This is a genomic window from Streptococcus mitis (assembly GCF_946190375.1).
Classification (GTDB): Bacteria; Bacillota; Bacilli; order Lactobacillales; family Streptococcaceae; genus Streptococcus; species Streptococcus mitis_CJ.
Window position 1 is genome coordinate 1 of the sequence record NZ_CAMIAF010000015.1, and the last position, 57,671, is coordinate 57,671.

The window sequence follows — 57,671 nt, forward strand, 5'->3', positions numbered from 1 at the left end:
CAAAAAAGAAAGGACAAATTTCGTCCTTTCTCGATCTTAGCTTTTCTTCAACCCACTACAGTTGACAAAGAGCCAAATAAGTCTAGTGTTAAGAGGGAATACCCCACCCTACACTAGGCTTTTTCTTTAGAAATTCTTTTCATTTTTTGATAGATATGATATGCTAGATGCAGAATATATTAATAGAATGTGGTTTCTATAAAGTAAAATATCTTACTTTGAACGAAACAAATATAATTTACGTCTAACAATAAATTTTTAATAAGCAAGGAAAACACAATGGTTTCAAAACAAACTGTCATTGACAGGATAAAAAAAGAATTCCCAGATGCAATTGAAAATCAAACAAAAAGTTATATTTCTTTTCAGGTTAAAAATAGGAAAGGGAAGTTACAAAATTTTATAGAGATTAATTTTCAAAATAAAGGAATAAAGATTGCCGTTCTCTCTAAGAGTCTTCATGATTCAGATATTTTGTTGTTTAATAAGAAGCCTGATTCATTCGGTTGGACACTTGATGCTGAGTATTTTATTGAGGATGAAAATTCATTAAATGAGATTTTACCTTTTATAAATAAATCTTATGAATTTGTAAAAAGTGGAATTAAATCAGAGTGTTATAAAGTCTTCAAAGAATTTTTGTCTAAATTTGTGAATCAAGCAAATATCTATAATTTAAAAGATATAGAAAGTAAACGTTCTCAAAAATTAGATGGAGCTGAACATATTTACCCTGCTCTGACTATTGAGGGTATTCCGTACAAAGTTGAAATGCTTAACACAGGTCATTTTGGTCCAAAGAGTGGTAATGGATATATTAAATCACCTTACTTTGGTTATAGGCTGAGTGACATGGATAACTCATGGATAAATATAAGGTGTGGTTTTCAGAGATTTAAACTCACAGAATTTAAAATAGTAAAATGGTATAGTAATAATCGAGATGAAGATTTAGATTATAAATACTTTGTCAAGGACTTAGAGTTGGAATCAACTGCTGAACCTAACGATATTTTAAAAGAGTTTTATGATAATTTCACTAGTTTTTATAGAGAATCAGAAAAGGAAGAGATAAACATGTCAGAAAATATCAACGAGTATAAGAATATCTTATTACAATCCAAAAATCTCATCCTCCGTGGTGCACCGGGGACGGGAAAAACTTATCTTGCTAAAGAAATTGCTAAAGAATTAACGGATGGAAACGAAGATCAAATCGGCTTTGTACAGTTTCATCCATCTTATGATTATACGGATTTTGTTGAGGGTTTAAGACCGGATTCAAATGAGGATGGCAGTATATTTTTTAAATTAAAAGAAGGTATTTTTAAGAAGTTTTGTCAGAATGCTATAGATTCTAAGAAGATTGGAGGTCAAGATAATTTTGATGAAGCTTGGGATCTTTATCTTGAGTATGTAAATAACAGAGATGAAAAAGAATATTTGACAGAATTTTCCTATCTAACAGTAAATAGTCGAAATAATTTTAATATCAATTATGAAACTAAAGCCCAAGGAACTGTCTTAACAAAATCTTATGTTTATGAACTATATAAAGATGAAAACTATCTGAAACAGCCCTATTATCATAACCAAGGAAAAAAAGTCCTTGAAACTTTAAAGAAAAGATTTGGTTTGAAAGACTATATTTCTCCAGAAGAGGTTGAAACAGACAAGAATTTTGTCTTCATCATCGATGAGATCAATCGTGGGGAGATTTCTAAGATTTTTGGCGAACTCTTTTTCTCTATCGACCCTGGCTATCGTGGTGAAAAGGGAAGTGTTTCTACTCAGTATGCTAACTTACACAAGACTGATGACAAGTTCTATATTCCAGAGAATGTCTATATAATTGGAACAATGAATGATATTGACCGCTCGGTGGACACCTTTGATTTTGCTATGCGTCGTCGTTTCCGTTTTGTTGAAGTTACTGCTGAAAGCCAATTAGGTATGCTCGATACTGCTCTTGGTGATAAAGCTGAAGAAGCAAAAATTCGTCTAAGAAACTTGAATGCTGCTATTGAAAATATTCAAGAATTAAACAGTCATTACCATATCGGACCAAGTTATTTCCTTAACTTGAAGGATGTAGATTTTGACTATGAATTACTCTGGTCTGATTATCTCAAACCGCTTTTGGAAGATTATGTACGGGGTACTTATGAGGAATTTGAAACTCTGGAAACTTTGAAAAAAGCATTTGATCTGATAAATAACGAGCGAACAGAACCGCAAGATACTGGTGATAATGATGCGGATAACTGATAATCAGCATAGAATTGCTAAGGAAGGCTTTGTCGCAGAATATCCCAAACTAAGTCAAGCACTTCTTGATAGAACACTGGATAATCTTTCTAAAGAGGACAATATCTTTATTTTTCCAAATGATTTGAAGAATTCTCCTGACTTAGAGAAGGACCAAAAAATCTTTGAAACAGTTAATCAGAAAATCAAGACTGGAAATGTGATTGGTTTTCTGGGGTGTGGTCAGGAACGATTAACGATTTCCTCTCGCTTTTCTGATGAGAGTAATGACCATTTTTTGCATTATCTCTTACACAAGGTTCTTCATATCAATCTCACTAGTTTAGATGTAGCTTTGTCGCGTGAAGATAAACTCTATCAACTTTTGATGTATCTCTTTCCCAAGTATCTTCAAGCTGCTCTCCGAAAAGGTCTTTATAAGGAATACCAGAGATTTTCTCATAACGACAGTCATGTTAAGGGAGTGATTGATGTAAGAAAGCATCTCAAGAAAAACCTTCCTTTCACGGGAAATATTGCCTACACAACGAGAGAGTTCACCTATGATAATCCCCTCATGCAGTTGGTCCGTCACACTATTGAATACATTAAGAACCAGAAAAGCATTGGTCAAGGGGTACTAGATAATCTCTCAACTAGTCGTGAAAACGTAGCTGAAATTGTGCGTGTAACGACTTCTTATAAACTAGCTGATCGTGCTAAGATTATTCGGGGAAATCAATCTAAACCTATACGTCATGCATACTTTCACGAGTACAGAAAGTTACAAGAACTTTGTCTGATGATCCTAAACCAAGAAAAGCACGGCTTAGGATATCAAGATCAAAAAATTCATGGTATTCTTTTTGATGTTGCCTGGCTTTGGGAAGAGTATGTTCATACTTTGTTGCCAAAAGATTTCATCCATCCACGAAATAAAGATAAGACGGACGGAATTTCAGTATTTTCTAGTCGAGAACGAAAAGTTTATCCAGATTTCTATAATAGAGATTTAAAAATTGTGTTAGACGCTAAATATAAAAAGCTTGAAGATACTGAAAAAGGAATAAACCGTGAGGACTTGTTCCAACTGATTTCCTATTCTTATATTTTAAAAGCTGAGAAGGCTGGTCTTGTTTTTCCGAGCGAGGACAAGGTTGTTGATAATGAGATAGGGAAGCTAGCAGGTTATGGAGCTTTGTTGAAGAAATGGTCTATCCAAATTTCTCGGGAGTCTTCATCCTATAGTGAATTTTGTGAAATGATGGAAAACTCCGAAGAAACTTTTAAAAGTAATATTACTAAAGAAGTGGGGATAAAATAAACTCTCCACTTTTTTTGTTTTTGGTATAAGTAAAAATCCGAACGATTTGATTTAATTTATAAAATTATTTGACAAAAACTGTACTTTAGTTTATAATAAATTAAGGAAACGTCGGAAAAGGCGTAGTGATGCGAGAGCATAGGTAGGTCATTACAAAAGAAACGAGACATCGATATGTTAAATGAATTTCCAATTTTTGATTACGAAGATATTCAATTGATTCCAAATAAATGTGTGATTAAAAGCCGTGCAGAAGCAGATACAAGTGTCACTCTAGGAAATCACACCTTTAAACTACCTGTTGTGCCAGCTAATATGCAGACGATTTTGGATGAAAATGTAGCAGAGCAACTGGCTAAAGGTGGTTACTTCTACATTATGCACCGTTTTGATGAAGCAGGACGCATTCCCTTTATCAAACGTATGCACGATCAAGGGCTTATTGCTTCTATATCTGTCGGTGTTAAGGACTATGAGTATGATTTCGTTAGCCAGCTCAAGGCTGATGCTCCAGAATACATCACGATTGACATCGCTCATGGTCATGCAGATAGCGTGATTTCTATGATTCAACACATCAAGAAAGAATTGCCAGATACTTTTGTTATTGCTGGAAATGTGGGAACACCAGAAGCAGTTCGCGAGTTGGAAAATGCGGGTGCGGATGCTACTAAGGTTGGAATCGGTCCTGGTAAGGTTTGTATCACCAAAGTCAAGACTGGTTTTGGTACAGGTGGTTGGCAGTTGGCTGCTCTTCGCTGGTGTGCCAAGGCTGCCCGTAAACCAATTATCGCTGATGGAGGAATTCGTACTCACGGCGATATTGCCAAGTCTATCCGTTTCGGTGCTAGCATGGTTATGATTGGTTCCCTCTTTGCAGGACATATCGAGAGTCCAGGGAAAACGATTGAAGTTGATGGTGAACAGTTCAAAGAGTACTATGGTTCAGCTTCACAATATCAAAAAGGCGCCTACAAAAACGTGGAAGGCAAACGCATCTTGCTTCCTGCCAAAGGACACTTGCAAGACACTTTAACTGAGATGGAACAAGACCTTCAAAGTGCCATTTCTTATGCAGGTGGACGTCAGGTTGCTGACCTTAAACACGTTGATTATGTGATCGTGAAAAACTCTATCTGGAACGGGGATGCTTCCCACTAAGACGGGCTATATGGCCAGAAAAAAACTTGTTATTAGAGCAAAATTCTGTTATAATAAAACAAGTTTCCACCCTTAGTGTAATGGATATCACGTAAGATTCCGGTTCTTGAGATGGGGGTTCGATTCCCTCAGGGTGGATGTAAACATCCTAAAAAAGCCTTTAAATAGGGCTTTTTTCTTTACACTGCTCTAAATGTGTCCCTAAAACTGAAAATCATATTCTAAAGAATGCTCAAATCCTCTCTAGTCCCGTTTTAAAGTGACTCAGGGGGCTTTTTTTGATATAATAAAAAGGACTGTTATCAGTTAGAAAGAGGTTGGTATGAAAGAATTACAAACTGTACTAAAGAACCATTTTGCAATCGAATTTGCAGACAAAAAGTTACTGGAAACTGCCTTTACTCATACGAGTTATGCCAATGAGCACCGCCTCTTAAAAATTTCACACAATGAACGCTTGGAATTTTTAGGAGACGCTGTTCTACAGTTATTGATTTCAGAATATCTGTATAAAAAATATCCTAAAAAGCCTGAGGGTGACCTGTCTAAACTACGTGCCATGATTGTCCGTGAGGAGAGTTTGGCTGGTTTTGCGCGTGATTGCCAGTTTGACCAGTTTATCAAACTTGGTAAAGGGGAAGAAAAATCTGGTGGTCGCAATCGTGACACCATTCTTGGTGATGCCTTTGAGGCCTTTCTTGGTGCCCTTCTTTTGGACAAGGATGTGACCAAGGTCAAGGAATTTATCTATCAAGTCATGATTCCTAAGGTTGAAGCAGGCGAGTTTGAGATGATTACAGACTACAAAACCCATCTCCAAGAGTTGCTTCAGGTTAATGGGGATGTAGCTATCCGTTATCAGGTGATTTCTGAAACGGGTCCTGCCCATGATAAGGTCTTTGATGTAGAAGTTCTTGTAGAAGGTAAGAGTATTGGTCAAGGTCAAGGTCGTTCTAAGAAATTAGCAGAGCAGGAAGCTGCCAAAAATGCCGTTGAGAAAGGGCTGGATTCATGTATTTAAAGGAAATCGAAATTCAGGGATTCAAGTCTTTTGCTGACAAGACCAAGGTTGTCTTTGACCAAGGTGTGACGGCAGTCGTTGGACCCAATGGCTCTGGAAAGTCGAATATTACAGAAAGTCTGCGTTGGGCCTTGGGGGAGTCCAGTGTTAAGAGCCTACGTGGTGGCAAGATGCCTGATGTTATCTTTGCTGGGACCGAAAGTCGCAAACCGCTCAATTATGCTTCTGTAGTTGTGACTTTGGATAATCATGACGGATTTATCAAGGATGCTGGTCAAGAAATCAGGGTAGAACGCCATATCTACCGTAGTGGAGATAGCGAATATAAGATTGATGGCAAGAAAGTCCGTCTGCGTGATATTCATGATCTTTTCTTGGATACAGGTTTGGGACGAGATTCTTTTTCTATCATTTCACAAGGCAAGGTTGAGGAGATTTTTAATTCCAAACCTGAGGAACGTCGTGCTATTTTCGAAGAAGCTGCAGGAGTTTTGAAATACAAGACTCGTAGAAAAGAGACAGAGAGCAAATTGCAACAAACTCAGGATAATCTAGATCGTCTTGAAGACATTATCTACGAGTTGGATAATCAAATTAAGCCTCTTGAGAAGCAAGCTGAGAATGCTCGTAAGTTTTTAGACTTGGAAGGACAACGTAAGGCTATTTATTTAGACGTTCTGGTTGCTCAAATCAAGGAAAATAAGGCTGAACTAGACTCGACAGCAGAAGAGTTGGCACAGGTTCAGGAACTCTTAACTAGCTATTACCAAAAGCGTGAAAAATTAGAAGAAGAAAACCAAACTCTTAAAAAGCAACGCCAAGATTTACAAGCTGAAATGGCCAAAGACCAAGGCAGTTTGATGGATTTGACCAGTCTGATTAGTGATTTAGAGAGAAAATTAGCCCTATCGAAATTAGAATCTGAGCAAGTAGCCCTGAATCAACAGGAAGCACAAGCTCGTTTGGCTGCTTTGGAGGATAAGAGAAATTCACTTAGCAAAGAAAAATCTGATAAAGAAAGTTCTTTAGCTCTCTTAGAAGAAAATCTAGTCCAAAATAATCAAAAACTCAATCGTTTAGAAGCTGAATTACTGGCTTTTTCAGATGATCCTGATCAAATGATTGAGCTCTTGCGTGAACGCTTTGTAGCTCTTTTACAAGAAGAAGCGGATGTCTCAAACCAGTTGACCCGTATCGAAAACGAGTTGGAAAATAGTCGTCAGCTTTCTCAAAAACAAGCAGATCAACTAGAAAAGCTGAAAGAACAACTGGCTACAGCTAAAGAAAAGGCAAGTCAGCAAAAGGCTGAGCTTAAAACTGCCAAGGAGCAAGTTCAGAAATTATTGGCCGACTACCAAGCTATTGCCAAGGAGCAAGAGGAACAGAAAACTTCCTATCAAGCTCAACAAAGCCAACTCTTTGACCGTCTGGATAATCTCAAAAACAAGCAGGCGAGAGCTCAGAGTTTGGAAAATATCCTGAGAAATCATAGTAACTTTTATGCAGGTGTTAAGAGTGTTCTCCAAGAAAAAGATCGCCTTGGTGGGATTATTGGTGCAGTCAGTGAGCACCTGACCTTTGATGTGCATTATCAAACAGCCCTAGAGATTGCGCTTGGATCGAGTAGTCAGCATATTATTGTGGAAGATGAGAACGCGGCAACCAAGGCCATTGATTTCCTCAAACGGAACAGAGCCGGTCGTGCAACCTTCCTTCCGTTGACAACGATCAAGGCTCGTACGATTTCTAGTCAGAACCAAGATGCTATCGCTACAAGTCCGGGATTTTTGGGCATGGCAGATGAGTTGGTGACATTTGATACTAGACTGGAAGCCATTTTCAAAAACTTGCTAGCTACGACGGCTATCTTTGATACCGTAGAACATGCGCGTGAAGCTGCTCGACAAGTTCGTTATCAGGTTCGCATGGTGACATTGGATGGGACAGAGCTGCGTACAGGTGGTTCCTATGCAGGTGGAGCCAATCGTCAGAACAACAGCATCTTCATCAAGCCAGAACTGGAGCAATTACAAAAAGAAATTGCTGAAGAGGAAGCAAGTCTTCGTTCAGAAGAAGTGGCTTTGAAGACCTTACAAGACCAGATGGCTAGATTGACAGAAAGATTAGAAGGTATTAAATCTCAGGGAGAACAGGCACGTATTCAGGAGCAAGGCTTGTCCCTCGCTTATCAGCAGACCAGTCAGCAAGTTGAAGAACTAGAAACTCTTTGGAAACTCCAAGAAGAGGAATTAGATCGTCTTTCTGAGGGAGATTGGCAAGCGGATAAGGAAAAATGTCAAGCACGCCTTGCTACTATTGCCAGTGACAAGCAAAATCTGGAAGCTGAGATTGAAGAGATTAAGTCTAACAAAAATGCCATCCAAGAACGCTATCAAAACTTGCAGGAAGAGCTAGCGCAAGCTCGCTTGCTTAAGACTGAACTTCAAGGACAAAAACGTTACGAAGTTGCGGATATTGAACGTTTAGGCAAGGAATTAGACAATTTAGATATCGAGCAAGAGGAAATCCAGCGCCTTCTCCAAGAAAAGGTTGACAATCTTGAAAAGGTTGATACGGAGCTTCTAGACCAGCAGGCCGAAGAAGCCAAAACTCAGAAAACAAATCTCCAACAAGGTTTGATTCGCAAGCAGTTTGAGTTGGATGATATAGAAGGTCAGCTGGATGATATTGCCAGTCATTTGGAACAGGCTCGCCAGCAGAATGAAGAGTGGATTCGCAAGCAAACTCGTGCTGAAGCCAAGAAAGAAAAGGTCAGCGAGCGCTTGCGCCATCTACAAAGTCAATTAACAGACCAGTATCAGATTAGCTATACAGAAGCTTTAGAAAAGTCTCATGAGTTGGAAAATCTCAATATGGCAGAGCAAGAGGTGCAGGATTTAGAGAAGGCTATTCGCTCACTGGGTCCTGTCAATTTGGAAGCTATTGACCAGTACGAAGAAGTTCACAGCCGTCTGGATTTCCTCAATAGCCAGCGAGATGACATTTTGTCAGCGAAAAACCTGCTCCTTGAGACCATTACAGAGATGAATGATGAGGTCAAGGAACGCTTTAAATCAACTTTTGAAGCCATTCGTGAGTCCTTTAAAGTGACTTTCAAGCAGATGTTTGGTGGAGGTCAGTCGGACCTCATTTTGACTGAGGGAGACTTGCTGACAGCTGGTGTGGAGATTTCTGTTCAACCTCCAGGTAAGAAAATCCAGTCGCTTAACCTCATGAGTGGTGGGGAAAAATCCCTGTCGGCTCTAGCTTTGCTTTTCTCTATCATTCGAGTTAAGACTATCCCATTTGTCATCTTGGATGAGGTGGAAGCTGCGCTGGACGAAGCTAATGTTAAACGCTTTGGAGATTACCTCAACCGCTTTGACAAGGATAGTCAGTTCATCGTCGTGACCCACCGTAAGGGAACCATGGCAGCGGCTGATTCTATCTATGGAGTGACTATGCAAGAATCAGGTGTCTCAAAAATTGTTTCGGTGAAGTTAAAAGATTTAGAAAGTATTGAAGAATGACAATTAAACTAGTAGCAACAGATATGGACGGAACTTTTCTAGATGGAAACGGGCGCTTTGATATGGACCGCCTCAAGTCTCTCTTAGGTTTCTACAAGGAAAAAGGGATTTACTTTGCAGTAGCTTCGGGGCGTGGATTTCTATCCTTAGAAAAATTATTTTCTGATGTTCGTGATGACATCATTTTTATCGCGGAAAATGGCAGTTTGGTAGAGTATCGAGGTCAAGACTTGTATGAAGCGACCATGTCTCGTGAGTTTTATTTGACGACTTTTGAAAAGCTGAAAACGTCACCTTATGTAGATATCAATAAACTGCTCTTGACGGGTAAAAAGGGAGCTTATGTTCTAGATACGGTTGATGAGACCTATTTAAAAGTGAGTCAGCACTATAATGAAAATATCCAAAAAGTAACGAGTCTAGAAGATATCACAGATGACATTTTCAAATTTACAACCAACTTCACAGAAGAAACGCTGGAAGCTGGGGAAGCTTGGGTTAATGAAAATGTCCCTGGTGTTAAGGCCATGACAACTGGTTTTGAATCCATTGATATTGTTCTGGACTATGTCGATAAGGGAGTGGCCATTGTTGAATTAGCTAAAAAACTTGGTATCACAATGGATCAGGTTATGGCTTTTGGAGACAATCTTAATGACTTACATATGATGCAGGTTGTGGGACATCCTGTAGCTCCTGAAAATGCACGACCTGAAATTTTAGAATTAGCAGAGACTGTGATTGGTCACCATAAGGACCAGTCGGTTATAGCTTATATGGAGGGCTTATAATGGCAGATATAAAATTGATTGCATTGGACTTGGATGGGACCTTGCTGACTACTGATAAAAGGTTGACGGATCGTACCAAAGCAACCTTGAAAGCTGCGCGTGATCGTGGTATCAAGGTCGTATTGACAACTGGTCGTCCCTTAAAAGCTATGGATTTCTTTCTCCATGAGCTAGGGACTGACGGCCATGAAGATGAGTATACGATTACTTTTAATGGTGGTTTGGTTCAGAAAAATACAGGTGAAATCCTTGATAAGACAGTCTTTTCATATGATGATGTGGCACGTTTGTATGAAGAAACAGAGAAATTGTCACTGCCTCTTGATGCCATCTCAGAAGGAACTGTTTATCAAATCCAATCGGACCAAGAAAGTCTTTATGCCAAATTTAATCCAGCATTGACCTTTGTTCCATTGGACTTTGAAGATCTATCTAGTCAAATGACTTACAATAAATGCGTGACTGCCTTTGCTCAAGAACCCTTGGATGCAGCCATTCAGAAGATTTCTCCAGAATTGTTTGACCAATATGAAATCTTTAAATCGCGTGAAATGTTGCTAGAGTGGTCACCAAAGAATGTTCACAAAGCAACAGGTTTGGCTAAACTAATCAGCCATCTTGGAATCGACCAAAGTCAAGTCATGGCCTGTGGTGATGAGGCCAATGACCTTTCTATGATTGAGTGGGCAGGGCTCGGTGTTGCCATGCAAAACGCTGTTCCTGAAGTCAAGGCAGTCGCAAATGTGGTAACTCCAATGACCAATGATGAGGAAGCTGTCGCCTGGGCTATCGAAGAATATGTGCTAAAGGAGAACTAAGATATGGGATTATTTGACCGTCTATTCGGAAAAAAAGAAGAACCTAAAATCGAAGAAGTTGTAAAAGAAGCTCTGGAAAATCTTGATTTGTCTGAAGATGTTGAGCCTGCCTTAACAGAAGCTGAGGAATTTCCTCATGAAGAAGCAGAGATTGAAAATTCTGAAGAAGCTCTGCTCCAAGAAGAGGAAAATCAAGAGACAGTTGAAGATAGTCAGGATTTAGAGCCAGTTGAAGAAGTTCAACAAGTAGAAGAACTTTCAAATTCACAAGAAGTCCCAGAGGAAGAGAATCCTGAGCACCTAGAGACTGTAGAAGAAAATAATTCTGAAGTTCTTGAACCAGAAACGCCTCAGGTAGAAGAAACTGTTCAGGAAAAATATGACCGAAGTCTTAAGAAAACTCGTACAGGCTTCGGTGCCCGCTTGAATGCCTTCTTTGCTAATTTTCGCTCTGTTGACGAAGAATTTTTCGAGGAACTGGAAGAACTGCTGATCATGAGTGACGTTGGTGTCCAAGTCGCTTCTAACTTAACGGAGGAACTACGCTACGAAGCCAAGCTTGAAAACGCCAAGAAACCCGACGCACTTCGCCGTGTCATCATTGAGAAATTGGTTGAGCTTTATGAAAAGGATGGCAACTACGATGAAAGAATCCACTTCCAAGATGGCTTGACAGTCATGCTCTTTGTTGGTGTGAATGGTGTTGGGAAAACAACTTCTATCGGGAAACTAGCCCACTGCTACAAACAAGCAGGTAAGAAGGTCATGTTGGTTGCAGCAGATACCTTCCGTGCAGGAGCGGTAGCTCAGCTAGCTGAATGGGGCCGTCGTGTGGACGTTCCAGTTGTAACTGGAGCTGAAAAAGCTGATCCAGCCAGTGTAGTCTTTGATGGCATGGAACGTGCCGTGGCTGAAGGTATTGATATTCTTATGATTGACACTGCTGGTCGTCTGCAAAATAAGGATAACCTCATGGCTGAGTTGGAAAAGATTGGTCGTATTATCAAACGTGTTGTGCCAGAAGCACCACATGAAACCTTCTTGGCACTTGATGCATCAACAGGTCAAAACGCTCTTGTACAGGCCAAAGAATTTTCAAAAATTACCCCTTTGACAGGAATAGTTTTGACCAAGATTGATGGAACTGCTCGAGGTGGTGTTGTTCTAGCCATCCGAGAAGAACTCAATATTCCTGTAAAATTGATTGGTTTTGGTGAAAAAATAGATGATATTGGAGAGTTTAACTCAGAAAACTTTATGAAGGGTCTCTTGGAAGGCTTAATCTAATCATAAACAAAAATCCTGCAAGGAACAAACTTGCAGGAAATTTTTTTATTCTAAACGACCATCTTGACGATAGGCAATATCTGGTTGCCAAGTCCATTTGGCACCGAATTTTTCAAGTAAGTCAAAGCTAGCTTGAGGTCCCATGCTTCCAGCTTTATAGTCATGAAGTGGGGCACCATTTTCGTCCCAGAGCTCTTCGATACGGTCAATCAATTTCCATGACGCACCCACTTCGTCCCAGTGGCTAAAGTTAGTTGAGTTGTTATTTAGGACATCATAAATCAATTTTTCGTATGGTTCTGGAGAAGCACCAGTTGCGGTCGCGTCTGTACGGTAATCAAGTGAGTTAGGAGCCAAATTAAATTCTTCTCCTACTTGCTTCCCATTTAGACTGAGAGAGAATCCTTCTGTTGGTTGGATATAGATGGTCAAAATGTTTGGAGCAAGTGGCTCACCAAAGATAGAGTCCATTTGTTTGAAGACGATGTTGACATGAGTTCCTTTTTCAGTCAGACGTTTACCCGTACGGAAGAAGAAAGGAACACCACGGAATCGATCACTGTCTACAAAGAAAGCACCAGACGCAAAGGTTTCAGTTGTTGATTCTGGATTTACATTTGGCTCGCTACGGTAAGAGATGTATTTCATGCCATCAATCTTACCTGAACGGTATTGACCACGGATAAAGTGTTCTTTAAGTTCTTCATCAGTTGGGTGATAGAGGTTTTTAAAGACCTTAATCTTTTCAGCACGAATCTCGTCTTTTGTGAAGCTTGCTGGTTTGTCCATGGCAAGGAGGGATAGAAGTTGGAGTGTATGGTTTTGAACCATATCACGAAGGGCACCAGATTCATCATAGTAGCCACCGCGTTCTTCTACACCCAAGCGCTCCGCAAAAGTAATTTGAATATTGTCGATAAAGTCTTTGTTCCAAACGTTTTCAAAAATCAAGTTTGCAAAGCGAACTGCAAAGATACTTTGAATCATTTCCTTACCAAGATAATGGTCAATACGGAAAATTTGTTCTTCGTCAAATGTTGCTAGGAGCTCGTCATTCAACTTGCTTGCAGTTGCGTAATCTGTACCAAATGGTTTTTCAACGATTAAACGCTCAAAACCTTTACCATCTACAATGTTTTCAGACTTAAGGTGTTTGGCAATAGTTCCAAAGAACTGAGGTGCCATAGACAAGAAGAAGAGCTTGTTGTCTTCAGCTTGGTACTTATCATTGAGTTCAGCCTGCAATTGACGTAAAGCAATGTAGTGATCTGTATCATTGACATCATGACTTTGATAGTAGAAGTGGCTAGCGAACTCTTGAGCCTGTTCGGTACTATCTGCCAAATCAAGGATAGATTCAACAACAACAGATTCAAAATATTCCTTGCTCCAAGGACGACGAGCAGTTCCAATAACGGCAAAGTGTTCGGAAAGATTGCCGGATTTATAAAGTCTAAAAAGAGAAGGGTAGAGCTTGCGTTTAGCCAGGTCTCCACTCGCACCGAAAATTGTAACAATAACCTTAGATGACATCTAGCTACCTAATTTCTATTTTTATTCCTAGTCTTGCTAGGTATGAGGAAATCTCATTTCATAAACTTAATTCTAACATAATTTTCCGAAAAATCAAAAAATCCAATACGAGATAGAAAAAAACTGCAAGGAAATCCTTACAGTTTGAGTTTAGACGTTTAAGACCTTGTCCAAGAACTCTTTCAGACGTGGGTGTTGTGGGTTATCAAAGATTTGATCAGGTGTTCCGTCTTCAAGGAATTCACCATCTGCAGTAAAGATAACGCGGTTGGCAACCTGACGGGCAAATCCCATCTCATGGGTTACGATAATCATGGTCATGCCTTGCTCAGCCAATTCCTTCATAACGTTCAGTACGTCTCCGACCATCTCAGGGTCAAGGGCAGAAGTTGGTTCATCAAAGAGCATGATGTCTGGATTCATTGCTAGTCCACGAGCGATGGCCACACGTTGTTTTTGACCACCTGATAGGCTATCTGGGTTAGCATTAGCTTTATCTGCTAGCCCAACCTTCTCAAGCAACTCCATTCCCAATTTCTCAGCTTCTTCCTTAGTCATTAACTTGTGCTCAGTAGGAGCAAAAGTAATGTTGTCCAATACAGACATGTGTGGGAAAAGGTTGAAGTGTTGGAAAACCATTCCGATATTTTCACGGACGTGGTCAACATTGGTTGTTTTTTCAGTTAAGTCATAACCGTTCACAGTGATGTGACCACTAGTGACTTCTTCTAGAAGATTGAGGCTACGGAGGAAGGTTGACTTACCAGAACCTGAAGGACCGATGATACAAACAACATCCCCTTCATAGAACTTAGTCGTAATTCCTTTTAAAACTTCATTTTTTCCGTAGTTTTTGTGTAAATCATTTACATCAATTTTTAATTTTGCCATTAACGAATCCTCTTTTCTAAGCGTTTCGCTAGTCTAGTCAAAAGTGTGATAATTACAAGATAGAAGATAGCAAGGATTGCATACATCTTGAAACTTTGGTAGTTACGGGCGATGATAATCTTACCAGTTTGGAAGAGTTCAACCAAACCGATAGCAGATACGATGGTTGTATCTTTAAGAGCGATAACGAATTGGTTAACAAAGTTTGGCAACATCAATTTAGTTGCTTGTGGCAAGATAATCTTACGCATGGTTTTTCCATAAGAGATACCCAAGCTTCGGCTGGCTTCCATTTGACCAACTGGAACGGCTTGAATACCACCACGAACAATCTCAGCGATATAAGCAGCTGCATTGAGCGATAGAGCAATAGTACCGGCTACGAAGTCGTTAATTGGACTTTGTTGGCCTGTAATAGACTCGATGAAGTTTGGAATTCCCCAGAAGATGAAGGCTGCAAGAATCATCAAAGGAATACCACGGATAACGTCAACGAAAATCTCAGAAATCACACGAAGAGATTTGTAGGGGCTAACGCTAAACATACCGAAGATAATCCCGATAACAATGGCAATAGCAAATGAGATGAGAGCTAGAGCAAGAGTGATACCAAGACCGCTAAGGAGTTGTTTGTAGTTGTTTTGAAGCAAGCCCCAGATAGTTGTTTCATCAACAGTGCTTGTTGATGCAGTTGAAGATTCGCTAGCTAGGTATTTATCAAGAATCTTTTGGAATTCACCGTTTGCTTTAAGGTTTGCAAGTCCGTTATTGAACATTTCAATCAATTCTGGATTTGCTCCTTTTTTAACAGCAAAGGCTGTTTCACCGATTGGAGTTCCAGCGATTGGTGTTTTCAATTTTTGCCCTTGGCTGATAGAATATTTGAGAACAGGCTCATCATCCATAACAGCATCAATGGCACCAGTGTTTAAACTGTCATACATTGATGAACCATCAGCGAAGGTTTTGATTTTGTAGCCGTATTTGCTTTGATTTTCAGTTAGGAAGGTTTGAGAAGCAGTTCCGTTTTTAACACCGACTGTCTTTCCTTTCAAATCTTCATAAGAAGCAATGGTGCTTGATTCTTTGACACCAAGGATAGTATTGGCTGTGTAGTATGATTCTGAGAAGTCAAAAGTTGCTTTACGAGCATCTGTGACAGACATACCAGCAATGATACCATCTGCTTGACCAGCTTGGACAGCACTGATAGCTGCATCGAAACCAGGGTTGGTGATTTCAATTTCAAAGCCTTGGTCTTTAGCGATTGCCTTAATCAATTCCATATCAATACCAGTAAATTGGTTGCTTGAGTTTTGGAAAACAAAAGGTGCAAAAGAAGAATCGCTGGCAATGATGTATTTAGCTTTAACAGGAATAGCTTTTAATCCTGCTAGAGTAGTTGTAGTTGGCACTGCTGAAGATGATGAAGCAGTCCATTTCTTGATGATTTTATCAAGACTACCATCTTTTTTCATTTCAGCCAAGGCTTGGTTAAATTCAGTGACTAGGTGCTCGTATTTGCTACCTTTTTTAACACCGAAAGCAAAGCTACCTACAGCTTCACCATCCATTTCGATATGGAGGTCTTGACCTTGGTTAATGGCATACTCGATAACAGGTTTGTCATCCATCATGGCATCGATGGCACCAGCACTTAAGCTGTTGTTCATCAAATCACTAGTGTCAAATGTTTTAATAGTAAAACCGTATTTATCTTTGATTGTTTCAAGAAAACGTTGAGCAGCAGTTCCGTTTTTAACACCAACGGTTTTGCCAGTTAATTGGTCATATTTACTAATCTTGTGTGCCTTTGTAGTTGCAATGACAACTTTTGTGTCATAGTAAGTATCAGACATGGTGAAGACTTTTTCACGTTCTTTAGTCTTTGTCATCCCTGCCATGATAGCGTCAGCTTGACCAGCTTGAACCGCATTTACCGCTGCATCAAATCCAGGATAGGACATCTGAATGTTCCATCCTTTAATCTCAGCGACTTTGTTGATAATGTCAACATCAATTCCTTTATAAGTTTGATCTGAATCTTTAAACTCAAAAGGTGCATAGGCGGTATCAGAAACAATCTTAATCGTCTCTGCTTTGGCAATACCTAATGAGAAAATTGGGAATAAAATTAGCAAAAATGCTAGAAATTTTTTCTTCATTTTTAGTCTCCTTTTCCGAATATTTTCCCATTATATCAGAAAAAGTAAAAAAAGGCAAATTTTTATATTTCTGTGTCAGAAAATATAACATTGTTTTTTCCTTTTCTTTCTTGAATTGCTACTATAAAGTGCTATAATAATAGTATATATAGGAGAAAAGAGGACAGGGATATGAAGAACAAAAGAATATTTAAAGACTTCCAAGCTTCAAAAATGAGTTTAAACATTTACACAAGCCCCTTGTTAGCCTTTGCTTTTGTCTTCATAGGAGAGTTTGTGGCTTATACTCTGTATGGTATTAGTTTGTTAGCTCTCATCGGACTTGCTAGAAATTTTGGAGAGGCTGGTCAAAATCTTGCAACCTACTTGCAGGCTTTGCAGCAGAGCTTGATGGATAAAACAGGTGATTTTCGTTTAATTTTAGAATTGCTGGCCTTTGGTTTTATTCTCAACACTGTGTTCAGATGGACTAGAAAAGTTGAGAAAAGACCTATTCGAACTTTGGGATTTTATAGAGAGAATTTCCTCAGCAATCTTCTGAAAGGATTTGGGCTAGGTCTGGCACTTTTTCTTCTGACCTTGTTAGGTTTAGTGGCCTTGGGGCAATATCGTTTTGAGTCTATTCACTTAAATCCTTATTCGCTTGCCTTTGTTGTCTTTACTATCCCATTTTGGATTTTACAGGGGACAGCAGAAGAAGTGGTGGCCCGTGCTTGGCTCCTTCCCCAATTGGCCTCAAGAACTAATCTAAAACTTGCTGTTCTTATATCTAGCCTATTCTTTACCCTGCTTCATATGGGCAATTCGGGTCTCACACCTCTATCTCTAGTGAATCTCTTTTTATTCGGAGTTGCTATGTCACTTTACCTCCTCAAAACCGATACAGTTTGGGGTGTTGCAGGTATTCATGGCGCCTGGAATTTTGCTCAGGGAAATCTATTTGGGATTTTAGTTAGTGGTCAGCTGTCAGGAACATCGCTGATGACCTTTTTACCACAAGGCGATCAGAGCTGGCTATCAGGTGGCTCTTTTGGTATCGAAGGATCTATCATGACAAGTCTAGTCTTGCTACTGCTGATTGTCTATCTCGCCTATCAATTAAAGAAAGAAAATGAAAGGATGTGACTTTGGTCCGTCCTTTTCTTCGTGAAAATGCTACAAGTATGCTAAAATAGGAATAGCACATCGAGAGAGGATTCTTATGATTAATCGCATTACAGACAATCAATTTAAACTAGTATCAAAATACCAACCATCAGGAGATCAACCCCAAGCTATCGAGCAGTTGGTTGATAATATCGAGGGGGGAGAAAAAGCTCAGATTCTGATGGGGGCGACTGGAACAGGGAAGACCTATACCATGAGTCAGGTCATTTCCAAAGTCAATAAACCAACTCTGGTCATTGCCCACAATAAGACTCTAGCAGGACAGCTCTATGGGGAGTTTAAGGAATTTTTTCCTGAAAATGCTGTTGAGTATTTTGTATCCTACTATGACTATTACCAGCCAGAAGCCTATGTCCCTTCTAGCGATACCTATATTGAAAAGGATAGCTCTGTCAATGACGAGATTGATAAGCTCCGACACTCAGCGACTTCAGCTCTTTTGGAGCGTAATGATGTCATTGTCGTAGCTTCAGTCTCTTGTATATATGGTCTGGGTTCGCCCAAGGAATACGCTGATAGTGTCGTTAGTCTGCGTCCAGGTCTTGAAATTTCTCGTGATAAACTCTTGAATGACTTGGTGGATATCCAGTTTGAGCGAAATGATATTGATTTCCAACGCGGAAGATTTCGTGTGCGTGGGGATGTGGTGGAGATTTTCCCAGCTTCCCGTGATGAACATGCCTTTCGAGTAGAGTTCTTCGGAGACGAAATTGACCGTATCCGTGAGGTTGAGGCTCTGACAGGTCAGGTGTTGGGAGAAGTGGATCATTTGGCTATTTTCCCAGCTACTCACTTTGTGACCAATGACGACCACATGGAAGTTGCCATTGCCAAGATTCAGGCCGAATTGGAAGAGCAGTTAGCTGTCTTTGAGAAGGAAGGTAAATTGCTTGAAGCGCAACGTTTGAAACAGCGGACAGAGTATGATATTGAGATGCTGCGGGAGATGGGCTATACCAACGGGGTTGAGAACTATTCACGCCACATGGATGGACGTAGCGAAGGTGAGCCTCCTTATACGCTTCTCGACTTCTTCCCAGATGATTTCTTGATTATGATTGACGAGAGTCACATGACTATGGGACAAATCAAGGGCATGTATAATGGAGACCGTTCTCGTAAGGAAATGTTAGTAAATTATGGTTTCCGTTTGCCGTCTGCTCTGGACAATCGTCCTCTCCGTCGTGAAGAGTTTGAGAGTCATGTGCACCAGATTGTTTACGTTTCAGCGACACCTGGTGACTATGAAAATGAACAGACCGAGACAGTGATTGAGCAAATCATTCGTCCAACAGGACTATTGGATCCAGAGGTAGAAGTCCGTCCGACAATGGGACAGATTGATGACCTCTTAGGTGAAATTAATGCCCGTGTTGAAAAGAACGAGCGAACCTTTATCACAACTTTGACCAAGAAAATGGCAGAAGATTTGACCGACTACTTCAAGGAAATGGGTATCAAGGTTAAGTACATGCACTCGGATATCAAGACCTTGGAACGGACAGAGATTATCCGTGACCTACGCTTGGGTGTCTTTGATGTCTTGGTCGGAATCAACCTGCTCCGTGAAGGAATTGACGTTCCGGAAGTGAGCCTCGTAGCTATTCTCGATGCTGACAAGGAAGGTTTCCTTCGTAACGAGCGTGGACTCATCCAGACCATTGGTCGTGCCGCCCGTAACAGTGAAGGGCATGTCATCATGTATGCGGACACGGTTACCCAGTCTATGCAACGTGCCATCGATGAAACTGCTCGCCGTCGGAAAATCCAGATGGCCTATAATGAAGAACATGGTATCGTTCCACAAACTATCAAGAAAGAAATTCGTGACCTGATTGCTGTGACCAAGGCAGTTGCTAAGGAAGAAGACAAGGAAGTCGATATCAATAGCCTCAACAAACAAGAGCGCAAAGAACTGGTCAAGAAACTAGAAAAACAAATGCAAGAAGCCGTTGAAGTGCTTGACTTTGAACTGGCAGCTCAGATACGTGATATGATGTTGGAAGTCAAGGCGTTAGATTAGAATAGTATCTAAAGGAGAAAATATGTCCCGTTCCCAATTAACAATTTTAACAAACATTTGTCTGATTGAAGACACCGAAACTCAGCGCGTGGTGATGCAATATCGCTCTCCTGAAAACAATCGTTGGTCTGGTTATGCCTTTCCAGGAGGCCATGTAGAAAATGGCGAGTCTTTCGCAGAGTCTGTCATTCGTGAAATCTATGAAGAAACAGGGTTGACTATCCAAAATCCTCAACTTGTCGGCATTAAAAATTGGCCACTAGATACAGGTGGGCGCTATATTGTCATTTGTTACAAGGCGACTGAGTTCTCTGGTAGCCTTCGCTCTTCAGATGAAGGAGAAGTTTCTTGGGTGCAAAAAGACCAGATTCCAAACTTGGATCTGGCCTATGATATGTTACCCTTGATGGAGATGATGGAAGCTCCTGACAAATCAGAGTTTTTCTACCCTCGCCGTACAGAAGATGATTGGGAGAAGAAAATCTTCTAGTCTTTTACTAAATAACCTAGCTGCTCCAAGGCCTCCTCAATATAGTGGAGGTCTTGTTGTGTTTCGTCTCTAATAGTATAGTAGATTGAAATAAGATATAAACAAATCAATCAAGAAAGTAAAATTAATTTCTAGAAATATTTTAGCAGTCACGACGTACTATTCTAGTTTCAATCAACTATAATAGAAGATTAGTAAAAACATGTGTACTCTGAAATAAATTTAAAATATTTCTAAAAAAGTATTGACAAAATAAAAGAAAACGCTTACTATATAAATAAGGGAACGGTTCCACAATAAAAAAGGAGGAGTGATGACTACAATAAAACAGGTTGCTGAAGAAGCTGGAGTATCAAAGTCAACAGTTTCAAGATATATTTCGAAAAAAGGCTATGTCGGAGATGATGCGAGAGAAAAGATAAAAAATGCTATCAAGAAATTAAATTACACACCAAATGTATTAGCACAATCTTTAAAAACTAAAAAAAATCAAATGGTAGGACTCTTATTGCCAGATATTTCTAATCCCTTCTTCCCAAGATTGGTTCGAGGAGCCGAATCATATTTGAAAGATAAAGGTTATAGGATTATGGTTGGTACTATTTCAGATCATGATTCGTTAGAAGAATATATAAACCTTTTGTTAAAAACAAATGCAGCTGGTATTATAACAACACTTGACTTTACCAAGGAATTTCCAAATCTAACATTACCTGTTGTTGTGGTTGACCGGATTAGTAAAGATACAGGCTATGGTGTTTTTTCTGATAATCAGTTGGGTGGACGTTTGGCTGCTAAAGCAATTTGGAATGCTGGCGCTGAGCAGGTTATGATCATCAAAGTTTTAGATGATAAAGCTGAGAATATTGTGGAACGATTTGAAGCAAGTTTAAACTATTTGAGGAATAAAAATTTAGAAATTTGTATTGAAGAAAGTGAAACGTTTGACTTTGAAAAAATTCAAAAAGAAGCTAAAGAGAATCTAAAAAGAAATCCAAATATTGATAGTATTATAGCACCTTCTGATATTCATGCGATAGCTTATATTCATGAAATTTTAGCAATTGGGAAAAAAATTCCAGATGATATTCAAATCATTGGTTATGATGATATTGTACTTAGTCAATTTATTTATCCTTCTTTATCAACTATCCACCAATCATCATATAAAATGGGAGAACAGGCTGCAAAGCTAATCTATAATATGGCAAATAAGTTCTCTATAGATGAAGCTAAAATTAAACTCCCTGTTAGGTACATAGAAAGAAATACATTAAGGAGAAAGAAATGAGTAAAATTGTTGTTGTTGGAAGCATTTCAATGGACTTAGTTATGAGAACAAAAAGGATTCCAGAAGGAGGTGAAACGATTTTTGGCGATTCATTTAATATAGTTCCAGGTGGAAAAGGTGCAAATCAAGCTGTAGCTATTGGTAGATTATCCAGTGTTGAAGATAATATTTACATATTTGGGAACGTAGGAGAAGATATTTTTTCAGCAGATTTATTAAGTAATCTGCAAAATAATGATATTTCTACAGCATATGTGGGAACGGTACCACAGTCTACAGGAGTTGCACAAATTACTTTATATGGAGGTGATAATAGGATTATTTATTATCCCGGAGCTAATAATTTAGTTAAAACAAATGATTGGAAAAATGAGTGGAAATTACTTAGTGATGCAAGTATTGTTGTATTACAGAATGAAATACCACATGAAGCCAACTTATCTATAGCTAAATTTTGCCAAGAAAATCAAGTTAAGGTTCTTTACAATCCTGCACCAGCTAGAGAAACAGACAAAGAGATGATTCCTTTTTGTGATTTTATTACTCCTAATGAGCATGAATGTTCAGAGCTTTTTCCAGATAAGAAATTAGAGGAAATTATTAAAATTTATCCTAATAAAATGATTGTAACATTAGGAGTTGAAGGCTCTATTTATTATGATGGGACAGCAGTTAAGAAAATTCCTGCTATAAAAGCTGAAGTAGTTGATACTACAGGAGCAGGAGATACGTTTAATGGTGCTTTTGCTTATGCTATCTCAAAAGGAAAAGAGATGAATGTTGCATTGTCCTTTGCAACGATTGCTTCACATCTTTCTGTTCAAAGATTTGGAGCACAAGGAGGTATGCCTAGTTTGAAAGAAATAAAGGAGCATTCAGGATATGAAGAAATATGGGATTTTAAATAGTAATATAGCAAAACTAGCTGATGATTTAGGTCATATGGATTGGGTTTGTATCGGAGATTTGGGATTGCCAGTTCCAAAAGGTGTTGATAAAATTGATTTAGCATTAAGAAAAGGTAGTCCAAGTTTTTTAGAAGTTTTAAAAGAATATTCAGATCATGTACTTATTGAAAAAATTTTCTTAGCAGAAGAAATTAAAGAACAAAACACAGAACAGTGGCAAGCAGTTTTAGACCTTTTAGGATCGAATATAATTATTGAATATATTAGTCACGAAGAATTGAAAGCTATGAATACTAAAGTAAAGGCAGTTATTCGCACTGGGGAAGATACACCATATTCGAATATAATCTTGCAATCAGGAGTTATTATTTAGAAGGGGGTTACCTATGAAAATTGAAATGAAGAACATTTCAAAATCTTTTGGGAATAATCGTGTTTTAGAAAGTATTGATTTGGTTCTTAATTCAGGAGAAGTTCATGCTTTAATGGGAGAAAATGGTGCAGGCAAGTCAACCTTAATGAATATTTTAACTGGTCTTTTTCCAGCTACTTCAGGAACTATTTTTATTGATGGAAAAGAAAAAACATTTTCTAATCCTCAAGAAGCAGAACGGTTTGGACTGAGTTTTATTCATCAAGAAATGAATACTTCGCCAGATATGACTGTACTTGATAATCTTTTTTTAGGAAGAGAAATTAAAAATTCGATTGGCTTTCTAGATAAAGCTAGTATGGAAAAGAAAGCTAAAGAAGCATTTAAACGTCTTAATATCTCTATTCCTCTCGATGCAATTATTGGTCAATTATCAGTTGGACAACAACAAATGATAGAAATAGCAAAATGTTTATTATCAGAAGTTTCCTTGTTAATTATGGATGAACCTACAGCAGCTTTAACTGATCGTGAAACTGAAACACTTTTCAAAGTGATAGAAGGATTAAAATCTGATGGTGTAGGTATTGTGTATATTTCACATCGGATGGAAGAAATCTTTAAGATCACAGATCTTATAACTGTAATGAGAGATGGGTTTGTAATTGATACCAAGAAAACGAAGTTAACTAATGCGGATGAATTAGTTCAAAAGATGGTAGGTCGTGAATTAGAAGATTATTATCCAGAAAAAAAGGCTGAGATTGGGAATATTGTTTTTCAAGCTAAGAATCTTTCTGGTAATTCTTTTACGGATGTTTCTTTCTATGTACGTCAAGGGGAAATTCTTGGTTTTTCTGGTTTGATGGGGGCTGGTCGTACTGAAATAATGCGAGCAATTTTTGGAATTGATTCTTTAAAATCTGGTCAAATTATAATAAACGAAGAAGAACTGATAATTAAAAATCCTTTTGAAGCAATTAAGCATGGAATTGGTTTCTTAACAGAAGATCGTAAAGATGAGGGATTGATTTTAGATTTTTCTATCAAAGATAATATGACTTTACCTAGTACTCGTGATTTTGTTAAAAATGGCATTTTTGATAATAAAACAAGTGATATATTTGTACAACGCTTAATTGATAGGTTACAAATTAAATCAGGTTATCCAGATAAAGAAGTTGGGACACTTTCTGGTGGTAATCAACAGAAAGTAGTTTTAGCAAAATGGATAGGTATTGCACCAAAAGTACTGATTTTAGATGAGCCAACTCGTGGGGTAGATGTTGGAGCTAAGCGTGAAATTTACCAATTAATGAATGAATTGGCTGAACGAGGTGTACCGATTATTATGGTCTCTTCAGATTTACCAGAAGTGATTGGAGTCAGTGATCGTATTATGGTCATGCATGAAGGTAGAATTAGTGGAGAATTAACACGTCAAGAAGCTACACAAGAAAAAGTTATGCAACTAGCTACAGGAGGACAATAGTGTGAAAAATACTATGAAGTATATGTCAGAATTGACAACAGTAATAGCATTGATAATTTTAATGGCTGTCATCACTATTATCAATTCAAATTTTTTAACAGCAAATAATCTGTTAAATTTACTATTGCAAGTAACATCAAATGCACTGATTGCTTTTGGAATGACCTTTGTTATTCTAACAGGTGGAATTGATTTATCAATTGGATCAATTTTAGCCTTATCCAGTGCGCTAACAGCTGGCCTATTAGGATCTGGAATGCCTGTTACATTAGCAATTCTCATCTCTTTAATTTTGGGTTGCATTCTAGGTATGATGAATGGATTATTGATTTCCTACGGGAAATTAGCTCTATTTATCGTCACTTTAGCGACTATGACTATTTTTAGGGGAGCAACACTTGTTTATACAAATGGAAATCCTATTACAAAAGGATTAAGTGATACATTCTTATTTCAATTTTTGGGGCAAGGTTACATAGTAGGAATTCCATTTCCTGTAATTATTATGTTTATTGTATTTATTGTTTTATATGTTTTACTTCATAAAACAGCATTTGGTAAATCTGTATATGCTATAGGGGGGAATGAAAAAGCAGCATATATATCAGGTGTAAAATTAAATAAAGTGAAAATTATCATTTATTCAATATCAGGTATTATGGCTTCAATTTCTGGATTGATTATAACATCACGCTTAAGTTCTGCTCAACCAACAGCAGGTGCTAGTTATGAAATGGATGCTATTGCAGCTGTTGTTCTTGGGGGAACCTCTTTATCTGGAGGTAAAGGTCGTATATTGGGGACTCTAATAGGTGCTTTAATTATTGGAGTTTTGAATAATGGACTTAATATTATTGGTGTTTCAGCATTTTGGCAACAAGTAGTAAAAGGAGTTGTAATCTTAATTGCTGTTTTGATTGATCGTTTTAAAGTTGTAAAATAGTAGAATAATTTTTCAAGTTTTTTGGAAATAGTAACAATTTATTAGATGACGAACAATAGTCGGGATGGAAACTATCCCTGTAGATATATATTACGAGGAGTAATAACATGAAAATTATTAAAAAAATTAGCATTTTTGCTTTGTTTGTAACATTTATTTTTGCTTTAGTAGCTTGTGGAAAAACTGGTTTAGGAAATTCATCAAATGATAATAAATCTACGACTCAAAAGTCGGCAAAAGAATTAAAATTAGGAGTTTCTATTTCTACTACTAACAATCCTTATTTTGTGGCTATGAAAGATGGCCTTGAAAAAGCTGCAGGGGAAAAAGAAGTAACTTTGAAGATAGCAGATGCACAAGATGATGCTGCTAGACAAGCAGATGATATTCAAAATTTTATTAGTCAAAATGTAGATGCTTTGCTAATTAATCCAGTTGATTCTGATGCAATTGTGACATCTATTAAAGCTGCTAATAATGCAAACATTCCAGTAATCTTAATTGACCGCGGTAGTAATGGTGGTGAAGTCTTGACAACTGTTGCTTCTGATAATGTAGAAGCGGGTAAAATGGCTGCTGAATTTATTACCAAGCAATTGGGAGAAAAAGCAAAAACTTTTGAATTATCAGGGGTCCCAGGCGCTTCTGCAACAGTAGATAGAGGTAAAGGATTTGAACAAATTTCAAAGACAAATTTAGATGTTCTTTCTAGTCAATCTGCTAATTTTGATCGTGCAAAAGCTTTGAATACAGCGCAAAATATGATTCAAGGAAACAAAGAAGTACAAGCGATTTTCGCACAGAATGATGAGATGGCATTGGGAGCTGCACAAGCAGTAAAAGCAGCTGGTCTTAGCAATGTATTAATTGTTGGTATCGATGGTCAACCAGATGCACATGATGCTATTGCAAAAGGTGATATTACTGCCACTATTGCTCAGCAACCAGCTAAGATGGGTGAAATCGCTATTCAATCAGCAATTGATCATTATCAAGGGAAAAAACTAGAAAAAGAAACAGTTTCTCCAATTTATCTTGTGACTAAGGATAATGTTGATCAACATAACTGGTGATATATTTTTTTAATAAGTAGGTACTTATTCATCTTCATTCAATGTAGTTTTTAAATATCATTGCTACTATTTGAACTCTTGGGTGCAAAAAGACCAGATTCCAAACTTGGATCTGGCCTATGATATGTTACCTTTGATGGAAATGATGGAAGCTCCGGACAAATCTGAATTTTTCTACCCTCGCTGTACAGAAGATGATTGGGAGAAGAAAATCTTCTAGTCTTTTACTAAATAACCAAGTTGATCCAAGGCCTCCTCGATATAGTGGAGGTCTTGTTGTGTTTCAGCTTCGACTAGGTGGTAATGGATGCCATCTGTTAATTCAGACAGAGGTCTAAAGTCAGAATGCTCGACTTGTTCTAGAAAATGTTGCACATCTCTGCGACAAGACAGTTTCAGCAAGGTTTCGATTTCTCCATAAACGGGATGGTCAATCAAGGTATTTTGAACACGCCCACCATTATCAACGATAGCAAGGAGTTCTTGACCGATTTCTTCAACTTCATGTTTTACTTTGAAAAGTTTGTGAACATAAGGATTGGTTTCAATTTGCTTATAGACGTAGCCACGATTAGTGGATAGGATAGGAGCGCCATCGGCTCTCAAAATTGCAATGTCTTGTACAATGACCTGACGTGTGACATGAAAATGTTCAGCTAAACTTTGGCCGTTGAGGGCTTTAGGAGCTTCTTTCAAGAGTTGGAGCAGGGCTTGTTTGCGATCTTTTGTCATAGTTCTTCCTTTTAACGGCGTTTTCGAAGCACTTTATAGACAGCTAGTGCTAATGTATAGTCTACCATACTATGGATAATTGTACCAAATCCAACTAGCACAAATAGAACATAAAACATATTTTCTACATTGGTACCAGAAGTTGCGTAAAAAACGACACAGGCCAATACTTCAGCAAGGGCATGAACAATAGCCAAAACAAAGTTGAAAACCCAGGAAGATTTTGGTTTATCTAGGGTATCGGGGAATTTTTGTAGGTAAAGAGCTCCCAAAGTCCCAAAAAAGATATGGGAAAAAGCTCGAAATACGATCACCATGGGATATCCAGCCATCAAAAATCCAAAACTAGAGGCTAGGATGACAAAAACTGCCATCAAGGGCGACAAGAACATGGCAATAAAAATAGCGATGTGACTCCCCAAAGTGTAAGAAGCAGGTGGAATGACAATCTTAAAAGGCATAACAATTGGAATCAAAATTGCAATAGCCGTTAAAAGGGCAGTCATTGTCATAAATTGTGTCTTTTTCCGTGTGTTCATAAGAATCTCCTTTTTAACTGTATATACACTAGTATAGTATAATAAACAAGACAATAAAGCAAGGATTTACTTAAGTTTATAGGCCATTTTAAATTAAATATTGGCAAAGATTTCACTAAAAAGAAACTGTATAGAGCAAAATCTCCACCTTCAAGTTTGAAAGCGGAGATTATTTTTATTTCTTCAAGGTTTGTAGTCTTGGAACAATGGCTAGGGTTAGAACTGCGGAAATAACTAATTCAGCAATCGAATTCGTTGAGATAACAGTTGCTAGGAGTTTTTGGATATTACCATCAAAAACATTTCCAAAAAGGTAGAAAATTCCACCTAGTACAAAGACTGTGTTGGTAAGTGAACCAAGGGCACCAGCTAAAATAAGACCAGTTTTATTTTTCATCAGTTTATAAACTAGATACGGAGTCAAACCAATCAAAATACGTGGGACGATGGCAATGATAGCTGAGTAGATGTTCCCGTTTGGTACGAATGGTGAGAAGAGGTAGCTTGTTGGTAGAATTGTAATCGTATTAACTGTCAAGCTAAGTAGCCCCATCAAAAATCCAAGTGTAACCCCAACTCGTGGACCGTAGATAATGCTGGCAATAATGACAGGAATATGAACAATGGTCGGTTTGATTGGAAATGGAAAAAGGTTAAAGATAAGCGAGCTTAGAAAATGAATCACAAGCATGGTTGCAAAAAAGATAGCAATAGGTGCAATATTAGAGCGTTTTTTCATCGAGAGTTTCCTTTATTCTTTCTAAAATAATTGTGAGGTCGGCTAAGGCTCCTCGTCCATGGTCGCCACAAGCTAGTAGGGATTCCTTAGGAGCAATCAGCTGATAGCCGTAGCTTTCTAATGTTTTTAGATTAGCCTGAGTTGCTGGATGGTCATACATTTTTGTATTCATAGCTGGTGCGATGAGTTTGGGAATATGACTTGGCAGGGCTAGAGCTGTACTGGTTACCATGTTGTCCGCAAAGCCGTGGGCTAGTTTTGCAATAGTGTTAGCAGTTGCAGGGGCCACGATAAATAAATCTGCTTTTTTGCCAAGTTCGATATGATTGACTTTGTCAGGATAGGGTTCCTTCATGACATCCAAGTGGACAGGATTCTGTGAGAGTACCTGTAGTGTCAAAGGTTGGATAAACTCTGTAGCAGCCTGAGTCATTAAGACAGTGACATGATGACCTTGTTTTTTTAGAGAACTGACTAAATCTGCCGACTTGTAAGAGGCGATTGAGCCCGTTACAGCCAAGAGAATGTTTGACATAGCTTTCCTTTCTATGAATGATAGGCTTGAATTTTTTCAAGGAGGAGTTTTGCAATTTCTTCTTTAGTTTGGACTGTTTGAAGCTCATTTTTCTCAACAAAGATAGCACGATGCTGGTTCGCTGAGATTTGAGTCAGGTCATTTGCAATGATTAAGTCTGCTTGGTTCTTGATAAGACTTTTTCTAGCAATGTCAACCAGATAGTCTTCGGTAACATCAACCAGTAGCTTAAAGCCAATCAGATGAATAGCAGGATTCCATTCCTTGACTAGGGATATGATTTTGGGTGTTTTTTTCAGGAATAAAACCTGAACCTCATCAGTTGAAGAAATCTTAGCTTGATGATTTTGCTTGCTTAAAAATTCTTCCAAATTGGAGCTAGACTGAACTTCCTCTAGACCTGTCATATAAACAGGAATGTAATCGGACACAGCCATTGAGTGAATCAAGACCAGATAATCCTGAACACGTTCTTGCATTTCCAGAAGAAGGTCCTTGGTATTGTTAATTTCTCGAATGCTTAGGTTGGGATGGGTTTCTGGCTTCACAGCTCGTTTTGTAGTAATTAAACAAACTTCATGCCCTGCAGCAAGCAAGGTTTCTGTGATGATTTTCCCCAAACGACCTGTAGAATGGTTAGTGATAGAGCGGACGCTATCGATAGCTTCACTGGTACCGCCCGATGTAACTAAAATTTTCATAGCACTATTGTACACAAAAATAAACGGTAAGTAAAATGAAAGTGATAAATTTTTGGTAAAAACGAAGATTTACTATAGTTTCAAACTATAAAGCCATATAAAATTTAAGAAAGGGCTCTAAAAACCTTGAAAATAGGGATATTCACGAACGTTTAGAGAGTTTTCGGATGTTAAAAACCTTGTTTTGTGTTATAATGAATTATCATATAAGAGGTTAGAGGAGTTTTGAATGAAAACAGATATTGAAATCGCACAGAGTATTGAGTTGAAGCCAATTGTTGATGTTGTAGAGAAACTTGGTATTTCTTACGACGATTTGGAGTTGTATGGAAAGTACAAGGCTAAGCTCAGCTTTGATAAAATTCGTGCAGTTGAGAGCAATCCAGTTGGGAAATTGATTTTGGTTACTGCCATCAACCCAACACCTGCAGGTGAAGGAAAATCAACCATTACCATTGGTCTTGCGGATGCCTTGAATAAGATTGGCAAGAAAACGATGATCGCTATCCGCGAACCATCTCTTGGTCCAGTAATGGGGATTAAGGGTGGTGCGGCAGGTGGTGGTTACGCTCAAGTTCTACCAATGGAGGACATCAATCTCCACTTCACTGGAGACATGCATGCCATTACAACTGCCAACAACGCCCTTTCTGCCTTGATTGACAACCACTTGCACCAAGGAAATGAGCTGGGAATTGACCAACGTCGTATCCTCTGGAAACGTGTCGTTGACTTGAACGACCGTGCTCTTCGCCATGTGACCGTTGGACTTGGTGGTCCTCTAAACGGTATTCCACGTGAGGATGGCTTTGATATTACCGTTGCTTCCGAAATCATGGCAATTCTTTGCTTGGCTACGGATATCGAGGACTTGAAACGCCGTTTGGCTAATATCGTAATTGGTTATCGCTATGACCGTACACCTGTTTCTGTAGGTGATTTGCAGGTTGAAGGTGCCTTAGCTTTGATTTTGAAGGATGCGATTAAGCCGAACCTGGTTCAGACAATTTACGGAACACCTGCCTTTGTACATGGTGGTCCATTTGCCAATATAGCTCACGGATGTAACTCTGTCTTGGCAACTACAACAGCCCTTCACTTGGCTGATTACACAGTTACTGAAGCTGGTTTTGGTGCAGACCTTGGTGCCGAGAAATTCCTTGATATTAAGACACCAAACTTGCCAACTTCACCAGATGCAGTAGTTATTGTTGCAACCCTTCGTGCCCTTAAGATGAATGGTGGTGTGGCTAAAGACGCTCTTACAGAGGAAAATGTGGAGGCGGTTCGTGCCGGTTTTGCTAACTTGAAACGCCACGTTGAAAATATCCGTAAGTTCGGTATTCCAGCAGTCGTAGCTATTAATGAATTTGTCTCTGATACAGAAGCTGAAATCGCAGCCTTGAAAGAACTCTGTGCCTCAATTGATGTTCCAGTTGAGCTGGCTAGTGTTTGGGCTGATGGTGCAGAAGGTGGAGTAGCACTTGCCGAAACAGTTGTTAAGACTATCGCTGAAAACCCATCTAACTATAAACGTTTGTATGACAATGACCTTTCTGTCCAAGAAAAGATTGAAAAGATTGTTACTGAAATCTACCGTGGTAGCAAAGTAAACTTTGAGAAGAAAGCTCAAACACAAATCGCCCAAATCGTTCAAAACGGTTGGGACAAATTGCCAATCTGTATGGCTAAAACTCAGTACAGCTTCTCAGACAATCCAAATGCACTTGGAGCACCTGAAAACTTTGAAATTACCATTCGCGAATTGGTGCCAAAATTAGGTGCAGGCTTTATCGTTGCTCTAACTGGCGATGTCATGACCATGCCAGGACTTCCAAAACGACCAGCAGCCCTCAACATGGATGTTGAAAGCGATGGAACCGTTCTAGGCTTGTTCTAATAGTTTAATTGAATTTAAATGAGTTTGGAAATAACATCCAAGCTCATTTTCTTATCTAGGCATAAGTCCTTATTTTAAGCTAATGAAATAGTTGCCTTCTAGACGCAATCAGTCTAGGTAAAGATATTTTCCCTGATTTCTGATATAATAGAAATATTGACTTCAAGAGTAAGGAAAAGAAGATGAACGCATTATTGAATGGAATGAATGACCGTCAGGCTGAGGCGGTACAAACGACAGAAGGTCCCTTGTTGATCATGGCGGGGGCTGGTTCTGGAAAGACTCGAGTTTTGACCCACCGCATTGCTTATCTGATTGATGAAAAGCTGGTCAATCCTTGGAATATCTTGGCCATTACCTTTACCAACAAGGCTGCGCGTGAGATGAAGGAGCGTGCTTATAGCCTTAATCCAGCAACTCAGGACTGTCTGATTGCGACCTTTCACTCCATGTGTGTTCGTATCTTGCGTCGCGATGCGGACCATATTGGCTACAATCGTAATTTTACTATTGTAGATCCTGGTGAACAACGAACTCTCATGAAACGCATTCTCAAACAGTTGAACTTGGATCCTAAAAAATGGAATGAACGAACTATTTTGGGGACCATTTCCAATGCCAAGAATGATTTGATTGATGATGTGGCGTATGCTGCTCAAGCTGGCGATATGTACACGCAAATCGTGGCTCAGTGTTATACAGCCTATCAGAAAGAACTGCGTCAGTCGGAGTCGGTTGACTTTGATGATTTGATTATGTTGACCTTGCGTCTCTTTGATCAAAATCCTGATGTTTTGACCTACTACCAGCAGAAGTTTCAATACATCCATGTTGATGAGTACCAAGATACCAACCATGCTCAGTATCAACTGGTCAAACTCTTGGCTTCACGCTTTAACAATATTTGTGTGGTTGGGGATGCGGACCAGTCTATCTACGGTTGGCGTGGTGCTGATATGCAGAATATCTTGGACTTCGAAAAGGATTATCCTCAGGCCAAGGTTGTTTTGTTGGAGGAAAATTACCGCTCAACTAAAACCATTCTCCAAGCGGCTAACGAGGTTATTAAAAACAATAAAAATCGCCGTCCTAAGAATCTCTGGACTCAAAACGCTGATGGGGAGCAAATCGTATACTATCGTGCCAATGATGAGCTGGATGAGGCTGTATATGTTGCCAAAACCATCGATGAACTTGGTCGTAACCAAAACTTCCTTCATAAGGATTTTGCAGTTCTCTATCGTACAAACGCCCAGTCTCGTACTATTGAGGAAGCCCTGCTCAAATCTAACATTCCTTATACCATGGTTGGAGGAACCAAGTTCTACAGCCGTAAGGAAATCCGAGATATTATCGCTTACCTCAATCTTATTGCCAATTTGAGTGACAATATCAGTTTTGAGCGAATTATCAACGAGCCTAAACGTGGAATTGGGCCAGGTACAGTTGAGAAAATCCGTGACTTTGCGAATATGCAAGACATGTCCATGCTAGATGCTTCAGCCAATATCATGTTATCTGGTATCAAAGGTAAAGCAGCCCAATCTATCTGGGATTTTGCCAATATGATTCTGGATTTGCGGGAGCAACTGGACCACTTAAGCATTACTGAGTTGGTTGAGGCGGTTCTAGAAAGAACAGGTTACGTCGATATTCTAAATGCTCAAGCGACTCTGGAAAGTAAGGCTCGGGTTGAAAATATCGAAGAGTTCCTCTCTGTTACGAAAAACTTTGATGACACCTCTGATGGTCCAGAAGAGGAAACTGGTCTGGATAAACTGAGTCGTTTCTTAAATGACTTGGCCTTGATTGCGGACACAGATTCAGGTAGTCAGGAGACATCAGAAGTGACCTTGATGACCCTGCATGCTGCCAAAGGTCTCGAGTTTCCAGTTGTCTTTTTGATTGGGATGGAAGAAAATGTCTTTCCGCTTAGCCGTGCGGCTGAAGATCAAGATGAACTAGAAGAAGAACGCCGTCTAGCCTATGTAGGAATTACGCGTGCAGAGAAAATTCTCTATCTGACCAATGCCAACTCGCGCCTGCTTTTTGGTCGTACCAACTACAACCGTCCGACCCGATTTATTAACGAAATCAGTTCAGACTTGCTTGAGTATCAAGGTCTGGCTCGTCCTTCAAATTCAAGCTTTAAGGCATCTTATAGCAGCGGTGGGGTTGCCTTCGGTCAAGGTATGAGTTTGGCGCAGGCACTCCAAGACTGTAAACGCAGTGCAGCTCCAAAAACTATCCAGTCAGGCGGTCTCCCATTTGGTCAATTTACAGCTGGCTCAAAATCAGCCTCTAGCGAGGCAAATTGGTCCATTGGAGACATTGCCCTCCACAAGAAGTGGGGAGAGGGAACTGTTCTGGAAGTTTCAGGTAGCGGTGCAACTCAGGAATTGAAAATCAATTTCCCAGATGTTGGTTTGAAAAAACTTTTAGCCAGTGTGGCCCCAATTGAGAAAAAAATCTAATTTTTCATCCTTCTCACGAATAATAAAGTGAGGAGGATTTTTATGTACAGTATTTCATTCCAAGAAGATTCATTATTGCCAAGAGAAAGACTTGCCCAAGAAGGAGTGGAAGCACTCAGTAACCAAGAGTTGCTAGCTATTTTACTCAGAACAGGAACACGTCAGGTCAGTGTTTTTGAAATTGCCCAGAAAGTCCTGAACAATCTTTCAAGCCTAACAGATTTGAAAAAAATGACCCTGCAGGAATTGCAGAGTCTATCTGGTATCGGCCGTGTTAAGGCAATAGAATTACAAGCTATGATTGAACTGGGGCATCGTATTCACAAACACGAAACCCTTGAGATGGAAAGTATTCTCAGTAGCCAAAAGTTAGCCAAGAAGATGCAGCAGGAATTGGGGGACAAAAAACAAGAGCACCTAGTGGCGCTCTATCTCAATACTCAAAATCAAATCATCCATCAACAGACCATTTTTATCGGTTCTGCAACTCGTAGTATCGCTGAGCCGCGAGAGATTCTTCACTATGCTATCAAGCATATGGCGACTTCACTCATATTGGTTCATAATCATCCTTCGGGAGCGGTAGCCCCTAGCCGAAATGATGATTATGTCACTAAACTTGTTAAAGAAGCCTGTGACCTGATGGGGATTGTCCTTTTGGACCATTTGATTGTCTCACATTCTAGTTACTTTAGTTACCGTGAAAAAACAGATTTAATCTAAAGTTCATTAACGACATAGTCAAAGAGGTTTTTATCTTTGGGACGATTTTCAAAAAGAAATTCTGGGTGCCATTGGACACCTAGAAAGGCGACATCATCCGTACTCATGACAGCCTCAATGATACCATCTTTAGGATCATGAGCTGCAATCTTTAAGTTAGGTGCTAAATCCTTAATACTCTGATGGTGGAAGGAGTTGATATGGGAGATTTCTCCATAGATTTCTCGGAGAACGGTATTTGGTTCTGTCACTAAGCGTTGAGTTGTGTATTCGGCAGAACAATCCTGCCAATGGTCTTCGATATCTTGGTACAAAGTTCCACCCATGGCAACGTTAAAGAGTTGTGTTCCACGGCAGACAGAAAAAATTGGCTTTTTCTGTTTAATAGCTTCCTTGATGAGGGCCAGTTCGAAGATATCTCTTTGAAGGTGGTAGTCATCGCTATCAATGGTTTTTGGTTCACCATAGAATTTTGGATCAACATTTTGTCCACCTGACAAGATGAGCTTGTCAACCATACTGATATAGTGGCAGGCCATTTCTTGATCACCAATCGGTAGGATGATGGGAATCCCTCCAGCGTCTTTAACGCCTTCAACAAAGCCTTTTGCTGCGTAGCTCATCATGATGTCATCATCTGGATGAGTTTTTTCGTTTCCTGTAATCCCTATAACTGGTTTTTTCATAAAATGATTTTCGCTTTCTAATCCTCTTTTCGCATGAAATAGAGGAGGGTTTGGAGTTCACTTGTCAAATCGACATACTGAACGACCACGTCTTTTGGTAAATGCAGATGGACTGGTGAAAAACTGAGAATTCCTTTCACGCCAGCATCCACCAAGAGATTGGCAACCTCTTGTGACTTGACGCTGGGAACGGTCAGGATAGCAGTCTTCACATCAGCATCCTTGATTTTATCCTTGATTTGTGAAATTCCGTAAATGGGAATCCCATCAGGGGTTTGGCTACCGACTTCGGGATGGTCATCTAGGTCAAAGGCCATGATAATTTTCATCTTGTTACGCTCGTGGAAGCGGTAGTGGAGAAGGGCATGCCCCATATTTCCAATACCAACCAGCATGACATTGGTAATAGAGTTATCATTGAGCAAATCGGCAAAAAACGTCATGAGTTTTTTGACATCATAGCCAAAGCCACGACGACCAAGTTCACCAAAATAGGAAAAATCACGACGTACGGTCGCTGAATCAATCCCAATAGCCTCTGCAATTTGCTTAGAGTTGGCACGTTCAATCTTTTCTGAATGAAATCTCTTAAAAATTCGATAGTAGAGAGAGAGTCTTTTCGCTGTAGCTTTTGGAATAGCAGACTGTTTATCTTTCACAAAATCACAACCTTTCTATTCTTCTATTTTATAGAAACATTGTGAAAAAATCAACAAAAACAAGAAAAAACTAAGAAAAATCTTAGTTTTAATGTAAAAAATCTGCATGTGATAGAAAACGGTAGAGGTCTCCGACCAGTCCTTGGTAAACTTCCTGCCCTTGAAAGGTCAAAGAAGTTACATAAAGTGTATCTGGTAGAGTCACACATCCTGATAGAGCCAGCATGAGAGCCTCGTAATCCTCATACTTGAGAGTGCGCTCTACATGATAGCTGTCCTTATAGGTCAGTTCAAACATTTTGGCTCTATCTTTCTGATTTTGTAAAGACACCACGTTCTACCAAGCTATCCATGAGGAAGTAGAATTTTTCCTGATGAATGTGGTGGTCTTCTGATTTGAAAATATCAACTAGACGAAGCCCAAACTTGTCAGTGATATTGATTTTAGCCCCTGTAAGTTCCTTGTTAATGATGATTTTGAGTTGGAAGCCTTCACCGCTGTTTGGCACTTTTTCCAAAAGGCGAGTCAGTTCATAGTTACCAACCTTAGTCTCAAAAAATGTGTTATCTTTGAGGGTGAATTTTTTAACAGAAGGGCTAAGAGTGTAGTCGTAACGACAATTTTTTAACTTAATGTTTTTTTCAAATGCCATATGGCTAACCTCCGATAATTTCTTTTAAGGTTTTTGCGAGGGTTTGTAGGTCTTCAACAGTATTTCGTGGCGACAAACTGATACGAACGGATTCCTTTAAGCGTTCTGAATTTGCTCCGTACATAGCTTCAAGAACATGGCTGGATTGGACAATGCCTGCTGTACAAGCTGAGCCAGTAGAGATTGAAATTCCAGCTAAATCTAGACGAAGGAGTAAGAGGTCATTTTTCTGACCAGGAAATCCAATATTGAGAACATAAGGGAGATGGTGTTCGCCTCTATTCAGGTAATATTGAACTCCCTCTAGCTCTGCCAGAAAAGCAGTTTCTAAATTTTGTACATGTTGAAAATGTTCTTCTTGTTTTTCTAGGTCTTCTTTTAGGGCTGCAACCATAGCCACTATGGCAGCTAGATTTTCAGTTCCTGCACGTTTTTTCTGTTCTTGGTCTCCGCCATGTAGATAGGAATCAAAGTCCATGCTAGATGCGTAGAGAAAGCCGATTCCCTTAGGACCATGGAATTTATGGGCCGAAGCAGTGAGAAAATCAATGCCCAATTCTTCTGGGTGTATAGGGATTTTACCAATAGCCTGAACTGCATCGACATGATAGGCGGCTGGGTGTTGCTTGAGTATTTGGCCAATTTCAGCAATGGGCAGTAGGTTTCCTGTCTCATTATTGGCAAACATGGTAGAAACCAAAATCGTATCGTCACGTAAAGCCTTTTGAATTTGCTGGGCTGCGATTTCTTGATTTTCTGGCTGAATAATGGTTGCTTCAAACCCAAAGTTTTGAACCAAGTAATCAATGGTTTCAAGGACGGCATGGTGCTCAATGGCAGTTGTGATGATATGTTTTCCTTGTTCTTGGTGACGAAGGCAGTAGCCAATGATGGCAGTATTGTTTCCTTCAGTCCCACCAGAAGTGAAAAAGATATGTTGAGGTTTTGTCCCCAGTAACTGGGCTAGTTCCTGACGGGCTTCTCTCAAGAGTTTGCCAGCTTGACGACCATGACCATGAATACTAGATGGATTGCCATGGGTTTCTTGCATAACCTTGGTCATAGCTGAAATAGCAACTGCTGACATAGGAGTCGTTGCAGCATTGTCCAAATAAATCAAAGAATCACCTTATTTCTTTTTGTTGTAGGCAAAGAGTGGGCTGACTGGTTTTCTTTCGTGGATACGGACGATAGCATCACCAATTAACTCACTAGCAGTGATGTAGCATACGTTTTTAGGAGTTTTTTCTTTTGTTGCTACTGAATCAGTCACAAGAATTTCTTTAATATTAGTATTGTCAAGAAGTTCAGCAGCACCTTCGACGAAGAGACCGTGGCTAGAAACAGCATAAATTTCTGTAGCCCCTTCACGTTCAACGATTTTAGCAGCTTCAGAGAAGGTACGTCCTGTATTAAGAATATCATCAATCAAGATGGCTTTCTTACCTTCAACATCACCAATAATATAACCTTCGTTACGAGTTGCATCGTCTTGAGGGTAATCGATAATGGCGATAGGAGCATCAAGATATTCAGCCAGGCTACGAGCACGTTTGACACCTGAATTTTTAGGGCTAACGACAACAACATCTGAGCCAAGGAGCCCCTTATCGCAGTAATGTTTGGCAAATAGAGGAACTGTATAGAGGTTGTCAACAGGAATATCAAAGAAGCCTTGCACCTGAACAGCATGCAAATCAAGGGTAAGGACACGGTCAACACCAGCCTTAACTAGCATATTAGCAACTAGTTTTGCTGTAAGTGGCTCACGTGGTGAAGCAATGCGGTCTTGACGTGCATAGCCAAAATATGGAAGGACAACATTGATACTGTGGGCACTTGCGCGCACACAAGCGTCAACCATGATCAACAATTCCATTAGGTGGTTGTTAACAGGGAAACTTGTAGACTGGATGATGTAAACATCATAACCACGGACACTTTCTTCGATATTTACTTGGATTTCTCCGTCTGAAAATTGACGTGATGATAGTTTTCCAAGCGGTACACCAACAGCTTGTGCAATTTTCTGTGCAATCTCTTGGTTAGAGTTGAGTGCGAAAAGTTTCATGTTTTTTCTATCTGACATTATAGACCGTCCTCTGTAAACTTTATAAATCCTAGTTATATATGTCTTGCCTATATGAACTGGGATTTGTGTATTTTTATCTTTTCTATTTTACCAAAAAATGGAGATTATTTCAGCTATTTTTCATGCTTTTGACAAATCGGACCAATTTTGAGGGAGCTTTTTGATAAGCAATCTGATTTTCCTCTAAAAATTGTTGGAAATCCTGTTTGCCTTGCTCATGATTTTCCACTTCAAGCTCTAATTCGTAATCTGTAATATCAAAGTACTGACTCTCATCCAGTGCCATGAGACCAATAGCTGTTTGCATTTCATAGCGAAGCGTTGTTAGACAACCGAGCACCTGCCAGTTCTTGCTCTGGATGCCATGTTTAGCTAATTCATCAAGAACCAGCCCCTGAGGAAGTTCTTCCTTGGTTAGATAGTTTTCAGCATCTTTTAGTTGTAATTTTTGATTGTATTCCATGTTTCCAACACTGTGTGGGACTTTGAGTGTCAATTCTGCCCAGTCTTCAAAGGTTCGAATGCGCATAGCAACTCTCTTTTCTCGAAGTTCAAAATTAGGAGTGTCGATGTAGTAATTTTTTTGAAGAACAGGAGTGACACCTGCGAACTGCGCTTTTAGACGATTGTATTCATCTTTTTTCAAGAGTGTTTTCAATTCAATTTCTAAATGTTTCATTTTTCTTACCTTTTCTTTATCGTTGAAAGCGGATTTATGATATAATAGCATTGTATTTATTGTATATGAATCTGGAGAAAAAATCAAAGATATTTTTGAAGGATAATATGAGAACAAGGGAGAATATATGACCTTAGAATGGGAAGAATTTCTAGATCCTTACATTCAAGCTGTTGGTGAGTTAAAGATTAAACTACGTGGTATTCGTAAGCAATATCGTAAGCAAAATAAGCATTCTCCGATTGAGTTTGTGACTGGTAGAGTCAAGCCGATTGAAAGTATCAAGGAAAAAATGGTTCGTCGTGGCATTACTTATGCAACCTTGGAACACGATTTGCAGGATATTGCTGGTTTGCGTGTGATGGTCCAGTTTGTAGATGACGTCAAGGAAGTAGTGGAAATTTTGCACAAGCGTCAGGACATGCGAATTATACAGGAGCGAGATTACATTACTCATCGAAAAGCATCAGGCTACCGTTCCTATCACGTGGTAGTAGAATATACGGTTGATACTGTCAATGGTGCCAAGACCATTTTGGCGGAAATTCAAATTCGTACCTTGGCCATGAATTTCTGGGCAACGATAGAACATTCTCTCAACTACAAGTATCAAGGGGATTTCCCAGAGGAAATTAAAAAGAGACTGGAAATTACAGCCAAGATTGCCCATCAGTTGGATGAAGAAATGGGTAAAATTCGAGATGATATCCAGGAAGCCCAGGCTCTTTTTGATCCTTTGAGTAGAAAATTAAATGATGGTGTAGGAAACAGTGACGATACAGATGAAGAATACAGGTAAACGAATTGATCTGATAGCTAATAGAAAACCGCAGAGTCAAAGGGTTTTGTATGAATTGCGAGATCGTTTGAAGAGAAATCAGTTTATACTCAATGATACCAATCCGGATATTGTCATCTCCATAGGTGGGGATGGCATGCTCTTGTCGGCCTTTCATAAGTACGAAAACCAGCTTGACAAGGTCCGCTTCATTGGTGTTCACACTGGACATTTGGGCTTCTATACGGACTACCGTGATTTTGAGTTGGATAAGCTAGTGACTAATTTGCAGCTAGATACAGGAGCAAGAGTCTCTTACCCTGTTCTAAATGTGAAGGTCTTTCTTGGAAATGGTGAAGTGAAGATTTTCAGGGCACTAAATGAAGCCAGTATCCGCAGGTCTGATCGAACCATGGTAGCAGATGTTGTAATCAATGGTGTCCCCTTTGAACGTTTTCGAGGAGACGGACTAACAGTTTCAACTCCGACGGGTAGTACAGCTTATAACAAATCTCTTGATGGAGCTGTTTTACACCCAACCATTGAAGCTTTGCAATTAACGGAAATTGCTAGCCTTAATAATCGCGTCTATCGAACGCTAGGTTCGTCCATTATTGTTCCTAAGAAGGATAAGATTGAACTCATTCCAACGAGAAACGATTACCATACTATTTCGGTTGACAATAGTGTTTATTCCTTCCGTAATATCGAAAGAATTGAGTATCAAATTGACCATCATAAGATTCACTTTGTCGCTACACCGAGTCACACCAGTTTCTGGAATCGTGTTAAGGATGCTTTTATTGGCGAGGTGGATGAATGAGGTTTGAATTTATCGCAGATGAGCATGTCAAGGTTAAGAGCTTTTTGAAAAAGCACGAGGTTTCTAAAGGACTTTTGGCCAAGATTAAGTTTCGAGGTGGTGCAATTCTGGTCAATGACCAACCGAAAAATGCAACGTACCTATTGGATATTGGGGACCGCGTTACTATCGATATTCCCGCTGAAGAAGGCTTTGAAACTCTAGAAGCAATCGAGCGTCCACTGGATATTCTCTATGAGGATGACCATTTTCTAGTCTTGAATAAACCCTATGGAGTGGCTTCTATTCCTAGTGTCAACCACTCTAATACCATTGCCAATTTTATCAAGGGTTACTATGTTAAGCAAAATTATGAAAATCAGCAGGTTCACATTGTGACTAGACTTGATAGGGACACTTCTGGCTTGATGCTCTTTGCCAAGCACGGTTATGCCCATGCACGATTGGACAAGCAGTTGCAGAAAAAGTCTATTGAGAAGCGCTACTTTGCTTTGGTTAAAGGAGATGGATATTTAGAGCCTGAAGGAGAAATTATTGCTCCAATAGCGCGTGATGAAGACTCCATTATTACCAGAAGAGTGGCTAAAGGTGGAAAGTATGCCCATACATCCTACAAGATTGCAGCTTCATATGGAAATATTCACTTGGTAGATATTCGTTTGCACACTGGTCGGACCCACCAAATCCGAGTACATTTTTCTCATATCGGCTTTCCTTTGTTGGGAGATGATTTGTATGGTGGTAGCCTGGACGATGGCATCCAACGTCAGGCCTTGCATTGCCATTACCTATCCTTTTATCATCCATTTCTAGAGCAAGACTTGCAGTTAGAAAGTCCCTTGCCGGATGATTTCAGTAACCTTATTACCCAGTTATCAACTAATACTCTATAAAAACTGTTTAGAGTATAATTATTATCTTAAAGGAGAAAACTCATGGAAGTTTTTGAAAGTCTCAAAGCCAACCTTGTTGGTAAAAATGCTCGTATCGTTCTGCCTGAAGGGGAAGAGCCACGTATTCTTCAAGCGACTAAACGCTTGGTAAAAGAAACAGAAGTAATTCCTGTTTTGCTTGGAAATCCTGAAAAAATTAAAATTTATCTTGAAATTGAAGGGATCATGGATGGTTATGAAGTTATTGACCCTCAACATTATCCTCAATTTGAAGAAATGGTTGCTGCCTTAGTGGAGCGTCGTAAGGGTAAAATGACTGAAGAAGAAGCGCGCAAGGTTTTGGTTGAAGATGTCAACTACTTTGGTGTTATGTTAGTTTACCTGGGCTTGGTTGATGGAATGGTGTCTGGAGCAATTCACTCAACAGCTTCAACAGTTCGCCCAGCCCTTCAAATTATCAAAACTCGTCCAAATGTAACGCGTACTTCAGGTGCCTTCCTCATGGTTCGTGGTACGGAACGTTACCTATTTGGAGACTGTGCCATTAATATCAATCCAGATGCAGAAGCCTTGGCTGAAATTGCCATCAACTCAGCAATCACAGCTAAGATGTTTGGTATCGAGCCTAAAATTGCTATGCTGAGCTATTCTACTAAAGGTTCAGGATTTGGTGAAAGCGTTGATAAGGTAGTGGAAGCAACTAAAATTGCTCACGACTTGCGTCCTGACCTTGAAATCGATGGTGAGTTGCAATTTGATGCAGCCTTTGTTCCTGAAACTGCAGCTTTGAAAGCTCCTGGAAGTACGGTAGCTGGTCAAGCAAATGTCTTCATTTTCCCAGGTATCGAAGCAGGAAATATCGGATACAAGATGGCCGAACGCCTCGGTGGCTTTGCGGCTGTAGGACCTGTTTTGCAAGGTTTGAACAAGCCAGTTAACGACCTTTCTCGTGGATGTAATGCAGATGATGTTTACAAGTTGACCCTTATCACAGCGGCTCAAGCAGTTCATCAATAAAGAGAAAAGAGAAATTCTACTAAATAATTCGTATTTATAATCAAAAAACGCACAGTATCAGGAGCCGAAAACCTTGATACTATGCGTTTTATTGTGTGAAGATTTACTTCATTTTCTCTTAAAATTGAGTTTTTGCCCAGCCTATTTTTAGTCTTTATAAGCTACGATACCAATGATGGTATCAACTGCACGTTCCATAGTCTGAAGGCTGACGTATTCAAAACGTCCGTGCATATTTTCACCACCCGCAAAGATATTTGGAGTAGGGATTCCCATAAAGGAAATTTTAGAGCCGTCTGTTCCACCACGGATTGGTTCGATAATAGGTGTGATACCTAATTCTTCCATAACAGTTTTAGCAATGGTAATTGGCGTCATATCTTTCTCAATGACTTCTTTCATATTGTAGTACTGGTCTGTCAAGTTCAGGGTGACACGGTCGCTCCCAAGTTCTTGATTCATCTTATCAGCGATAGATTGCATAGCTGCTTTACGCGCTTCAAAGGAATCTTTTTCAAAATCGCGAATGATGTAGCTTGCACGCGCCTCCTCGACACTACCTGTCACATCCATTAGATGGTAAAAACCTTGGTAACCATCCGTTAACTCAGGTCGCTCATTCTCTGGAAGTTGATTGTGAAAATCAATTGCTAGCTGAAGGGCATTGACCATCTGACCTTTGGCGGTACCAGGATGGACATTACGTCCTTGGAAATGCAATTCAGCTCCAGCTGCTGAGAAGGTCTCGTACTGAAGCTCACCTAATGGACCACCATCAACTGTGTAGGCAAAATCAACATCAAAATCTTCTGCATCAAATTTATTGGCACCAACACCGATTTCTTCATCTGGTCCAAAACCAACACGAATCTCACAGTGTTTGATTTCAGGATGAGCAGTCAGATATTCAATAGCTGTCATAATTTCAGCAATGCCAGACTTGTCATCAGCTCCTAGCAAGGTTGTTCCATCGGTTGTGATGAGTGTTTGGCCTGGATATTTTTCAAGAATCTTGAAGTCAGCTGGATCTAATTTAAAACCAGAATTCCCTAGTTCAATCACACCACCATCGTAGTTTTCAATCACCTGAGGATTGACTCCTTCGGCATTAAAGTCAGCAGTATCCATGTGAGAGATGAAGCCAATCTTACGTGTTAAAGATGGGTCATTAGCTGGCAAGGTCCCAATTGCAAAACCATTTGGTAGATAATAAACATTTTGTAAACCAACACGTTTCATTTCTGGGATAAGGATATTGGTTGCGAAATCAACCTGACTCTGTGTACTTGGAGTAGTAGTAGAGTGTTCATCAGAGCGCGTGTTGACCTTAACGTAGGTTAAAAAGCGGTCCAAGAGATTTGGGTAAGTCATAAAAACTCCTTTTTAATTCATTTTTTCCATTGTATCATAGAAAGAAGAGAAAAACAAAAGACAGAAGATTGAGAATGTCCCTATGTTAGCGTTTACTTATCAATGAATTAATGATAAAATAAACTTGATAAAAACATCACAAGGAAGTAGTTATGAAAAAAGCAATTTTAATGATGACTTTCGGTTCACCAGAAGAGATTACCTTTGAAGGTGTAGCTGATTTTTTCACAAATATTCGTCGTGGAGTGAGACCCCAAGACCACGAGATTCAGACTCTCTATGATAATTATGTACGAATTGGAGGCACGCCTCTGCAAAGAATTACTCGTGAAGAGGTTGCCTTGGTAGAAGCTAGGCTGGGAAATGAATACAGTGTCTATTTTGCCAATAAGTTTTCCAGTCCCTTTATTCCAGATGTGATCGGTCAGATGGAAGTAGACGGCATTGAACAGTGTATTTGCTTGATTTTGGAGCCTCATTATTCTTTTTACTCTGTCATGGGTTATGAGAAATTTTTAGAAAGCAAGCAAATTCAATTTTTGGTCATTAAGGACTGGTATCAAGAAGAAGCGCTCTTAAACTATTGGGCGGATGAAATTGGTAAGATTTTAAAAGAAGAAGTAAAACAGGATAGCTTTAAAGTTATCTTTTCAGCCCACAGTGTACCTATTTTCGCCTTGGATTTTGGTGACCCATATATTGACCAAATTTTCGAAAATAGCAAGCTAGTCGCTGAAAAACTAGGCTTGAGTACAGAACAATATACTAACACCTGGCAGAGTGAAAGTGATATCGGTATTCCATGGATTAAGCCAGATGTTTTAGAGTATCTCAGAGAACAGAAAGAACACCCAGACCATTATATTTTTGTTCCTATCAGTTTTATCAGTGAGCATATTGAAGTCTTGTTCGACAATGATGTGGAATGTTATGACTTATGTCAGGAATTGGGTGTGAACTACCATCGATCACCAATGCCAAATACAGATTCTCGTTTGATTGATGCCTTGGTTAATGCAGTCAGAGCTAATGAAGATCAAGAATTTAAGGAATTTCTCCCAGAAGAAGAAACCTTTGATGAGTTAGTTCCTTCAGATGAGACGAAAAACATTTTGGCTGAATCTGAAGATTTACAAATGCCAGAATTTGTGAAAAAATTGATTGAGAAAAAAGGTCGTGAAAATGTTAAGATGCCTTATTTGATCAAGAAAATGCTTGAGAAAGCAGGTAAGTTACCAAAAGAGTAAAGAAAAAGGATTTAGCTTTGCGCTAGATCCTTTTAATCGATTATTTTTTCTCAAGAAGGGCTTTGATTTCTTGAAGTACTTCCAACTCAGTTGGACCAGCTGGAGCTTCCTCAGCAGCTTCTTCTTTCTTAGTAAGGTTTTGAGCTTTTTCTATTGCTTTAATCACAAAGAATAGAACAGTACCAACTACAAGGAAGTTGATAACAGCGCTCAAAAAGTTACCGTAAGCAACTCCATTCCATGAAAGTTCAGCAATACGTTCGATTTTTGCAGCTTTCAAAGCAGGGTTCAATAGAAGTGGAGTGATGATATCGTTAACGAATGAAGTTACAATAGCACCAAAAGTAGAGGCAATGATCACACCGACAGCAAGGTCAACAACGTTACCACGAAGCAAAAATGCTTTAAGATCTTTTAACATTTTCATAATTTCCTTTCAAAAAAAGTTTATACTTCATTATATATTAATTAAAAAAAGCTTGCAAGATATATGCTCAGAAATTTTATTTTTTAAAAATAAAAACCTTACTAAAAATGTAATTAAGGATAATTATCAACAATTGTGCAAGAACTGTTTCGATTGCATTGATTTTGTCAAGATTTTCATTTACGAATTGACCTATGATGTGGGGAAACTGGGTTACAAATAGAAAAGTAAAGAGCAAGTCTAACAGAAAAGTAGAAAGGCGGGCAAGAGAAAATTTCACTAAACGTCTTGGCCAATTCTTCCTAGCTTGCTTAAATACAATCCTATCATTTGTGATAAAGGCAAAGAGGATACCAATAATATTTGCTAGGGTAGTAGCAAGCAGTTCTTTATGGGTTAATTGATAAAGGACTAATCGGGATAGAAAGGAGACAAGAGTAGTTGCAAGGCCAAAGAAGAGATAGGCTAAGATTTCATTGTTAAAAAATTTTTGAATAGGAATTTTCATGTTTTAAGTATAGCATAAAGCAGGCTATTGTGCTATACTAGTAAGGTTGAATAAAGCAACCCTTGGTGCTTAGCTTCTTTCACCAAGCATATTACACGCGGATAATCCGCTAAAGGAGAAAAGATGAAAAAATTAACTATTCGTGATGTTGCAGACATTGCAATCGTCGCTGCTATCTATGTCGTTTTGACTGTTACACCGCCCCTAAATGCCATTAGCTATGGTGCTTATCAGTTCCGTATTTCAGAAATGATGAACTTTATGGCTTTTTATAATCCTAAGTACATCATCGGAGTTACCATCGGTTGTATGATTGCTAATTTCTTTAGCTTCGGACTGCTAGATGTCTTTGTTGGTGGTGGATCAACCCTAGTATTCCTCAGTCTAGGTGTTTGGCTTTTTGCAAAATACAGCAAAGATTACCTCTTTAATGGATTAATTCGAAAAGATCATTTCTTCTTTTCAATCCTCTTTTCAATTTCCATGTTTACCATCGCTGCAGAGTTGAATATCGTAGCGCAATTACCATTCTTCCTTACTTGGTTTACAACAGGGATCGGTGAATTTGCCTCATTGATTATTGGAGCGATTATCATTGGTAAAATTGGTCGTCGAATTGATTTAAGCAAATAGAAGAAGACAAGCTGGGTAGCCTTTACCTGGCTTTTTCTTATAGAAAATTTCTAAGGAAACTTGACAAGTTTTTCTGATTATAGTATACTTCTTAAGTAAGCTGATTTAGCTCAGTTGGCAGAGCGCATCCATGGTAAGGATGAGGTCGCCGGTTCAATCCCGGCAATTAGCATGAAATAGACAGAAAAGCCCTTGATTTACAAGGGTTTTTGTTATGTCTGCCCCAAATTTTTCAAAGATGTTTCTTATGCACATGTGTAAATAAAAACAAAGAGTTTCGTCAGTTGACAAAAGTCCTTCACTTTAGTAGAATAGTAGATGCGATGAGTCGATAGGTAGTCTTCGGACTACTATTGAGCATAAGGAGGTCATAACGCAGGAGCGGACCTTGATGAGTTGTGTGAACCTGCTCATCACATGAAGATGCCTCTTAGTCCCTGGTCTAGCGACCGGGGATTTTTATTTTCCAAAAAATGATGAAAAAGCTTTGCAATTCATGGAAAAAGTAGTATAATACATCTATTATAGAAATTTTTAGAAAATTCCGAAAGAGGTTATTTATGGGATATACAGTTGCTGTAGTCGGCGCGACAGGTGCTGTCGGAGCTCAGATGATAAAAATGTTGGAAGAATCAACACTTCCAATCGATAAAATCCGTTTACTTGCTTCTGCACGTTCAGCAGGCAAGACTTTGAAATTTAAAGACCAAGATATTACGATTGAAGAAACGACTGAAACAGCTTTTGAAGGAGTTGATATTGCTCTCTTTTCAGCAGGTGGTTCGACATCAGCTAAGTATGCACCGTACGCAGTTAAGGCTGGAGCGGTGGTAGTAGATAACACATCTTACTTCCGTCAAAATCCAGATGTTCCTTTGGTTGTTCCAGAGGTCAATGCTCACGCACTTGATGCCCACAACGGGATTATTGCCTGCCCTAACTGTTCGACAATCCAAATGATGGTGGCGCTTGAGCCAGTTCGTCAAAAATGGGGCTTGGATCGTATCATTGTTTCAACTTACCAAGCAGTCTCTGGTGCTGGTATGGGAGCGATTCTTGAAACACAACGTGAACTTCGTGAAGTATTGAATGATGGAGTGAAACCACGTGATTTGCATGCGGAAATCTTACCTTCGGGTGGTGACAAGAAACATTATCCTATCGCCTTTAACGCTCTTCCACAAATCGATGTCTTCACTGACAATGATTATACTTACGAAGAGATGAAGATGACTAAGGAAACTAAGAAAATCATGGAAGATGATAGCATTGCAGTATCTGCAACATGTGTGCGTATTCCAGTCTTGTCAGCTCACTCTGAGTCTGTTTACATCGAAACAAAAGAAGTGGCTCCAATCGAAGAAGTAAAAACAGCTATCGCAGCCTTCCCAGGTGCTGTTCTCGAAGATGATGTAGCTCATCAAATTTATCCGCAAGCCATCAATGCAGTGGGTTCACGTGATACCTTTGTTGGTCGTATCCGTAAAGACTTGGATGCTGAAAAAGGAATTCACATGTGGGTTGTTTCAGATAACCTTCTCAAAGGTGCTGCTTGGAACTCAGTTCAGATTGCAGAAACTCTTCATGAACGTGGCCTGGTTCGTCCAACAGCTGAATTGAAATTTGAATTAAAATAGTCATATCGTTTAGGAGTTCAGATGAACTCCTTCTTTGAAATAGAGAGGTGTTTTCATGTCTTATCAAGATTTAAAAGAGTGTAAAATCATCACAGCCTTTATTACTCCCTTCCACGAGGATGGTTCCATCAACTTTGATGCCATTCCAGCCTTGATTGAGCATTTATTGGCCCATCATACAGATGGAATTCTTCTCGCAGGGACCACTGCTGAGAGTCCAACTTTGACCCACGATGAGGAGTTGGAGCTGTTTGCGGCTGTACAAAAGATTGTCAATGGACGCGTTCCTTTGATTGCGGGTGTAGGTACCAATGATACGCGTGACTCGATCGAGTTTGTCAAAGAAGTAGCAGAATTTGGTGGTTTTGCTGCTGGGCTTGCAATCGTACCATACTACAACAAACCTTCTCAAGAAGGAATGTATCAGCACTTTAAAGCTATTGCAGATGCTTCTGACCTACCAATTATTATCTATAACATTCCAGGGCGTGTAGTTGTCGAATTGACTCCAGAAACTATGCTTCGTTTGGCTGACCATCCAAATATCATTGGTGTCAAAGAATGTACGAGCTTGGCTAATATGGCTTACTTGATTGAGCACAAGCCAGAAGAGTTCTTGGTCTATACTGGTGAAGATGGAGATGCTTTCCATGCCATGAACCTTGGTGCGGACGGGGTTATTTCTGTTGCATCCCATACAAATGGGGATGAAATGCACGAGATGTTTACCGCCATTGCAGAAAGCGATATGAAGAAAGCTGCATCTATTCAGCGTAAATTCATTCCTAAAGTTAATGCTCTCTTCTCTTATCCAAGTCCTGCTCCAGTTAAGGCAGTTCTGAACTATATGGGATTTGAAGCTGGACCAACTCGTCTACCTCTTGTTCCAGCACCAGAAGAAGATGCCAAACGCATTATCAAGGTTGTTGTAGATGGCGACTACGAAGCGACTAAAGCAACCGTAACAGGTGTCTTAAGACCAGATTATTAATGAAGACAATAAAATCCATGACCGCAAGAAGGATCATGGATTTTTCTTATTTTCCTAAACAGAATTGGCTAAAGAGTTGGGTGATGAGTTCATCTGGAGCAGCATCCCCAGTGATTTCTCCGAGGATTTCCCAAGTACGAGTCAAGTCAACTTGAAGCAAGTCAACTGGCATACCCAGTTCAAGACCTTCGTTAACAGCCTGTAAGCTTTCAACTGCCTTTTCAATCAAGGAAATGTGACGGGCATTAGACAAGTAGGTAGCATCTTGCTCAACCAAACCAGCATTTTCAAAGAAGAGGTCATTAATGCGTTCTTCAATCTTATCGATATTTTGGTTTTTAAGGACTGAAATACGGATGACATCTTCAGGTAGTTCTGAAGTTTCAATTGCTTCAGGAAGATCAGTTTTGTTAAGCAGAATAATGCGATTAGTATCTTGGCTGATTTCTAAGAGTTGGCGATCTTGGGTGGTCAGTGGTTCACTGGCATTTAATACAAGTAGTACCAAGTCAGCTTCCTTGAGGGCTTTTTTGGAGCGCTCGACACCGATTTGTTCTACAATGTCATCTGTTTCACGAATTCCAGCTGTATCAATCAATTTGAGAGGGACACCATTGATGTTGACGTATTCTTCGATGACATCTCGAGTAGTACCAGCAATGTCTGTAACGATAGCCTTGTCCTCACGCAAGAGGTTGTTGAGAAGGCTGGATTTCCCAACGTTGGGGCGTCCGATGATGGCTGTGGAAATTCCTTCACGGAGGATTTTACCGCGACGAGCTGTCCGAAGCAGATTGGTTAGCAATTGCTCAAACTCCATAGTCTTTTCACGTACAACAGCAGTAGTGGCTTCCTCAACATCGTCATACTCAGGATAATCGATATTGACCTCGACTTGGGCAAGTGTGTTAAGGATTTCTTGACGGGTATTGTTAATCAGGTCAGAAAGGGAGCCGTCTAATTGCTTAACTGCAATATTCATAGCCTTGTCTGTCTTGGCACGGATGATATCCATCACCGCCTCGGCCTGTGTCAAATCTACGCGACCGTTTAAAAAGGCACGTTTGGTAAATTCACCAGGTTCTGCCAATCGAGCTCCTTCACGGATAGCTAACTGGAGAATTTCATTGGTCACCGCGATCCCACCGTGGGTGTTAATCTCGATAATATCCTCACGAGTGAAGGTTTTTGGAGATTTCATGGCCCCAATCATAACCTCGTCCATAACTTTACCAGTTTGAGGGTCAACGATGTGACCGTAGTTAAGAGTGTGGCTAGCAACCTGATTCAAGTCTTTTCCTTTAAAAATCTTTTGCGCAATCGCAAAACTATCTGTTCCGCTCAGGCGGACAATACCGATAGCCCCCTCGCCTAGTGGAGTCGAGATAGCAGCGATGGTATCAAATTCACGTGTAATCATAATATTTCCTTTAATTAATAGCTCTTTTTTTGGAAAATTTTCCAAGTTTCTTTTCAAATTGTAACAAATTTGAACTATTTCTTCAATGGATGCTACTTGGAGATTGAAAAAGCCTAAGCAATTCTGCTTAAGCTAGCTTATTTGGTGCGCATTTCCCCTTGTGGGAAGTAAGTTCCTTCTGGCATGTCGTTGATGATGACATGGACAGCAGATTGAGGTGCTCCAGTGTTACGGACAACAGCTTCCGTTACTTCCTTAGCAAGAGCTTTCTTTTGCTCGAGCGTGCGTCCTTCAAATAAATCGATGCGTACAAATGGCATAATAGCTTCCTCCACTAGTTTTTGATTTCTTCTATTTTACCACATTTTGCCGTTTAAAGCTTAAGAAAATTATGATATACTAGAATGTAGCAAAAATTTAGAAATGGACGTGAAGCAAGAAACATGGCACAGTTGTATTATCGTTATGGGACCATGAACTCTGGAAAGACAATCGAGATTCTCAAGGTGGCCTATAACTATGAGGAGCAAGGAAAAGGTGTTGTGATTATGACTTCAGCTCTGGATACGCGTGACGGTGTTGGCTATGTATCGAGTCGAATTGGCATGAAACGCCCTGCCATTGCGATTGAGGAGTCAACGGATATCTTTGGATTTATCCGAGATTTACCTGAGAAACCATACTGTGTTTTGGTCGATGAAGCCCAGTTTCTCAAACGTCATCATGTTTATGACCTAGCTCGTGTTGTAGACGAGTTAGATATACCCGTCATGGCTTTTGGTTTGAAAAATGATTTTCGAAATGAACTGTTCGAAGGTTCCAAATATCTATTACTTTTAGCAGACAAGATTGACGAAATCAAGACCATCTGTCAGTATTGTAAAAAAAAGGCAACTATGGTTTTGCGTACACAGGATGGACTGCCAGTCTATGATGGTGAGCAGATTCAGATTGGTGGCAATGAAACCTATATCTCAGTTTGTCGTAAACATTATTTTGCGCCAATGATAACCTCTAACAAGGAGCAAAACTATGACAATTGAATTAAGAGATGTTACAATGGAAAATTATTTTGATGTTTTGAATTTGGATGTCAAGGAATATCAAAAACAATTCATTGCTACTAACGCAATTAGTTTAGCTGAAGCATACGTCTATACTAAAAATGGAGATTTTGTAGCTCCATTGGCAGTTTATGATAATGATGCAATTATAGGTTTTGTGATGATAGCTTATGATAAAAAGATCGGAATTAGTAGTGGAAATTATTTACTATTTCGTTTTATGATTGATAAGAATTTTCAAAATCAAGGATATTTTAAACTAATTATGGATAAAGTGCTAGACTATGTTCGGACAGCGCCAGCAGGTTTAAGCAATAAACTTTGGTTGTCTTATGAACTAGAAAATGAACATGCAAGATCTTGTTACCTCAGTTATGGATTTAAAGAAACTGGGGAAATATCCGAGAACGAAGTAGTAGCAATCTATGATTTAACAATTGAGAAATAAGGAGAAAAAATGAACATCTATGATCAACTACAAGCTGTAGAAGACCGTTATGAAGAATTAGGAGAATTGCTCAGTGACCCAGATGTGGTTTCGGACACCAAGCGTTTCATGGATCTTTCCAAAGAAGAGGCTTCTACTCGTGATACGGTAACAGCCTACCGTGAGTACAAACAAGTCCTTCAAAATATTATCGATGCTGAAGAGATGATTAAGGAATCAGGTGGAGATGCTGACTTGGAAGAAATGGCCAAGCAAGAGCTCAAAGATGCCAAGGCTGAAAAAGAAGAATACGAAGAAAAACTGAAAATTTTGCTCCTTCCAAAGGATCCAAACGATGACAAGAACATCATCCTTGAAATCCGTGGAGCAGCTGGTGGAGATGAAGCAGCACTTTTCGCTGGGGATTTGCTAACCATGTACCAAAAGTATGCAGAAGCCCAAGGATGGCGCTTTGAAGTTATGGAAGCTTCTATGAACGGTGTCGGCGGTTTTAAAGAAGTGGTTGCTATGGTTTCTGGCCAGTCTGTATACTCTAAACTCAAGTACGAATCAGGTGCCCATCGTGTGCAACGTGTTCCTGTGACAGAAAGCCAAGGCCGTGTTCATACTTCGACAGCGACAGTTCTTGTTATGCCTGAAGTGGAAGAGGTTGAATACGACATTGATCCAAAAGACCTTCGTGTCGACATCTATCATGCATCAGGTGCTGGTGGACAGAACGTCAATAAGGTTGCGACTGCGGTTCGTATCGTTCACTTGCCAACCAACATCAAGGTTGAGATGCAGGAAGAACGTACTCAACAGAAGAACCGTGAGAAAGCCATGAAAATCATCCGTGCGCGTGTTGCTGACCACTTTGCTCAAATTGCCCAAGACGAACAAGACGCTGAGCGTAAGTCAACGATCGGTACTGGTGACCGTTCAGAACGGATCCGTACTTATAACTTCCCACAAAACCGTGTCACAGACCACCGTATTGGATTGACCCTCCAAAAACTAGATACCATTTTGTCTGGTAAGTTGGATGAAGTTGTGGATGCCTTGGTGCTTTATGATCAAACACAAAAATTAGAAGAATTAAACAAATAATGAAATTAGCTCAATTATTTTCAGATTTTGAAGAAGAGTTGATAAGACAAGGAGAGGAAGCTGAAAGCCTCTCTTTTGTCTATCGTGGCCTGAAAAATCTCCCTTTCACAGATTTTGTTTTTGCTCTCCAGAAAGAGGTAACAGAGGAAGAAAAACAATTTGTAAAAGGAATTTTTCAACAGTTAGTAGCTCATAAACCGGCACAGTACATCATTGGACAGGCAGATTTTTATGGAATGCAGTTAAAAGTTGATGAACGAGTATTAATTCCTCGTCCAGAGACTGAGGAGTTGGTGGAGCTTATCCTGGTTGAAAATCCTGAGACGAATCTTTCAGTTCTGGATATTGGAACAGGTAGTGGAGCTATAGCCCTTACATTAGCAAAAAACAGACCAAATTGGTTAGTAACAGCAGCAGACATTTCCCAAGATGCTTTAGATGTAGCTAGCGAAAATGCTAAAAATCAAAATCTTCAAATATTTTTAAAAAAATCTGACTGTTTTACAGAAATTTCTGAAAAATATGATATAATTGTTTCCAATCCACCCTATATCTCTCGTGAAGATGAGTCAGAGGTCGGCTTGAATGTTTTTCATTCGGAGCCTCATCTAGCTCTCTTTGCAGACGAGGATGGCCTAGCTATTTACCGTAGAATTGCGGAAGATGCAAAAGACTATCTCAAAGATGGTGGTAAGATTTACCTTGAAATTGGATACAAGCAAGGTCAAAGTGTTCCTGAACTTTTTAGGAAGCATCTTCCTGAAAAACGTGTAAGAACACTTAAGGACCAATTTGGTCAAGATAGGATGGTCGTGATTGATGATGGACAGGATTAGACAAGAGTTGGAAAATGGTGGAGCTGTCGTTCTGCCTACAGAGACGGTTTACGGTCTTTTTGCCAAAGCTCTAGACGAAAAAGCAGTTGATCATGTTTACCAACTCAAACGTCGACCTAGAGACAAGGCACTCAATCTGAATATTGCCTCTTTAGAGGATATCTTGCACTTTTCAAAGAATCAGCCAGCTTATCTTCAAAAACTTGTAGAGACCTTTTTACCAGGTCCCTTGACCATTATCCTTGAAGCCAATGACCGAGTTCCCTATTGGGTCAATTCTGGTCTTGCAACTGTTGGATTTCGGATGCCCAGTCATCCCATTACCCTTGATTTGATTCGAGAGACAGGTCCCTTGATTGGGCCGTCTGCCAATATTTCAGGTCAGGCAAGTGGAGTAACCTTTGAACAAATTCTGAAGGATTTTGACCAAGAGGTTCTGGGTCTGGAAGACGATGCTTTTTTAACTGGACAGGATTCAACTATCGTGGACTTGTCTGGAGACAAGGTGAAAATCTTACGCCAAGGGGCCATTAAGCGAGAAGATATTCTTGCCCGGTTGCCAGAGGTTTCTTTTGAGGAGGAATGAGATGCTCAGAAATTTAAGAGAAACTGATGTGAAAGCTATTTGTGACATTAACCAAGAAGCTTTGGGCTATTCTTTTAGTCCAGAGGACACAGCTAGTCAACTAGCTAGATTATCTCAGGATTCCCATCATTTCCTACTTGGCTATGAGGATGAAGCTAGTCATGCCTTGCTTGGATATGTCCACGCCGAGGTCTATGAATCACTTTATTCTAAAGCAGGATTTAATATTTTAGCTTTAGCAGTTTCACCTCAAGCGCAAGGTCAAGGTATTGGCAAAAGCTTATTGCAAGGGTTGGAGCAAGAAGCAAAAAGACGCGGCTATGGGTTTATCCGCTTAAACTCTGCCGACCATCGTCTGGGTGCTCATGCATTTTATGAAAAAGTTGGTTATACTTGTGATAAAGTGCAGAAACGGTTTATTCGCATCTTTTAGTTTGATTTTCTAATAAGAAAATTAAACTAATGGACTAGTCACACAATAAAGGAGAAGACCTATGATTTTTGACAAAGATGATTTTAAAGCATACGATGCTGATCTCTGGAATGCTATTGCCAAAGAAGAAGAACGACAACAAAACAACATTGAGTTGATTGCTTCGGAAAACGTAGTTTCCAAGGCTGTTATGGCTGCTCAAGGGTCTATCTTGACGAATAAATACGCCGAAGGTTACCCAGGACGCCGTTATTATGGTGGAACTGATGTGGTAGACGTGGTGGAATCTCTAGCCATTGAACGCGCAAAAGAAATTTTCGGTGCAAAATTTGCTAATGTCCAACCTCACTCAGGAAGTCAAGCTAACTGTGCGGCTTACATGGCCTTGATTGAGCCAGGTGATACCGTTATGGGGATGGATTTGGCAGCAGGTGGTCACTTGACCCATGGGGCTCCTGTTAGCTTCTCTGGTCAAACCTACAACTTTGTTTCTTATAGTGTGGATCCTGAAACGGAATTCTTGGATTTTGATGCTATCTTGAAACAAGCCCAAGAAGTAAAACCAAAATTGATCGTAGCAGGTGCTTCAGCCTATTCTCAAATTATCGACTTTTCAAAATTTCGTGAAATTGCGGACGCTGTTGGGGCTAAACTTATGGTAGATATGGCTCATATCGCTGGTTTGGTTGCTGCTGGTCTACATCCAAGCCCAGTGCCATACGCTCATATCACGACAACAACGACCCACAAAACCCTTCGTGGCCCTCGTGGTGGTTTGATTTTGACAAATGATGAAGACCTAGCTAAGAAAATCAATTCTGCTATTTTCCCAGGTATTCAGGGTGGTCCTTTAGAGCATGTTGTGGCTGCCAAGGCTGTTTCCTTCAAAGAAGTTTTGGATCCAGCCTTCAAGGAATATGCTGCTAATGTAATCAAAAACAGCAAGGCTATGGCGGATGTCTTTTTGCAAGACCCTGATTTTCGTATCATTTCTGGAGGAACTGAAAACCACCTCTTCCTAGTGGATGTGACTAAGGTTGTAGAAAACGGAAAAGTTGCCCAAAACTTGCTGGATGAAGTCAATATTACCCTAAATAAAAACTCAATCCCTTACGAAACCTTGTCACCATTCAAGACAAGTGGTATTCGTATCGGATCTGCAGCCATTACTGCACGTGGATTTGGTGAAGAAGAAAGTCGCAAAGTAGCTGAACTGATCATTAAAACCCTTAAAAATGCAGAAAATGAAGCTGTCTTAGAAGAAGTGAGAAGTGCAGTCAAAGCCTTGACAGACGCCTTCCCATTATACGAGGACTAAAACTTTTATGGACATTTATATTAAGAAAGCCATTATTCACCAGTTCAGTCCGGCTGATACCGAGCTGTTCCTAGCGGATAAGCTTCTCAATATTACTCCAAAAATCGAAGAATACCTGCGTAAAAAAATTGAACGTGTGTATTCAGATGAAGCCAAGACTGGGATTTTCGAGGAAGAAAATCCCTTCTTCAATCACATCACAGACGATTTATTGGAGACATCAGTAACACTGGCTAATCTCTGGAAAGAGGAGTTTAGCATTTCTGAAAATCTCAAGACCAATGACTTGATTTTTGTGCAATTTTCTAAAGAAGGTGTGGAACATTTCGCTTTCTTGAGAATTGCCCTGCGTGAGACCTTGACCCACCTCGGAGGAGAAGTTGATAATCCAATCAAGCTGACTCAGAATAACCTGCCTGGATTTGGAACGGGTGCCGACGAAGCCTTGGTGGTCAATCTTCAGAGTCGCAAGTACCATCTGATTGAAAAACGAATCAAGTACAACGGGGCTT

Annotated in this window: 56 protein-coding genes, 2 tRNA genes, 2 pseudogenes and 1 riboswitch (1 of these 61 running past the window's edge); of the genes and pseudogenes, 39 read left to right on the forward strand and 21 right to left on the reverse strand. The window is 39.6% G+C overall.

Annotated features, from left to right (window positions below):
* The first annotated feature begins 279 nt into the window (after window positions 1-279).
* The 9 genes from N8M09_RS07815 (at window position 280) to ftsY (ending at window position 12,179) form a co-directional block, all read left to right on the forward strand.
* Window positions 280-2,268 carry an McrB family protein gene (locus N8M09_RS07815; RefSeq protein ID WP_261064784.1) on the forward strand — a complete coding sequence of 663 codons (1,989 nt, stop codon included), beginning with the start codon at window positions 280-282 and terminating at the stop codon, window positions 2,266-2,268.
* Window positions 2,252-3,571: an McrC family protein gene (locus tag N8M09_RS07820; RefSeq protein ID WP_261064785.1), complete on the forward strand. Its 1,320-nt coding sequence runs from the start codon at window positions 2,252-2,254 to the stop codon at window positions 3,569-3,571. The genes N8M09_RS07815 and N8M09_RS07820 overlap by 17 nt, the downstream gene beginning before the upstream one ends.
* Window positions 3,572-3,745: 174 nt before the next feature.
* Window positions 3,746-4,732 carry a GMP reductase gene (locus N8M09_RS07825; RefSeq protein WP_000931164.1) on the forward strand — a complete coding sequence of 329 codons (987 nt, stop codon included), beginning with the start codon at window positions 3,746-3,748 and terminating at the stop codon, window positions 4,730-4,732.
* Between the two features lie 66 nt (window positions 4,733-4,798).
* A tRNA-Arg gene (locus tag N8M09_RS07830) sits at window positions 4,799-4,870 on the forward strand.
* 184 nt (window positions 4,871-5,054) lie between these two features.
* The gene (rnc, locus tag N8M09_RS07835; RefSeq protein WP_000661482.1) at window positions 5,055-5,753 is read left to right on the forward strand and encodes a ribonuclease III; all 699 of its coding nucleotides are present in this window, start codon (window positions 5,055-5,057) and stop codon (window positions 5,751-5,753) included.
* Window positions 5,744-9,283 (forward strand): chromosome segregation protein SMC, encoded by a 3,540-nt coding sequence (gene smc, locus N8M09_RS07840; protein ID WP_261064786.1) that lies wholly within the window; start codon window positions 5,744-5,746, stop codon window positions 9,281-9,283. The genes rnc and smc overlap by 10 nt, the downstream gene beginning before the upstream one ends.
* Entirely contained in the window at window positions 9,280-10,074 is a 795-nt protein-coding gene (locus N8M09_RS07845) for a Cof-type HAD-IIB family hydrolase (protein ID WP_261064787.1), read from the forward strand. The genes smc and N8M09_RS07845 overlap by 4 nt, the downstream gene beginning before the upstream one ends.
* On the forward strand, window positions 10,074-10,892 hold the full coding sequence (locus N8M09_RS07850; protein WP_070479008.1) for a Cof-type HAD-IIB family hydrolase: 819 nt from the start codon (window positions 10,074-10,076) through the stop codon (window positions 10,890-10,892). Before N8M09_RS07845 ends, N8M09_RS07850 begins: the two co-directional genes overlap by 1 nt.
* A gap of 3 nt (window positions 10,893-10,895) precedes the next feature.
* A complete protein-coding gene (gene ftsY / locus N8M09_RS07855; protein ID WP_261064788.1) occupies window positions 10,896-12,179 on the forward strand; it encodes a signal recognition particle-docking protein FtsY in 1,284 nt (427 codons plus the stop codon).
* Window positions 12,180-12,224: 45 nt separating this feature from the next.
* Here ftsY and zwf read toward each other — a convergent pair whose 3' ends face one another.
* The 3 genes from zwf to N8M09_RS07870 all read right to left on the reverse strand — a co-directional run bounded on the left by zwf (window position 12,225) and on the right by N8M09_RS07870 (window position 16,768).
* On the reverse strand, window positions 12,225-13,712 hold the full coding sequence (gene zwf / locus N8M09_RS07860; protein ID WP_261064789.1) for a glucose-6-phosphate dehydrogenase: 1,488 nt from the start codon (window positions 13,710-13,712) through the stop codon (window positions 12,225-12,227).
* Between the two features lie 150 nt (window positions 13,713-13,862).
* Complete coding sequence (locus tag N8M09_RS07865) at window positions 13,863-14,603, reverse strand: amino acid ABC transporter ATP-binding protein (RefSeq protein ID WP_049522441.1); 741 nt, start codon at window positions 14,601-14,603, stop codon at window positions 13,863-13,865.
* Window positions 14,603-16,768 (reverse strand): ABC transporter substrate-binding protein/permease, encoded by a 2,166-nt coding sequence (locus tag N8M09_RS07870; protein ID WP_078228414.1) that lies wholly within the window; start codon window positions 16,766-16,768, stop codon window positions 14,603-14,605. Before N8M09_RS07870 ends, N8M09_RS07865 begins: the two co-directional genes overlap by 1 nt.
* Window positions 16,769-16,939: 171 nt before the next feature.
* Between N8M09_RS07870 and N8M09_RS07875 the strand changes: the two genes are divergently transcribed.
* The 3 genes from N8M09_RS07875 to N8M09_RS07885 all read left to right on the forward strand — a co-directional run bounded on the left by N8M09_RS07875 (window position 16,940) and on the right by N8M09_RS07885 (window position 20,448).
* The gene (locus tag N8M09_RS07875; RefSeq protein WP_261064790.1) at window positions 16,940-17,893 is read left to right on the forward strand and encodes a CPBP family intramembrane glutamic endopeptidase; all 954 of its coding nucleotides are present in this window, start codon (window positions 16,940-16,942) and stop codon (window positions 17,891-17,893) included.
* 76 nt (window positions 17,894-17,969) lie between these two features.
* Entirely contained in the window at window positions 17,970-19,958 is a 1,989-nt protein-coding gene (gene uvrB / locus N8M09_RS07880; RefSeq protein WP_049544180.1) for an excinuclease ABC subunit UvrB, read from the forward strand.
* A 22-nt stretch (window positions 19,959-19,980) separates the two neighbouring features.
* A complete protein-coding gene (locus N8M09_RS07885; protein ID WP_261064791.1) occupies window positions 19,981-20,448 on the forward strand; it encodes an 8-oxo-dGTP diphosphatase in 468 nt (155 codons plus the stop codon).
* On the opposite strand, the pseudogene N8M09_RS07890 reads toward N8M09_RS07885, so the two are convergent.
* Window positions 20,445-20,516 (reverse strand): annotated as a pseudogene (locus N8M09_RS07890) (DNA-binding transcriptional regulator); the annotation flags it as partial. The gene N8M09_RS07885 and the pseudogene N8M09_RS07890 overlap by 4 nt on opposite strands.
* A gap of 245 nt (window positions 20,517-20,761) precedes the next feature.
* Between N8M09_RS07890 and N8M09_RS07895 the strand changes: the two are divergent.
* The 7 genes and pseudogenes from N8M09_RS07895 to N8M09_RS07925 form a co-directional block, all read left to right on the forward strand.
* Window positions 20,762-21,739: a LacI family DNA-binding transcriptional regulator gene (locus N8M09_RS07895; RefSeq protein WP_000207598.1), complete on the forward strand. Its 978-nt coding sequence runs from the start codon at window positions 20,762-20,764 to the stop codon at window positions 21,737-21,739.
* Window positions 21,736-22,647, forward strand: a complete 912-nt coding sequence (rbsK, locus tag N8M09_RS07900) for a ribokinase (RefSeq protein WP_000036806.1) — start codon at window positions 21,736-21,738, stop codon at window positions 22,645-22,647. Before N8M09_RS07895 ends, rbsK begins: the two co-directional genes overlap by 4 nt.
* On the forward strand, window positions 22,622-23,020 hold the full coding sequence (gene rbsD, locus N8M09_RS07905; protein WP_000759836.1) for a D-ribose pyranase: 399 nt from the start codon (window positions 22,622-22,624) through the stop codon (window positions 23,018-23,020). Before rbsK ends, rbsD begins: the two co-directional genes overlap by 26 nt.
* A 13-nt stretch (window positions 23,021-23,033) precedes the next feature.
* Window positions 23,034-24,512, forward strand: a complete 1,479-nt coding sequence (locus N8M09_RS07910) for a sugar ABC transporter ATP-binding protein (RefSeq protein WP_261064792.1) — start codon at window positions 23,034-23,036, stop codon at window positions 24,510-24,512.
* A 1-nt stretch (window position 24,513) separates the two neighbouring features.
* On the forward strand, window positions 24,514-25,455 hold the full coding sequence (locus tag N8M09_RS07915; RefSeq protein ID WP_261064793.1) for an ABC transporter permease subunit: 942 nt from the start codon (window positions 24,514-24,516) through the stop codon (window positions 25,453-25,455).
* 107 nt (window positions 25,456-25,562) lie between these two features.
* A complete protein-coding gene (locus N8M09_RS07920) occupies window positions 25,563-26,528 on the forward strand; it encodes a substrate-binding domain-containing protein (RefSeq protein WP_000691495.1) in 966 nt (321 codons plus the stop codon).
* A 76-nt stretch (window positions 26,529-26,604) separates the two neighbouring features.
* A pseudogene (locus N8M09_RS07925) lies at window positions 26,605-26,748 on the forward strand (8-oxo-dGTP diphosphatase); the annotation flags it as partial.
* On the opposite strand, the gene N8M09_RS07930 reads toward N8M09_RS07925, so the two are convergent.
* The 5 genes from N8M09_RS07930 to coaB all read right to left on the reverse strand — a co-directional run bounded on the left by N8M09_RS07930 (window position 26,745) and on the right by coaB (window position 29,774).
* Window positions 26,745-27,260 carry a transcription repressor NadR gene (locus tag N8M09_RS07930; RefSeq protein WP_049509367.1) on the reverse strand — a complete coding sequence of 172 codons (516 nt, stop codon included), beginning with the start codon at window positions 27,258-27,260 and terminating at the stop codon, window positions 26,745-26,747. The pseudogene N8M09_RS07925 and the gene N8M09_RS07930 sit on opposite strands and share 4 nt — an antisense overlap.
* An 11-nt stretch (window positions 27,261-27,271) precedes the next feature.
* Window positions 27,272-27,799, reverse strand: a complete 528-nt coding sequence (locus N8M09_RS07935; protein ID WP_261064794.1) for an ECF transporter S component — start codon at window positions 27,797-27,799, stop codon at window positions 27,272-27,274.
* Between the two features lie 175 nt (window positions 27,800-27,974).
* Window positions 27,975-28,538, reverse strand: coding sequence for an ECF transporter S component (locus N8M09_RS07940; protein WP_000747412.1), 564 nt, complete (start codon window positions 28,536-28,538; stop codon window positions 27,975-27,977).
* On the reverse strand, window positions 28,522-29,073 hold the full coding sequence (gene coaC / locus N8M09_RS07945; RefSeq protein ID WP_261064795.1) for a phosphopantothenoylcysteine decarboxylase: 552 nt from the start codon (window positions 29,071-29,073) through the stop codon (window positions 28,522-28,524). Before coaC ends, N8M09_RS07940 begins: the two co-directional genes overlap by 17 nt.
* Before the next feature lie 11 nt (window positions 29,074-29,084).
* Window positions 29,085-29,774, reverse strand: coding sequence for a phosphopantothenate--cysteine ligase (gene coaB / locus N8M09_RS07950; RefSeq protein WP_261064796.1), 690 nt, complete (start codon window positions 29,772-29,774; stop codon window positions 29,085-29,087).
* Between the two features lie 229 nt (window positions 29,775-30,003).
* On the opposite strand from coaB, the gene N8M09_RS07955 reads away from it, so the two are divergent.
* The 3 genes from N8M09_RS07955 to radC all read left to right on the forward strand — a co-directional run bounded on the left by N8M09_RS07955 (window position 30,004) and on the right by radC (window position 34,871).
* Window positions 30,004-31,674, forward strand: coding sequence for a formate--tetrahydrofolate ligase (locus N8M09_RS07955; protein WP_033677301.1), 1,671 nt, complete (start codon window positions 30,004-30,006; stop codon window positions 31,672-31,674).
* Between the two features lie 182 nt (window positions 31,675-31,856).
* Window positions 31,857-34,148, forward strand: a complete 2,292-nt coding sequence (pcrA, locus tag N8M09_RS07960; RefSeq protein ID WP_261064797.1) for a DNA helicase PcrA — start codon at window positions 31,857-31,859, stop codon at window positions 34,146-34,148.
* Between the two features lie 42 nt (window positions 34,149-34,190).
* The gene (radC, locus tag N8M09_RS07965; RefSeq protein WP_261064798.1) at window positions 34,191-34,871 is read left to right on the forward strand and encodes a RadC family protein; all 681 of its coding nucleotides are present in this window, start codon (window positions 34,191-34,193) and stop codon (window positions 34,869-34,871) included.
* Here the strand turns inward: radC and N8M09_RS07970 are convergent.
* From N8M09_RS07970 to N8M09_RS08000, 7 genes are all read right to left on the reverse strand, one after another.
* The gene (locus N8M09_RS07970; RefSeq protein ID WP_261032703.1) at window positions 34,868-35,557 is read right to left on the reverse strand and encodes a gamma-glutamyl-gamma-aminobutyrate hydrolase family protein; all 690 of its coding nucleotides are present in this window, start codon (window positions 35,555-35,557) and stop codon (window positions 34,868-34,870) included. The two genes, radC and N8M09_RS07970, sit on opposite strands and share 4 nt — an antisense overlap.
* A 17-nt stretch (window positions 35,558-35,574) precedes the next feature.
* On the reverse strand, window positions 35,575-36,216 hold the full coding sequence (locus N8M09_RS07975; protein ID WP_261064799.1) for a redox-sensing transcriptional repressor Rex: 642 nt from the start codon (window positions 36,214-36,216) through the stop codon (window positions 35,575-35,577).
* Between the two features lie 88 nt (window positions 36,217-36,304).
* Window positions 36,305-36,514, reverse strand: a complete 210-nt coding sequence (locus N8M09_RS07980) for a DUF4649 family protein (protein ID WP_261064800.1) — start codon at window positions 36,512-36,514, stop codon at window positions 36,305-36,307.
* Between the two features lie 7 nt (window positions 36,515-36,521).
* Window positions 36,522-36,869, reverse strand: coding sequence for a DUF1831 domain-containing protein (locus N8M09_RS07985; RefSeq protein WP_261064801.1), 348 nt, complete (start codon window positions 36,867-36,869; stop codon window positions 36,522-36,524).
* A 4-nt stretch (window positions 36,870-36,873) separates the two neighbouring features.
* On the reverse strand, window positions 36,874-37,989 hold the full coding sequence (locus N8M09_RS07990) for a cysteine desulfurase family protein (protein WP_261064802.1): 1,116 nt from the start codon (window positions 37,987-37,989) through the stop codon (window positions 36,874-36,876).
* A gap of 9 nt (window positions 37,990-37,998) precedes the next feature.
* A complete protein-coding gene (locus N8M09_RS07995) occupies window positions 37,999-38,958 on the reverse strand; it encodes a ribose-phosphate diphosphokinase (protein WP_001283823.1) in 960 nt (319 codons plus the stop codon).
* A 112-nt stretch (window positions 38,959-39,070) separates the two neighbouring features.
* Window positions 39,071-39,640: a CYTH domain-containing protein gene (locus N8M09_RS08000; protein WP_261064803.1), complete on the reverse strand. Its 570-nt coding sequence runs from the start codon at window positions 39,638-39,640 to the stop codon at window positions 39,071-39,073.
* A gap of 127 nt (window positions 39,641-39,767) precedes the next feature.
* Here N8M09_RS08000 and yjbM point away from each other — a divergent pair, with 127 nt between their 5' ends.
* Genes yjbM through pta form a run of 4 tightly spaced genes read left to right on the forward strand, consistent with a single transcriptional unit; the run spans window position 39,768 to window position 43,151 of the window.
* Window positions 39,768-40,439, forward strand: coding sequence for a GTP diphosphokinase (gene yjbM, locus N8M09_RS08005; protein WP_261064804.1), 672 nt, complete (start codon window positions 39,768-39,770; stop codon window positions 40,437-40,439).
* Entirely contained in the window at window positions 40,423-41,241 is an 819-nt protein-coding gene (locus N8M09_RS08010; RefSeq protein WP_261064805.1) for an NAD kinase, read from the forward strand. The genes yjbM and N8M09_RS08010 overlap by 17 nt, the downstream gene beginning before the upstream one ends.
* Complete coding sequence (locus N8M09_RS08015; RefSeq protein WP_261064806.1) at window positions 41,238-42,134, forward strand: RluA family pseudouridine synthase; 897 nt, start codon at window positions 41,238-41,240, stop codon at window positions 42,132-42,134. Before N8M09_RS08010 ends, N8M09_RS08015 begins: the two co-directional genes overlap by 4 nt.
* A 42-nt stretch (window positions 42,135-42,176) precedes the next feature.
* Complete coding sequence (gene pta, locus N8M09_RS08020) at window positions 42,177-43,151, forward strand: phosphate acetyltransferase (RefSeq protein ID WP_261064807.1); 975 nt, start codon at window positions 42,177-42,179, stop codon at window positions 43,149-43,151.
* Between the two features lie 147 nt (window positions 43,152-43,298).
* Here the strand turns inward: pta and pepT are convergent, their stop codons facing one another.
* Complete coding sequence (gene pepT, locus N8M09_RS08025; RefSeq protein WP_261064808.1) at window positions 43,299-44,522, reverse strand: peptidase T; 1,224 nt, start codon at window positions 44,520-44,522, stop codon at window positions 43,299-43,301.
* Between the two features lie 152 nt (window positions 44,523-44,674).
* Between pepT and hemH the strand changes: the two genes are divergently transcribed.
* Entirely contained in the window at window positions 44,675-45,769 is a 1,095-nt protein-coding gene (hemH, locus tag N8M09_RS08030) for a ferrochelatase (protein ID WP_261064809.1), read from the forward strand.
* Window positions 45,770-45,809: 40 nt separating this feature from the next.
* Here the strand turns inward: hemH and mscL are convergent, their stop codons facing one another.
* Both mscL and N8M09_RS08040 read right to left on the reverse strand, forming a co-directional pair.
* Window positions 45,810-46,190, reverse strand: a complete 381-nt coding sequence (gene mscL, locus N8M09_RS08035) for a large conductance mechanosensitive channel protein MscL (RefSeq protein WP_261064810.1) — start codon at window positions 46,188-46,190, stop codon at window positions 45,810-45,812.
* An 82-nt stretch (window positions 46,191-46,272) separates the two neighbouring features.
* Window positions 46,273-46,704, reverse strand: a complete 432-nt coding sequence (locus tag N8M09_RS08040; RefSeq protein ID WP_261064811.1) for a GtrA family protein — start codon at window positions 46,702-46,704, stop codon at window positions 46,273-46,275.
* A 28-nt stretch (window positions 46,705-46,732) separates the two neighbouring features.
* A riboswitch (PreQ1 riboswitch) is annotated at window positions 46,733-46,830 on the forward strand.
* On the opposite strand from N8M09_RS08040, the gene N8M09_RS08045 reads away from it, so the two are divergent.
* From N8M09_RS08045 to dapA, 4 genes are all read left to right on the forward strand, one after another.
* Entirely contained in the window at window positions 46,828-47,337 is a 510-nt protein-coding gene (locus tag N8M09_RS08045) for a QueT transporter family protein (protein ID WP_000737072.1), read from the forward strand. Its footprint overlaps the riboswitch before it by 3 nt.
* A 99-nt stretch (window positions 47,338-47,436) precedes the next feature.
* A tRNA-Thr gene (locus N8M09_RS08050) sits at window positions 47,437-47,509 on the forward strand.
* Between the two features lie 388 nt (window positions 47,510-47,897).
* Window positions 47,898-48,974 (forward strand): aspartate-semialdehyde dehydrogenase, encoded by a 1,077-nt coding sequence (locus N8M09_RS08055; protein WP_261064812.1) that lies wholly within the window; start codon window positions 47,898-47,900, stop codon window positions 48,972-48,974.
* A gap of 55 nt (window positions 48,975-49,029) precedes the next feature.
* Window positions 49,030-49,965 (forward strand): 4-hydroxy-tetrahydrodipicolinate synthase, encoded by a 936-nt coding sequence (gene dapA, locus N8M09_RS08060; protein ID WP_261064813.1) that lies wholly within the window; start codon window positions 49,030-49,032, stop codon window positions 49,963-49,965.
* Between the two features lie 46 nt (window positions 49,966-50,011).
* On the opposite strand, the gene mnmE is transcribed toward dapA, so the two are convergent.
* Both mnmE and N8M09_RS08070 read right to left on the reverse strand, forming a co-directional pair.
* A complete protein-coding gene (gene mnmE, locus N8M09_RS08065) occupies window positions 50,012-51,385 on the reverse strand; it encodes a tRNA uridine-5-carboxymethylaminomethyl(34) synthesis GTPase MnmE (protein WP_261064814.1) in 1,374 nt (457 codons plus the stop codon).
* A 137-nt stretch (window positions 51,386-51,522) separates the two neighbouring features.
* Window positions 51,523-51,705, reverse strand: a complete 183-nt coding sequence (locus N8M09_RS08070; protein ID WP_001117401.1) for a 4-oxalocrotonate tautomerase — start codon at window positions 51,703-51,705, stop codon at window positions 51,523-51,525.
* Window positions 51,706-51,828: 123 nt separating this feature from the next.
* On the opposite strand from N8M09_RS08070, the gene N8M09_RS08075 reads away from it, so the two are divergent.
* From N8M09_RS08075 to N8M09_RS08110, 8 genes are all read left to right on the forward strand, one after another.
* Window positions 51,829-52,428, forward strand: coding sequence for a thymidine kinase (locus N8M09_RS08075; protein WP_261046519.1), 600 nt, complete (start codon window positions 51,829-51,831; stop codon window positions 52,426-52,428).
* Window positions 52,418-52,897, forward strand: a complete 480-nt coding sequence (locus N8M09_RS08080) for a GNAT family N-acetyltransferase (protein ID WP_261064815.1) — start codon at window positions 52,418-52,420, stop codon at window positions 52,895-52,897. Before N8M09_RS08075 ends, N8M09_RS08080 begins: the two co-directional genes overlap by 11 nt.
* 9 nt (window positions 52,898-52,906) lie before the next feature.
* The gene (gene prfA, locus N8M09_RS08085) at window positions 52,907-53,986 is read left to right on the forward strand and encodes a peptide chain release factor 1 (protein ID WP_261064816.1); all 1,080 of its coding nucleotides are present in this window, start codon (window positions 52,907-52,909) and stop codon (window positions 53,984-53,986) included.
* Entirely contained in the window at window positions 53,986-54,822 is an 837-nt protein-coding gene (prmC, locus tag N8M09_RS08090; protein ID WP_261064817.1) for a peptide chain release factor N(5)-glutamine methyltransferase, read from the forward strand. Before prfA ends, prmC begins: the two co-directional genes overlap by 1 nt.
* Window positions 54,806-55,408, forward strand: coding sequence for an L-threonylcarbamoyladenylate synthase (locus N8M09_RS08095; protein WP_261064818.1), 603 nt, complete (start codon window positions 54,806-54,808; stop codon window positions 55,406-55,408). The genes prmC and N8M09_RS08095 overlap by 17 nt, the downstream gene beginning before the upstream one ends.
* A 1-nt stretch (window position 55,409) precedes the next feature.
* Window positions 55,410-55,841, forward strand: a complete 432-nt coding sequence (locus N8M09_RS08100) for a GNAT family N-acetyltransferase (RefSeq protein WP_261064819.1) — start codon at window positions 55,410-55,412, stop codon at window positions 55,839-55,841.
* Between the two features lie 61 nt (window positions 55,842-55,902).
* Window positions 55,903-57,159, forward strand: a complete 1,257-nt coding sequence (gene glyA / locus N8M09_RS08105) for a serine hydroxymethyltransferase (RefSeq protein WP_261064820.1) — start codon at window positions 55,903-55,905, stop codon at window positions 57,157-57,159.
* Window positions 57,160-57,166: 7 nt separating this feature from the next.
* Window positions 57,167-57,671, forward strand: partial view of a nucleoid-associated protein gene (locus tag N8M09_RS08110; protein WP_261064821.1) — the 5' portion only. Its footprint extends 470 nt past the window's final position; only the first 505 of its 975 coding nucleotides appear in the window; the start codon lies at window positions 57,167-57,169; its stop codon lies off the right edge, out of view.

Bases quoted from the DNA above. Each gene is read 5' to 3' on its own strand.
- prfA (WP_261064816.1), top strand. From the start codon at position 52,907: ATGAACATCTATGATCAACTACAAGCTGTAGAAGACCGTTATGAAGAA.
- pepT (WP_261064808.1), bottom strand. From the start codon at position 44,522: ATGACTTACCCAAATCTCTTGGACCGCTTTTTAACCTACGTTAAGGTC.
- glyA (WP_261064820.1), top strand. From the start codon at position 55,903: ATGATTTTTGACAAAGATGATTTTAAAGCATACGATGCTGATCTCTGG.
- pcrA (WP_261064797.1), top strand. From the start codon at position 31,857: ATGAACGCATTATTGAATGGAATGAATGACCGTCAGGCTGAGGCGGTA.
- dapA (WP_261064813.1), top strand. From the start codon at position 49,030: ATGTCTTATCAAGATTTAAAAGAGTGTAAAATCATCACAGCCTTTATT.
- N8M09_RS08075 (WP_261046519.1), top strand. From the start codon at position 51,829: ATGGCACAGTTGTATTATCGTTATGGGACCATGAACTCTGGAAAGACA.
- N8M09_RS07995 (WP_001283823.1), bottom strand. From the start codon at position 38,958: ATGTCAGATAGAAAAAACATGAAACTTTTCGCACTCAACTCTAACCAA.
- N8M09_RS07980 (WP_261064800.1), bottom strand. From the start codon at position 36,514: ATGTTTGAACTGACCTATAAGGACAGCTATCATGTAGAGCGCACTCTC.
- N8M09_RS07825 (WP_000931164.1), top strand. From the start codon at position 3,746: ATGTTAAATGAATTTCCAATTTTTGATTACGAAGATATTCAATTGATT.
- coaC (WP_261064795.1), bottom strand. From the start codon at position 29,073: ATGTCAAACATTCTCTTGGCTGTAACGGGCTCAATCGCCTCTTACAAG.
- coaB (WP_261064796.1), bottom strand. From the start codon at position 29,774: ATGAAAATTTTAGTTACATCGGGCGGTACCAGTGAAGCTATCGATAGC.
- N8M09_RS07930 (WP_049509367.1), bottom strand. From the start codon at position 27,260: ATGACAAAAGATCGCAAACAAGCCCTGCTCCAACTCTTGAAAGAAGCT.
- rnc (WP_000661482.1), top strand. From the start codon at position 5,055: ATGAAAGAATTACAAACTGTACTAAAGAACCATTTTGCAATCGAATTT.
- N8M09_RS08100 (WP_261064819.1), top strand. From the start codon at position 55,410: ATGCTCAGAAATTTAAGAGAAACTGATGTGAAAGCTATTTGTGACATT.
- N8M09_RS08010 (WP_261064805.1), top strand. From the start codon at position 40,423: ATGAAGAATACAGGTAAACGAATTGATCTGATAGCTAATAGAAAACCG.
- uvrB (WP_049544180.1), top strand. From the start codon at position 17,970: ATGATTAATCGCATTACAGACAATCAATTTAAACTAGTATCAAAATAC.
- N8M09_RS08055 (WP_261064812.1), top strand. From the start codon at position 47,898: ATGGGATATACAGTTGCTGTAGTCGGCGCGACAGGTGCTGTCGGAGCT.
- zwf (WP_261064789.1), bottom strand. From the start codon at position 13,712: ATGTCATCTAAGGTTATTGTTACAATTTTCGGTGCGAGTGGAGACCTG.
- N8M09_RS07870 (WP_078228414.1), bottom strand. From the start codon at position 16,768: ATGAAGAAAAAATTTCTAGCATTTTTGCTAATTTTATTCCCAATTTTC.
- N8M09_RS07910 (WP_261064792.1), top strand. From the start codon at position 23,034: ATGAAAATTGAAATGAAGAACATTTCAAAATCTTTTGGGAATAATCGT.
- rbsK (WP_000036806.1), top strand. From the start codon at position 21,736: ATGAGTAAAATTGTTGTTGTTGGAAGCATTTCAATGGACTTAGTTATG.
- N8M09_RS07850 (WP_070479008.1), top strand. From the start codon at position 10,074: ATGGCAGATATAAAATTGATTGCATTGGACTTGGATGGGACCTTGCTG.
- rbsD (WP_000759836.1), top strand. From the start codon at position 22,622: ATGAAGAAATATGGGATTTTAAATAGTAATATAGCAAAACTAGCTGAT.
- N8M09_RS07955 (WP_033677301.1), top strand. From the start codon at position 30,004: ATGAAAACAGATATTGAAATCGCACAGAGTATTGAGTTGAAGCCAATT.
- ftsY (WP_261064788.1), top strand. From the start codon at position 10,896: ATGGGATTATTTGACCGTCTATTCGGAAAAAAAGAAGAACCTAAAATC.
- N8M09_RS08000 (WP_261064803.1), bottom strand. From the start codon at position 39,640: ATGAAACATTTAGAAATTGAATTGAAAACACTCTTGAAAAAAGATGAA.
- N8M09_RS07895 (WP_000207598.1), top strand. From the start codon at position 20,762: ATGACTACAATAAAACAGGTTGCTGAAGAAGCTGGAGTATCAAAGTCA.
- N8M09_RS08045 (WP_000737072.1), top strand. From the start codon at position 46,828: ATGAAAAAATTAACTATTCGTGATGTTGCAGACATTGCAATCGTCGCT.
- N8M09_RS07985 (WP_261064801.1), bottom strand. From the start codon at position 36,869: ATGGCATTTGAAAAAAACATTAAGTTAAAAAATTGTCGTTACGACTAC.
- N8M09_RS07970 (WP_261032703.1), bottom strand. From the start codon at position 35,557: ATGAAAAAACCAGTTATAGGGATTACAGGAAACGAAAAAACTCATCCA.
- N8M09_RS08095 (WP_261064818.1), top strand. From the start codon at position 54,806: ATGATGGACAGGATTAGACAAGAGTTGGAAAATGGTGGAGCTGTCGTT.
- N8M09_RS07920 (WP_000691495.1), top strand. From the start codon at position 25,563: ATGAAAATTATTAAAAAAATTAGCATTTTTGCTTTGTTTGTAACATTT.
- hemH (WP_261064809.1), top strand. From the start codon at position 44,675: ATGAAAAAAGCAATTTTAATGATGACTTTCGGTTCACCAGAAGAGATT.
- yjbM (WP_261064804.1), top strand. From the start codon at position 39,768: ATGACCTTAGAATGGGAAGAATTTCTAGATCCTTACATTCAAGCTGTT.
- N8M09_RS08015 (WP_261064806.1), top strand. From the start codon at position 41,238: ATGAGGTTTGAATTTATCGCAGATGAGCATGTCAAGGTTAAGAGCTTT.
- N8M09_RS07820 (WP_261064785.1), top strand. From the start codon at position 2,252: ATGATGCGGATAACTGATAATCAGCATAGAATTGCTAAGGAAGGCTTT.
- N8M09_RS08080 (WP_261064815.1), top strand. From the start codon at position 52,418: ATGACAATTGAATTAAGAGATGTTACAATGGAAAATTATTTTGATGTT.
- mscL (WP_261064810.1), bottom strand. From the start codon at position 46,190: ATGTTAAAAGATCTTAAAGCATTTTTGCTTCGTGGTAACGTTGTTGAC.
- prmC (WP_261064817.1), top strand. From the start codon at position 53,986: ATGAAATTAGCTCAATTATTTTCAGATTTTGAAGAAGAGTTGATAAGA.
- pta (WP_261064807.1), top strand. From the start codon at position 42,177: ATGGAAGTTTTTGAAAGTCTCAAAGCCAACCTTGTTGGTAAAAATGCT.
- N8M09_RS07845 (WP_261064787.1), top strand. From the start codon at position 9,280: ATGACAATTAAACTAGTAGCAACAGATATGGACGGAACTTTTCTAGAT.
- N8M09_RS07940 (WP_000747412.1), bottom strand. From the start codon at position 28,538: ATGAAAAAACGCTCTAATATTGCACCTATTGCTATCTTTTTTGCAACC.
- N8M09_RS07815 (WP_261064784.1), top strand. From the start codon at position 280: ATGGTTTCAAAACAAACTGTCATTGACAGGATAAAAAAAGAATTCCCA.
- radC (WP_261064798.1), top strand. From the start codon at position 34,191: ATGTACAGTATTTCATTCCAAGAAGATTCATTATTGCCAAGAGAAAGA.
- N8M09_RS08040 (WP_261064811.1), bottom strand. From the start codon at position 46,704: ATGAAAATTCCTATTCAAAAATTTTTTAACAATGAAATCTTAGCCTAT.
- N8M09_RS07875 (WP_261064790.1), top strand. From the start codon at position 16,940: ATGAAGAACAAAAGAATATTTAAAGACTTCCAAGCTTCAAAAATGAGT.
- N8M09_RS07885 (WP_261064791.1), top strand. From the start codon at position 19,981: ATGTCCCGTTCCCAATTAACAATTTTAACAAACATTTGTCTGATTGAA.
- N8M09_RS07935 (WP_261064794.1), bottom strand. From the start codon at position 27,799: ATGAACACACGGAAAAAGACACAATTTATGACAATGACTGCCCTTTTA.
- mnmE (WP_261064814.1), bottom strand. From the start codon at position 51,385: ATGATTACACGTGAATTTGATACCATCGCTGCTATCTCGACTCCACTA.
- N8M09_RS07865 (WP_049522441.1), bottom strand. From the start codon at position 14,603: ATGGCAAAATTAAAAATTGATGTAAATGATTTACACAAAAACTACGGA.
- N8M09_RS08070 (WP_001117401.1), bottom strand. From the start codon at position 51,705: ATGCCATTTGTACGCATCGATTTATTTGAAGGACGCACGCTCGAGCAA.
- smc (WP_261064786.1), top strand. From the start codon at position 5,744: ATGTATTTAAAGGAAATCGAAATTCAGGGATTCAAGTCTTTTGCTGAC.